The organism is Extensimonas soli (assembly GCF_029211265.1).
Classification (GTDB): Bacteria; Pseudomonadota; Gammaproteobacteria; order Burkholderiales; family Burkholderiaceae_C; genus Extensimonas; species Extensimonas soli.
Genome location: NZ_JARGEL010000003.1, coordinates 1 through 56,869 on the forward strand (window position 1 = coordinate 1; position 56,869 = coordinate 56,869).

Below are 56,869 nucleotides of genomic sequence, written 5' to 3' on the forward strand. Positions count from 1 at the left end.
CTATGTCCCCTGCTCAAAAAATCAGCAGGATATGTGGATAACGTGGCTCAGTTTTGAAACGGAATCACCTCATAGGTGGCTCAGTTTTGGATTGGAATCAACACGAAGCCTTCATTGCGAGGGATCGGGCATTCAAGCGTGGAAACAAGAGCGAAAAAGCCGCTCCTGTCTGAGCGGCGGATGCGCGCTAGTTTTAAATACCAAACTTCCGTGCGAGTTCATCTACTCTCATGAACCGGTGATCTTGACGCAAATTCGGCGCGGCCTGACCGATGGCATCAAGGCACTGGCGCAGTTCCTGTGATAGCCACGATGGCTGGTCACCCAAGATGGTGAATAACAGCCGCAGCGCGTCTTCTGGAAAACGGGTGGATAGGCCGGATTCCTGCAGCCGATGAATCACATAGTCGGGATGTTGAACCACTCGCAGCCAGTTTCCGACCGTCGCCATCGCCGACGGGAACTCACCGCCTGCCGCGACGCAAAGGCGAGCTAGCGATTCGGCATTGGTGCTCGATGCCTGGTCATTGGATTTCGGCCAGATCTTTTCCCAAAACGGCAAGACCCGGTTCTTCCAGTAATCTTCGCGCTGGTCGCCTGCGCCTTCCAGCGCGCGCACTAGGGCTTGAGCCGATTCGCGCAGACCATCGGCAGGAAGTGCGCGGATGGCAGTGGCCAGCTGCGTTATGGTGAAGGTGTCACCGGGATCGAGCGCCGCGAATGTCAGGAACGCCGCGAACTGCTCATTGTGCTTGCCCAACTGCGAATAGTGATTCACCGTATCGAGAAGGGCGGGCTTGATCGCTTCCATCAATGGGCGATAAAGCCGTGGTGACCAAAGGAAACCCTCCCATGCAGCCTGCGCTTCGGTTTCGGAACGATTCCAGTCGAGCAGTGGCAGAAGGTGTTGCTCCGACCAAGCCTTATCCACCCGGAACAACGAGAGGGCGTGGGCTGCTAGCAATACCCGACCGTGCCTGAACTTGGCGACCTGCGTGTCGCAAAGCGCTGTGAAGATGGGCTTGATGGATTTTGGTAGTCCCTGTCCGTCGTCTGGTTCTCGGCGATACCACCAATCCAGCAATGCCTGCGTCACATGGCCGACAGGGTGATTGATGGCGTGGAAGACCGGATCATCTGTGTCGCCGTCGTCATCGAAGTCCAACTGCAAGATGCGTTGGGCCAGCGTTAGGAAGTGATGCTCGTGGCTCTCGAAGGTTTTCGCCACGGCTTGCAACCACCAACCGATGCCGTAAGACAAGGCTTGCACCAAGTCATCAGGGGCGCCGATGACAACTGGGGCCATGAAGTGCCACGAGCGATCGCGCAGCTTTTCTTCCGCCCAGGCTTGCAGCGCATCGCGCCAGCGTTCGACCGGCCAATTGTTCTGCTGCGCGAGCTTGCACAAGGCGTATGCCGTTGCTTGAAACATCTCTGAGCACAGCTTGCGCCAGTCGTCCTGCTGCGAGTCTTCCAGAACGGGATGTGCCAACAGATAGTTCAGCACCCCACGCCTCGTGCGCGGAATAGGAGTGAACGGCTTCCACGGATCGCGATCGCCGACCCAACCGCCTCCCATCCAGATGGGAAATTCGTCACTCTCATCCGCTGCAAGCTGCCAGGGGTACTGCGCTGAGATGGCGTCGAGCCGCGACCGTGCTGCTTGACTGAGCGTTGCGCCTGCTTGGGCCATTTTCGCAAGCCGCAGCCATACGCCGTGATCGACGATGTTGCTCCAAGCATCGGGCTCGATATCTGTGCGGTACAGATCGCGTGGCGGCCCGGAAAGAATGGCATGCTCCAGTTCGTTCAGCATCGTTGCATCCAGTTGCGGAGCCAAAGAAACCAGCAGACGCATGGTTTCGCGCCTGGTTTCTTCCGACCAGAGCCACCGCCGCTCATCCGCCAATAGCCAGTCGAGCGCCTGTCGAAGCGGAATGACACGCTCCTGCGCGGCGGCAAACAGCGCGAGGCGTCGGAATACTGGATATGCCCCGTGCGCCCAGGTCTCGGCCACGATTCGCGCTCGTTCCGGTGACTTCATGGCGGCTGACAACCACGCATCGCGGGTCAGTTCGATTAACGCTGTCCAGTCGTGAAAGTCCTTGTTCTGTGAGTGATCTGAAATCGAAGGTTGATGGACATACGAATGATCGTTCTCGCTATCCACACCATCAAGCTCGCGCATCAAGTCGAGCGCGTCGCGCAGCAAGGCGCTGAAGTTGTCCAGCAGGTCCGGCAGTGCCGCCGTCCACTGTTCATTCTTGGGCATGTCGCGCAGGGCAGAATGAACGTGATCCGATGCCAGCACGACTTCCCATTCCACAATACCCTTGATGCGATCCTGCGCTTCGTCGTCGCCGTCCGCGCCAGACCAGCGGAACGGCTCGCGCAGTGTCAGGCAAGGCGTCAATGTCTCCCGAAGAGCCAAGCGCACGCTGGCGGTCAACCCATCGCGCTTGAATTGATCGCGCCAACGGTAGAGGCTTAGGTCACGCAGCCCGGATCTCACATGCCCGTTGAGCAGCAAGCGCCAGAGCGTTCGCATCGCGGGACGGGGAATGGCGTTGGGTGCGCTTGCTCGAATGCGATCCAGTTCTGTGGTGTTGCCATCGTTTGCGAGCTTGTCCAGTTCGTCAAGACGGCGTTCTATCAACCAAATCAATTGGTCGTGCAATTGGCCGCCGCGCTTGATCAACCAGATCAACAGTTTCGGATCGTCAAGGTGGCGGAGCAGCCAGTGAGCCAATTGGGACATCACCGCATCCCAGCGGATGTTGCGAGGCCCGGCATTGACAATCGCCATCCACGGCGCGAGCGGATAAGGCGCTGGCCTGCTGGTCAGGCTGTAGGAAAGCTTATCGTCCACGGCAGCTTGGGGCGGAACGCCGAATCGCCCCAAGTCGGCGTGACGGTACAGTTCCTGACTCAACGGCTCCAGCCAGTCCAGTGACGGCACTGGGTCGAGTTCCGCGAACCGCTTTGCAGGCAAGCCGCCCGGATCACTCAATGCCCACAACATCCGCCCGACGAAATCGTCCTGCTTCGTGCTCGCCAGCGGGCGGGCGATGGCGCATTCGACAACGATACGTTCCTTGCCGCGTACACCGTCGCGGTAGGTGTTTGCCCAAGCGCGTAGCGTCTTGTGCAGGTAGGCGTGATGCTGATGCTCGCGGTAGAGGATGGGCGTGACGTTCTTTGCCTTCCATTCGCTGGCGCGATCGACCTCCTTGCCTCTGGAATAGCTGCCGAAGGCGAACATCTCCGGCGGAGATTCCCCCAGTAAACGGTCGGCGGCCAACGCATCCATCATGTAGCGCAACACCGGATCGTTGATGCTGTACCCAACGAAGCAGACGGTGAAGTTGCGGAACAATTCGCTCACGAAACGAGCGGCCCAGCGTTCTGTCAGGTAGGCCAGCCCAAAGTCTCCGCTGGAGACCACGAGCCGATCCAGATCGCCTGCCGTTGCCGTAGCGGGCAACAGGCCGTGCAGATACACCAGGCCGTCCCATCGGGTCTTCGGCACGGGGAGCAGGGGAGCCTTGAAGTCTGGAAACGACAGCGATTTCGCTGCCCTGACTTCCTCGAACAGACGGTCGAAGTTGGTTGTGATGAGCCGTGTGCGGCCCTCGCGATTCTGCGCCAGCGTCAGTAGGGCTTCGTGTGTGGCCGTCGCGTTCGGGGCCGTGAGGTTAGGCGTCAGGATTGTCGCCAGTTCGCTGCGCACCTTTCCTCGGCCACCGACGACATCCGCTTCCAACAGGCCAATGGCGGTGTCGAACTGCCCGGCCTTGATCGCGGACTGCTGTACCAGATTTGGCGTGACCGAAAGGGCTTGATAGAGCTGGTCCACCAGACCGGAAAAGCCGGGTAGCCGCGCGGGGTAAGAAATGCCCGCGCCGCAGAAGAACACTACACGCCCGTCTTCGTGCGCCTGCAGCAGGCGTTCGGGAATGTCAGGGCCGTGGCGGACAAACTGCATTTAGTGGCATCCGGTAAAAACCCGCTCTAATGAGCTTAGTGGAGATCGCTCATCAGCGGAGTGGTGGTCGTTTTGCGCGGGGTTTAGTATCAGCATGGATCGCGCCGCTTCCTCTTGTCATCAAGGCCATAGAGCGGCATCGATCCGAGAAGCCGGCCGGGATTTTCGAGTTGTTTCTCCCGCTCTTCGACACCAATTGCGAAGGATACGTAGAACAGCGCAGAGCGCGCCATCTGCATGACTCGGATCGCTTTGGCTTCGAGTTCGTCGCTGCCAATGGCCATACCAAAGCTGCTGTTGTTCGTCCCGTTGATCATGAACGGCTTGGCCCAGCCTTCGCTTACACGCAGATAGGTGTGCTCCAGCGCATTGCGGATACTATGCAGTTCACGAGCATCGGCAGCGGTGGTCTGCTTTAGTTCGTCATCGAATAACTCCTTCGACAACCAGAACAAGCCACGCAGTGGCAGATTTTCGCGTTTCTCAAACTGTGGCAGAAGACGTGCCTTGTTTTCGACCATCCAGACATTCTTGAAACTAATTCTGTCCGGTACCTTACCTAAGAACCAGTAGCGATCAACGAGAAAGGCGACCTTGTCGAGCAGGGAATAGGCGATGCGAAAGGCCGTGCGAACCCGTTCACTGGCTAACGAATAGAGTGGATAGTCGAGCGTGTCGGTGAGTGCCACATCGCGATCGGAGAAGTGGATCTGTGTGCTGCTTATCCCCTCGAACAGCATGAAGCGCGCCGAGGCGTACTCCTGTTTCATCTGACTGAAGAAGCCAACAATTGGCGGGGGCAGATGTCCGTTGGGGCGGTCGTTCAACCCCTCGGTCAGGGGCGGCAGCATCAGATCGTCGGTGGCTGCCGCGAGATGTAGTCCAAGATCGTTCAAAGGGCACAGAAAGAGGCGATGCTCAAGGCACCAGCGACGGTAGGTACGTTCGATTTTCGATCGACCTTCATTGCCATGATGGAGGTCCTGCATCGCTCGAACCGAGTCGATATCGACGGCGCCAGCAAGTTCGGTCGCCTGCTTGGCGAAATAGGCGAGAGCGGCTTGTGGATCAACGGAGTCATGGAATGCGTCCTCGGCCATCGTCGAACGAAGACTGTCGAAGGCATGCAAAGCGAGGATCGCACGCTCGCGGTCGTCAACTATCATGCGGGCGTAGCCTGTGAGTCCATCACCACGGTTGCCCCGTGCCATAGCAAAGCCAGGAATGATCTTCAGAGCTGCGTCCCAGACGGCGATCGCATCGATCGTGCGGCCGACCGTATTGAGCAGGTTCGCATGGTTAGTGAGTATCTGGCACCGACGAATCTTGTCGAGGCTCGCAAAGCCGGCATGGCTTGAGGCACGTGACAGCGCAAGCAGTTCCGCTTGCCGCTCGGGTGCCTCCCAAGACCAGGATTGTCGGACGTTCGCTATGTGTGACAGGGCTGCCCACGCATTGGCTCGGAAATACTCGGCCAGCGCGCCATCCGAGTCGCCAAGTTTTCGCTTCAATAGTTCATCGAGCAAATAGAGTGCGCGCTTGCCACCGCGCTCGAAGGATGCGTCGAAGGCATCGTCGATCAACTTGCCGATGTGTGCGAGTGCCTCAGCATCGCTCATTTTCGTGATGCTGCGTTCGCACTGCTTGTTGAGGTATTCGAAGCCAGGATTGGTGGTCATCCTTCTTTTGATGTCCTCGGCAGGAGTCGTGGATTTCCCCGGAGATCGTCAGGGGAAGGGTGGCTGTGTTGCAGCCCTGTTCACCTTGACTTCGAGGTCGGCGCATGCTTCCAGCAACTCGTCGAACGATACGGCATTGCCTACCATCACTTCGTCCGCCAGCATGGCCGCGTAGTCCTTAGCGAGTGCTGTCCTAGCTTCGCCTTCGGGGACGATTTTCAGATGCCCCGTGGTCGCGGGCATGTAGTCGATCACCTGGCCGTCGGCGTCCTTCTCGATGAAGAAGTAGGACTTGTGGCGAGCGACGGCCGTTGCCACTGTGCGATCGGCGATGACGGTGGCGAAATGCGGGCTCCGCGCGATCGCGGCCAAGTCGTGCCAATGCCGGGCATAGCGTTCGCTGCGGATGCGGCCTTGCGCGCAGAACACGTGCGCAGCCGTGGCCTTCTCCCAAAAGGTCCGCGCGACGCTCATGACCAATGGCGAGGCGGTCGGAAACGACACGTCGGCCAGGTGCGCGGCGATGTCGCATGTCACTTGGAATACCTGATGCGGCTCGCCGGTGGCGCGCGCACCGAACTCCAGCGTGACGACAGGCGCCACGTAGCCCGTTCCTTGCGTCAGGGCAGGGTAGTGCAGGAACAGCTTGTCGTTCTCTTGCCCGCCAAGTTCGAGCCGAGCAGCCAGGCGCTCGCGCGTCAGCGCAGCTTGCAGCGCCGGCTGCACGTTCAGCGTGATCCAGTCCGGCAGCCGATGCCGCACGGCTTGAGTCCACTTGCCGGCCTGGCTTCGGCTGGCCGGCAGCTCACCGCCTTCGCCGATCAGGTCCGGGATCAGCTTGCGGATGTCGTAGGTCAGGTCGATGTCTTCGGAAAAGCGGTCGATGACCTTGTAGACCTTCGACAGCGAGGTGCCACCCTTGAAGGTCAGGTCGGCCGCGAGCGGCGCCTCGAACAGGGCGCGCAGCGTCCACACTACCCACACGTCCTTTTCGAGCAGGTGGACCGGGCGGCCAGTTTCGGCCCGCCCGTATTCCAGCGCCTCGCGTTGATCCTTCTTGCTCAGGTCGAAGAAATACTCAGCCACGCGCGGCTTCCTCGCCGATGGCTCGTGCCATCCAGCCGGGCAGCGTCGCACGCGCCGAGGCCAGCGCCTGCCATTCGGAGCGGGGAAGGGTACGGCGCAGCGACGCCAGCGACTTGCCGGCGTGCGTGGGTCCAATCCAGGCCAGTGCGCGCACGGCTGCGCCGGCCGGCCGCGTGCCCAGTGCCAGCATCCAGCGCGGTGCGTGCTTGACCAGCACTTCCGAGCGCCCGAGCTTCAGCTTCCGGGTGCGGCCGGAAGTCAGATAGACCTCGCGGATGGGCACTTGCTGCGTCAGGCCCAGGGCATTGGCCGCGCTGGCGCCGTGCGGTACGACGACTTCGCCGCTTTGTTCGGCCAGCGCCTTGACGACCTTCTCGGGCGCGGGAGCGCGCGAGCCGAATCGGCTGGAAACCGGGGCGGCATAGGCGCCACGCGCTACGCGTAGCAGCTTGCCGGTCTTGGCGAGCCGCGAGAACGCTTGATCCACCGCCGACCGGCTTCCCAGGTGCAGGAACTCCTTGGGCGACAGCACGCCTCCCTCGGGGAGGGATCGTGCTTGTTGCAGGATGGTCTCGGGCAGCGTGTTCATGGGGCACCTCTTGAACAGAGAAATGATACACTAGTTTCTGACAGCTTGGCAGCGGCAAGAAGGGGGACGGTGTTCTTCTCTGCCGCAGTGCCGGACGAGCGTCGTGGGTTGCGCCCGAGTCGTTTTGATAAGTTGTCGTTGTCGTAGTCTGGCTACGACTGGATCAACAATTCCAAGTCGCCGATGGCTTGCGCAGGGGGCGGTTGCGGGGACGAGCAAGATTCGCTGAACAGCAAAAATGGCTGTCCCACCGAACATCCAGCGTGGCTGCCGAGCATGGAGCACACCGGGTTGCACTCGACGTGAGGGGCTGAAGTGCGGTCGCCAGTTCGGTATGATTGAAGCTGATTGATGATGAGCCGATGCCGCGTAAACCCGCGCCAGCAAAAGACGTGTTTTTCTGACGGTAAAAGCGACGGTAGAGGCCCATGTCGATCAAAGCCAATCCCTTTAACCACGCGGGTTTAGGCGACCTGTTGATGATCGAGTGGGAATGATCCTCTCGCGGCCCTCTGGCGAGCGCGGTAGTCTGCACTTGCAAAAGCCCTTCCATGATCCCGCAGCAACTCTTCGACCCCGCATCGAGCACCTACACCTACGTGCTGCACGACCCGGCCACGCGCGAGGCGCTCGTCATCGATCCGGTCGATGAACAGCTCGAACGCGACCTTGGCGTGCTGCAGGCGCAGGGCCTGCGCCTGCGCTGGGTGCTCGAGACGCACGCGCACGCCGACCACGTAACGAGCGCGGCGCGCCTGGCCGAACACACGGGTGCGCGCCTGGCCGCGCCTGCGGGCTGCGGCATAGGCACGGCCGCGGTACAACTGCAGCATGGCGACACGCTGACATTTGGCACCGAGACTCTGCGCGCGCTGCACACGCCGGGGCATACGGCAGGCAGCATGTGTTACCTCTGGCGCGGCCATGTGTTCACGGGCGACACGCTGCTCATCGACGGCTGTGGCCGCACCGACTTCCAATCGGGCAGCGCCGCGGCGCTGTACCGCAGCATCTACACGCAGCTGTTCACGCTGCCGGGCGACACAATGGTCTGGCCCGGCCACGACTACCACGGCCGCAGCCACTCCACCATAGGCGCCGAAAAAGCCGGCAACGCGCGCCTTGCGGGGCGCAGCGAGGAGGAGTTCATTGCGCTCATGGCGCAACTGAAGCTGCCGCGCCCGCAGCGTATGGACACCGCCGTGCCAGCGAATCTGCACTCCGGCCTGCCCCCGCATCTGCGCCATGATGCCGACAGCGCCGATGGTTCCGCGCAGCAGGCGCCGCGCCCTGCAAGCGGCTACGCGGGCGACATCCCGCCCCAGCTGGCCTGGCAGTGGGTGCAGCAAGGCCGGGGCGTGCTCGTCGATGTGCGCAGCGACGCCGAGCGTGCCTGGGTCGGCGAAGTGCCCGGCGCCCTCGCCGTGCCCTGGAAGCAGTGGCCCGACATGCTGCCCAACCCCGACTTCGACGCGCAGCTGTGCGCCGCCGTGCCGCGGGGCATGCCGGCGCTGTTGATCTGTCGCAGCGGCGTGCGCTCCATCGCCGCCGCGCGCCGCGCCACCGAGCTGGGCCTCACGGCTTACAACGTGCTCGAAGGCTTCGAGGGCGACCTCGACACGCACGCGCAGCGCGGGCGCCTGGGCGGCTGGCGCTTCCATGGCCTGCCCTGGCGCCAGAGCTGAACACTACACTGGTGTGCTGCCGATCCATCGCGACGTTTCCGGCGCGAGCCCCGGAGCCGCGCGCACGGTGGAAAACTCCATAATCGCGACCATGACATTCCTCGCCATAGACGTCGGCAACACGCGCCTCAAGTGGGCCTTGTACGACGCACACCGCCCGGGCGCCGCGCTGCTGGCGCAGGGTACCGAGTTCCTCGAACATATCGACCGCCTGGCCGAAGGCAGCTGGGCGAATTTGCCCGCCCCCAATCGCATGCTCGGCTGCGTGGTCGCAGGCGACATCGCGCGGCGCCGCGTGGTCGAGCAGATGGAGCTGTGGGACGTGACGCCGCAGTGGGTTGTGCCCTCGGCGCAGGAAGCGGGCCTGACCAATGGCTACGACTACCCCTCGCGCCTGGGTGCAGACCGTTGGGTGGCCATGGTCGGCGCGCGCCATCATGTGCTCGCGCAGGGCGCGCCGCGTCCCATCGTGCTCGTGATGGTGGGCACGGCCGTGACCGTGGAGTGCATAGACGCCGCAGGCAACTTTCTCGGCGGCCTGATCCTGCCGGGCCACGGCATCATGCTGCGCGCGCTCGAGGCCGGCACGGCGGGCCTGCACGTGCCTACGGGCGAGGTGCGGCTCTTTCCCACGAACACGAGCGATGCGCTCACGAGCGGCGGCACTTACGCCATCGCCGGCGCGGTCGAGCGCATGTACCAGCACCTGCTGCAGCACTGCGGCGCAGAACCCGCCTGCCTCATGACCGGCGGCGCTGGCTGGAAGATGGCGCCTAGCATGACGCGCCCGTTCGAACTCATCGAGAACCTGATCTTCGACGGCTTGCTGCAGATCGCGCTGCAGCGCTTTGGCGACGCGGACTAAAGCCTCCGCTGCCTTGTGAATCACGCAGGGCGCGGCAATCCCACGCGCCGGGCGTGGCGTCACTTGCGCGTGTCTCCTTGCTCCTTGACCACCGCGTAGCGCATGAGCGTGCGCTGCCGCGCGCTCGCGTGCTCCACGATGGGGAGCGGGTAGTCGCGCCCCAGCACTATGCCTGCGGCTTGTTGGGCGCTGCGATCCATGGTCCATGGCGCGTGCAAAAAGGGCAGTGGCACGCGCGCGAGTTCGGGCACGTAGCGGCGGATGAAGTCGCCCTGGGGGTCGAACTTTTGCGACTGGCTCACGGGGTTGAAGATGCGAAAGTACGGCTGTGCGTCGCAGCCGCTCGAAGCGGCCCATTGCCAGTTGCCGTTGTTCGCGGCAAGGTCAAAGTCGTTGAGCTGCGCGGCAAAGTGGCGCTCGCCCAGGCGCCAGTCGATCCCCAGGTCTTTGCACAGGAACGAGGCCGTGAGCATGCGCAGGCGGTTGTGCATCCAGCCGCAGTGCAGCAGTTGCCGCATCGCTGCGTCAACGAGCGGGTAGCCGGTGCGCCCGGCCTGCCACGCGGCCAGGCCCTGTGGCCAGTCGTCCCATTCGATCGCGTCATATGCGGGTTTGAACGCGCGCTCGACCACGTGCGGGAAGTGGTCGAGGATCATGAAGAAAAAGTCGCGCCAGATGAGCTCGTCGAGCCAGGCGTCGGCGCGCAGGGCGAGCGCGTGGCGCACGAGTGCGCGGATCGCGATGGTGCCAAAGCGCAGATGCACCGAAAGATAGCTCACGCCGCGGCGCGCGGGGTAGTCGCGCAGGTCCGCATAGCGCTGGATGCGCCCCTGCGCGAACGCATCCCAGAGCGCGCGGGCACCGGGCATGCCGGGCGTGATGCCGAGCTCGGGCAGGTTCGTTGCTTCGAAGCCGATGTCGGCGAGCGTAGGGATGCCGGTAGACAGGCGGGGCGGTGGGCTTGCGATCGGGCCAGCGCAGGGGTGTGCGGCAAGGTCTGGCAGCTCGTCTGGCGGCGCATGCGGGGATGTGTGCTGCAGCAGGCGTTGGCGCCAGGCATTTTTGTATGGCGTGAAGACGGTGAACGGCGTGCCCGCGCGTGTGCGCACGGCGTCACCGTCGAAGACGACCTGGTCTTTGTGCAGGTGCAGCGCGATGCCCAGCGGCGCGAGCGCGTGTGCCACGGCCTGGTCGCGCGCCTTGGCGGCGGGCTCGTAGTCGCGATTCGCGTGCACGGCGCCCACGGCGAGGGCCTGGGCGAGCGCCGGAATGTGCTGCACGGCGCGGCCATGGCGCACGATCAGGGCGCCGCCGCGCGCGCGCAAGGCAGCGTCGAGCGCCTGCAGGCTGCCGTGGATGAAGTGCACCCGCCGGTCATGCCGGCTCGGCAGCGCGTCGAGTATGTCGGTGTCGAAAACGAAGGCGCAATACACCGCGCCACCCGTGCGCAGCGCGGCGCTGAGCGCGGCGTGGTCGTGGTCGCGCAGGTCGCGCCGGAACCATACGAGCGCAGGCGGCGGCGCAACCGGGGTGCGTGCGGTCATCAGTCCTCGAGCTCGGCGCGCGCCAGTTCCACGTCCAGGTGCTCGGCCGCGTCCAGCGGCGCGATGGCGGCGGCTTGCTCATACAGCCGCGTCGCCTCGTCCATTTTTTCTTCGCCTTCGAGCATGAGCAGCGCGTTCGCGTATTCGATCAGGCCGATGGTCGATTGCGGGTGCAGCGCAAGCCCTTGGCGCAGGTGCTCGAGCGCGGTTTCCTTCTTCGCGCCGAAGGTCATCTGCCCCACGAGCGGCCCGAGCTTGTCTATGACCTCGGCGTCGAAGGCGCCGAGCGCGATGTGCGCGTGCGCATGTTGCGGTGCAAGCGCCAGGGCTTTTTGCAGTGCCTCTTTGACGGCGTTGCCCAGGCCCTGCGCGACGGCTTTGGCAACGCTGATGCTTTGGCCATAGCGTGCAAGCGCATACGCGCGCCAGAACCAGGCGTTGGGGTTGTCGGGCGCGTCGGCGGCTTGCGCCTGGGCGCGTGCGGCCACCTGCAGCAGCAAGTCCTGGCGTGCCGACTCGCTGGGTTCGAGGTAGTTGGCGTAGAGCGCCGTGGCCTTGTTTGCCACCGTGAGGCCCGCGCCGCCCAGGCGCTGCCCGAGCTCGGCCGCCTCCTGGAATTGGCCGCTGTGCAGCAGCAGCCAGGCGCGCTGCAGTTTTTCGTCGTCGGGGTGCGGCTCGGCGTCGCCCGCATGCAGACGCGGCCACAGCTGCATCAGGCGCGCGGGGTCAAAGCGGTAGAGGTCACGGTAGGGGAAAGGGGTCCACTGCGCCATGATGGGTCTCCTGCTGAAAATGGGGCGTCGGGTGGCACGCCATGGGCTATTTGGCGCGCGGCGGGCCGGGGCGCGGCATAGGCCTGGGCCAGGCTGCGCAGGTGGGCGCGGGGGCGTTCTGCCAGATAAGGCGTGAGCAAGTGCAGCACCTGCTGTGCGCCGCGCAGCAAAGCGCTCTGGGCGCCTTCGGGCTCGAGCGCGTGGCGTGGGTCGCGCACATACTCGAAGCTCAGCCAGTAGCACAGCACCACGGCCATGTTGGCGGCGGTGGCTTGCAATTCTGCCGGGGCGAGCGCATGCAGCAAGGCACCGGAGTCGCCCAGATTGCCCAGCAGGGTGCGCAGTGCCGCGACTTTGCGCACCAGCAGTGGCTGAAAGTGCGTTTCCAGATGGCGGTTGCGCGACAGCAACTCGTTGAGGTCGCGGTACAAAAAACGAAACTGCCACAGTTGCTCGAACAGCGTGTGCATGAAAAACCACGCGTCCTCGACCTGGCGCACGCTGCCGCTCGCGTCCAGCAAATCAGACAGGGCCTGCGCGTGGCGGTCGAACAGCGCATTCACCAGCGCGTCCTTGCCGGCGTAGTGGTAATACAGATTGCCCGGGCTGATGTGCAGTTCGGCCGCGAGCAGCGTGGTCGAGACATGGGGTTCGCCAAAGCGATTGAACAAGTCCAGCGCGGTTTCGAGAATGCGCTGGGCGGTGCGGCGTGGCGCTTTCTTGGTCATTGTGGGCTCGCTCGATGGGGGCTTGGGGCCTTTTCTCGTTGTCTCCAGCGCTTACTCTAACCGAGCCGGACTTGTGCAATGCAGCAATGGCGGTGCTGCCTGTTCGCGCCGCATGAAACGACGGCTGCAGCCGCAGGCCCGCAGCCGTTGGTGTATCGCTCGATGCGTCAAGTTTTGGCGGCAGGCGCGGCGCTTTTGGCTGCAGCTGTGGTTTTGCGCGCGCGTGGCGTGGGCCGACCGGGCGCAGCAACCGGCGTCTGGGGCGGCGCAGCTTCGGCGGGCGTTTGATCGGCGCTGCGGCGTGCCGTGGTGGTGCGCGGCGTGGCGGCAGCGCTGCGCTGCGCCGTGGCCCGGTTCAGACTGTGCGTGAGTGCGTCCATGCGCTCCTGCAGCGCCCGCAGATCGTGGGCCGTGGGTACACCGAGTTTGCCCAGCGCCTGGGCCACGCGCTCCTCGAAAATCGATTCGAGCTTGTCGAAGGAGCCCAAGCCGTGCGAGCCCAGTTCGCTGGTCAGCGAGCTCATGCGGGTGGCAGCTTCGGTGATTTTTTCCTGTGCGGCTTTCTGCGTCTTGCGCTGAATGTCCAGGCCCTCCTTCACCAGGGCCTCGAACACCTTGCTGCCTTCTTCCTGCGCCTTGGCAAAGGCGCCCAGGCCGGCCAGCCAGATCTGCTGCGCCGAGTCCTGCACGGTGCGCGCGAGCCGGGCATCGCTTTTTGCACTTTTGTCGCCTTTTTTCACGTCGTTACCGACGCCTTGCATTTTTTTCGCCATAAATCCTCCGGGGAATTGCCAAGAGCAAGCCCTCCTGGCGCAGCGGCACGCAGTTCAACCCAGTGGGCGGCTGCATGCTCCTGAAAGTGTAATGTGCGCGTGCAGCCCCGTGTCTCGTTATGCGGTTCTGTGCCGTCTGCGCGACGCATCGGTGCGGTATGGATAATGGCCTGAGCGGTGGCGTTGGCAGCCGCTCTCTTTTGCGAGATGCTGCTGCGCCAGCGCCATTTTTCCAAGCGTGCGGCACACATCCGCCGTGCGCGCACCAACTTGCACCAACCCATGAACATCCTGCTTTTGGGCAAAAACGGCCAACTCGGCTGGGAACTGCAGCGCAGCCTGGCGCCGCTGGGCCAGGTCACCATGCTGGACCGGCACAGCCGCGACCACTGCGGCGATCTGTCGCGCCCGGCCGATCTGGCGGCCACCGTGCGCGCCCTGCGCCCGCAGGTCATCGTCAACGCCGCCGCGCACACCGCCGTCGATCGCGCCGAGAGCGAGCCCGAACTGGCGCACACCGTGAATGCCGTCGCGCCCGGCGTGCTCGCTGAAGAAGCCGCGCGCCTGGGTGCCTGGCTCGTGCACTACAGCACCGACTATGTCTTCGACGGCAGCGGCAGCCATCCCTGGCGTGAAACCGACGCTCCGGCGCCGTTGAGCGTATATGGCCGCAGCAAGTGGGAGGGCGAGCAGCGCATCGCGCAAACTGGTGCGCAGCACCTCATCGTGCGCACGAGCTGGGTGTACGGTGCGCGCGGCGGCAACTTTGCCAAGACCATGCTGCGCCTCGCGCAGGAGCGCGAGCGCCTCACTGTCATCCACGACCAGTGGGGTGCGCCCACGGGGGCCGAGCTGCTGGCCGACTGCAGCGCGCACGCCATCCGGCATCTGCTGACGCACCCCCAGGATGCCGGCCTGTACCACCTGGCCGCCGCCGGCGAGGCCACCTGGTTTTCGTATGCAAAATACGTGCTGGAGCAGGCGCAGCAAGCGCAGCCAGCTCTCGAAATAAAAGCAAAAGAACTGCTCCCCATCCCCGCGAGCGCCTACCCGTTGCCGGCGCCGCGTCCGCACAATTCGCGCCTGGACTGCGCCCGATTCCAGTCCACCTTCGGCCTGGTCTTGCCGCCGTGGCAACAGGGTGTGGCGCGCATGCTCATGGAAGTTCTGGGGTAGGGGGTCGGGCCACGGGCGCTGGTGTAGTGCCGTTTAGCGGGGTCGGCAATGCTAAAATCCGCAGGTTTTGCTGAGAGCGCCTACGCAAGTCGCGCGGCAAAATCAATCGCAAACCAGCCCCGTAAAGGTGTTGCAGCGCTGTCGATGGCCTGAAGGCCGGGCATGGCGGGCAAAGAAGGGGGCTGGATTTCAGACCCAACCTTTGGAGAATTTTCATGTCTATCACCATGCGCGAAATGCTGGAAGCTGGTGTCCACTTTGGCCACCAGACGCGCTTTTGGAACCCCAAGATGGCCCCCTTCATCTTCGGGCAGCGCAACAAGATCCACATCGTCAACCTCGAAAAAACCCTGCCGATGTTCGAGGATGCGCAAAAGTTTGCGCGCCAGCTCGCCGCCAACCGCGGCACCATTTTGATGGTGGGCACCAAGCGCCAGGCGCGCGAGCTCGTGGCTGCCGAGGCGCGGCGCGCGGGCGTGCCCTTCGTCGACCAGCGCTGGCTGGGCGGCATGCTGACCAACTTCAAGACCGTGAAGAGCTCGATCAAGCGGCTCAAGGACATGAAGGCCCAGATCGAGGCCGGGCTCGACAGCATGAGCAAGAAAGAGCAGCTCAACTTCAACCGCGAACTCGCCAAGCTCGAGCGTGACATCGGCGGCATCCAGGACATGGCAGCATTGCCCGACGCCATCTTCGTGATCGATGTGGGCTACCACAAGATTGCCGTGGCCGAAGCCAAAAAGCTCGGCATCCCGCTGATCGGCGTGGTGGACACCAACCACTCGCCCGAGGGCATCGATTACGTGATCCCCGGCAACGACGATTCGGCCAAGGCCGTGGCGCTCTACGCGCGTGGCATCGCCGACGCGATCCTCGAAGGCCGTGCGAACGCGGTGAACGAAGTGGTCAAGGCCGTTGCGGCTGAAAGCTCCGATGAATTCGTCGAAGTGGAAGAGTCTGCGGCCTGACGCAAGGCACATGCGCTGCTGCGCCAAACGAAAGGGGCTCATGGCGGGCCCCTTTTTTGAGCCCGAAATCTGATTCACCCTTATTGCTACTGACTACGGAAGGAATACAAATGGCTGCAATTACCGCAAGCATGGTGGCTGAGCTGCGCGCCAAGACCGACGCCCCCATGATGGAGTGCAAAAAAGCCCTCACCGAAGCCGACGGCGACATGGCCAAGGCCGAAGAGCTGCTGCGCGTCAAGCTCGGCACCAAGGCTGGCAAGGCGGCGTCGCGCATCACGGCCGAAGGCGTGGTCGCCACGTTTATCGAAGGCAGCATGGGCGGCATGATCGAGGTCAACAGCGAGACCGACTTCGTCAGCAAGAACGACAGCTTCATCGCCATGGCCAAGGCCGCGGCCGAACTCGTGGCCAAGCACGGCCCGACCGACGTGGCGGCGCTCGGCGCGCTGCCCTACAGCCAGGACAGCTTCGGCCCCACGCTGGAAGACGTGCGCAAGGGCCTGATCGGCAAGATCGGCGAGAACATGACCTTCCGCCGTTTCAAGGCGTTCCAAGGCAGCAACAAGCTCGCTTCCTACCTGCACGGCACGCGCATTGGCGTGGTGGTCGAGTATGAGGGTGACGAAGTCGCCGCCAAGGACGTGGCCATGCACATCGCCGCGATGAAGCCCGTGGCGCTGACCAGCGCCGAGGTGCCGGCCGAGCTGATCGAGAAAGAGCGCGCTGTGGCCGCCGGCAAGGCCGCTGAAGACGCCGCCAAGGCGCAGGCCGAGGGCAAGCCCGTGCAGTCGCCCGAGATCGTGACCAAGCGCATCGAGGGCGCGGTGCAGAAGTTCCTCAAGGAGGTGTCCTTGATGAACCAGGCTTTCGTGAAGAACGACAAGCAGACCGTGGAGCAGATGCTCAAGGAGCGCGGCACTTCGGTGAAGGCCTTCACGCTCTACGTGGTCGGCGAAGGCATAGAGAAGAAGGTGGACGACTTTGCGGCCGAAGTCGCTGCCCAGGTGGCTGCCGCCAAGGCTGCCGCCTGATTGTCCTGTCCGTCCACCAACCCCTGTCCATCTTTTTTGGAGCGTTTCATGTCCCTTGCCACACCAGCCCACAAGCGCATCCTGCTCAAGTTGTCTGGTGAGGCGCTCATGGGCGACGACGCCTTCGGCATCAACCGTGCGACCATAGGGCGCATCGTCGAAGAGATCGCCGAGGTCACGCGCCTTGGTGTCGAGGTGGCGGTGGTGATCGGCGGCGGCAATATCTTTCGTGGGGTCGCAGGCGGCTCGGCCGGCATGGACCGGGCCACGGCCGATTACATGGGCATGCTGGCCACGGTCATGAACGCCCTGGCCCTGGCCGACGCCATGGAAAAAAACGGACTGATTGCGCGCGTGATGTCCGCGATCGCCATCGAGCAGGTGGTCGAGCCCTACGTGCGCCCCAAGGCCTTGCAGTACCTCGAAGAGGGCAAGGTGGTGGTGTTCGCCGCCGGCACGGGCAACCCATTTTTCACCACCGACACCGCAGCGGCGCTGCGCGGGGCCGAGATCGGCGCCGAAGTGGTGCTCAAGGCCACCAAGGTGGACGGTGTTTATACTGCCGACCCGCAAAAAGACCCCCAGGCCCAGCGCTACACGCGCCTGAGCTTCGACGAGGCCATGGCGCGCAACCTGGGCATCATGGATGCGACGGCTTTTGCGCTGTGCCGCGACCAAAAACTCCCCGTGCGGGTGTTTTCCATCGTCAAACCTGGCGCCTTGCTGCGCGTGGTGCTCGGGGAAGACGAAGGTACGCTGGTTTACGCTTGACGGGCTGGCTGCTGGCGCGCAGGCAGGCGTGCCGCGGTCCCGAGGAGAACCCATGACGACGATTGCCGAGATCAAAAACACCGCTGCGAGCAAGATGGACCAGTCGATCGCAGCGTTCAAGAACAACCTGCAGAAAATCCGCACGGGCCGCGCGAATCCCGCGCTGCTCGATACCGTGCACGTGGAGTATTACGGCTCCATGGTGCCGCTGAGCCAGGTGGCGAACGTGGCCTTGCTCGACGCGCGCACCATCAGCGTGCAGCCCTGGGAAAAGGGCATGGGCGCGAAAATTGAAAAAGCCATTCGCGAGAGCGAGCTGGGCCTGAACCCGGCTTCCATGGGCGACTTGATTCGCGTACCCATGCCGCCCATGAGCGAGGAGCGGCGCAAGGAGATGACCAAGCTCGCGCGCCACGAGGGCGAAAACGCCAAGGTGGCCGTGCGCAACCTGCGGCGTGAGGCCAACGAGGCGCTCAAGCGCCTGGTGAAAGACAAGCTCATCTCCGAGGACGAGCAAAAGCGCGCCGAAGCCGAGGTGCAGAAGGCCACCGACAAGCACATCGCCGAGATCGATGCCCTGGTTGCGACCAAGGAGCAAGAGATCATGGCGGTGTGAGCGCCGTCGGTGAATCGATTGACCTTTCTTTCTCAGGCGAAGTTCTTGCGCGTACGGCCTTCCTCCATGTCCTATTCCCCCGTGGTGCCGCACCACATTGCCATCGTCATGGATGGCAACGGCCGTTGGGCGACGCGCCGTTTTCTGCCGCGCCTGGCCGGACACCGGCAGGGCGTCGAATCCTTGCGCCGCTGCGTGCGCGCCTGCCTCGATCGTGGCGTGCAGGTGCTCACGGTATTTGCTTTTTCGTCCGAGAACTGGAGCCGTCCCGTGGAAGAGGTCTCTGGCCTCATGGAGCTGCTCGCGTTGGCGCTCGCGCGTGAGGTGCCTTTGCTGCGCAAAGACGGGGTGCGGCTTTATTGCGTGGGCGAGCGCACCGGGCTCTCGGCGCGGGTGCGCGAAGGGCTCGCGCAGGCCGAGGCGAGCACGGCAAGTCTGACGGATCCGGCGCGGCTCGTGCTCAACGTGTGCTTCAACTACGGCGGCCGCTGGGACATTGCACAGGCGGCGGCAGCGCTCGCCGCGCGCGGTGAAGCCATCACCGAGCAAAGTCTGCCCGGCGCGCTGGCGCTGGCCCATGTGCCCGACCCTGACTTGGTGATCCGCACCGGGGGCGAGATGCGCCTGAGCAATTTTTTGCTCTGGCAGGCCGCGTATTCCGAGCTGTTTTTCAGCGACAAGCTCTGGCCCGAATTCGACGAGGCGGCGCTGGACCAGGCCATCGCCGCCTACGCCGCGCGCGAGCGCCGCTTCGGCAAGACGTCCGAGCAGGTGCGCGCGGTGGCTTCCTGAGCCAACCGGGCGAAGGCAAGGAGATTTTCATGCTGCGCCAACGCATCATCACCGCCATCGTCTTGCTGGCCATTTTGCTGCCCGCACTGTTTTATCCCACGCCGCTGCCCTTGATGTGCGTGGTGCTGGCGCTGGTGGCTGCGGGTGCCTGGGAGTGGGGGCGGCTCAACGGTCTGGGGCCGGCGGCGGCGCTGGCGTGGGGTGCGGTGTGTCTGCTGTTGTGCGCGCTCACCTGGTGGCTCGGCTGGGTGGAGCAGCCTTTGCGCGCGCTGTGGCTGCTTGCGGGGCTGGCCTGGGTGCTGGGTGGCGCCTGGCTGCTGCGCGCGGGCGTGGCAGGCTGGCCGCACATTCCGCGGGCGCTGCGGCTGCTGGGCGGCCTGCTCGCGCTGTGGCTCGCCTGGCTCGCGCTCGCGCAGGCGCGCCGCATGGGCGTCAACTTTCTGCTCTCGGTGCTGGTGCTGGTCTGGGTCGCGGACATTTTTGCGTACTTCTGCGGGCGCGCCTTTGGCCTGCGCTGGACGCACAACAAGCTCGCGCCCACCATCAGCCCCGGCAAGACCTGGGAAGGCGTGTGGGGCGGCCTCATCGGCGTGCAACTGCTCGCCTTCGGCTGGGCCGCGGCGGACGCGCACTGGCAGGTGCAGCCGCCCAGTTTTTACGGCATGGTGGCGGCGCCCGGTGGCTGGCGATGGGGGCTGTTGGCCGTGGTGGCGTTGTTTCTGGGCGCCATGAGCGTGGTCGGCGACCTCGTGGAGTCGCTCGTCAAACGCAGCGCGGGCGTCAAGGACAGCAGCGGCCTGCTGCCGGGGCACGGCGGTGTGCTCGACCGCGTCGATGCGCTGCTGCCCACGCTGCCGCTGGCGATGATGCTGGCCCGCTGGCTGCAGGGCGCGCCATGAAGCAGCGCATCGCGGTTCTGGGCTCTACGGGCTCGATAGGCACCAGCACGCTGGACGTGGTGGCGCGCCATCCCGAGCGTTTCGAGGTGTTCGCCCTCAGCGCCGCGACGCAGGTCGATCTGCTGCTGGAACAATGCGCGCGTTTTCGCCCGCGGCTGGCTGCGATGGCGAGCGCTCCGCATGCACGCTTGCTTGCCGAAAAATTAGCACAAAATAGCCTCCCAACGCAGGTACTGCAAGCGCAAGAAGCTCTTGAATTGATAGCTTCGCACGAGCAGGTGGACACCGTCATGGCGGCCATTGTGGGCGCTGCGGGCCTCGCGCCCTGCCTGGCTGCAGCACGCGCGGGCAAGCGCCTGCTGCTCGCCAACAAAGAGGCGCTGGTGGTGGGCGGCGAGGTGTTCTTGGACGCCGTGCGCGCCGGCGGGGCGACGCTGCTGCCCATAGACAGCGAGCACTCGGCGATTTTTCAGTCGCTGCCCGAAGACCCTTCGACCTGGGCGCAGCGCGTCGAAAAAATCATCCTCACTGCCTCGGGCGGGCCGTTTCGCACACGCGCGCCGGCCACGCTGCGCGACGTGACGCCCGAGCAGGCCTGTGCGCATCCCAACTGGAGCATGGGGCGCAAGATTTCGGTCGATTCGGCCACCATGATGAACAAGGCGCTCGAGGTGATCGAGGCGCGCTACCTGTTCGGCCTCGATCCCGCGCGGCTCGAGGTGGTGATCCACCCGCAAAGCATCATCCACTCGATGGTGCAGTACCGCGACACTTCGGTGGTGGCGCAGCTGGGCACGCCTGATATGCGCGTGCCCATCGCCTACGGCCTGTCGTGGCCCGAGCGCGTCGAATCGGGTGCGGCGGCGCTGGACTTTCGCACGCTCTCGGCCATGACCTTCGAGGACGTGGCTGAGCACGACCATGCGCAGCGCTTTCCGGGCCTGCGCCTGGCCTGGGAGGCGCTGGCCGCGCCGCGCGGCACCACGGCCGTGCTCAACGCCGCGAACGAGGAGGCCGTGGCGGCTTTTCTGGCGCGGCGCATCCGTTTTGACCAGATCGATGCCGTGAACCGCGCCACGCTCGAAGCCGTGGCACCCGCGCAGCCCGATTCGCTGCAAGCCCTGCTGGCGCTCGACGCGCAGGCACGCCGCGCGGCAGACCAGGCCATTGCGCATTTGAGCGCCTGATGCCACACAGAACGGTGAGAATCGCGCCATGCTGACTTTGCCTGCCTTTCTCATTGCGCTGGGCCTGCTGATTGCCGTACACGAATACGGTCATTACCGCGTGGCCGTGGCCTGCGGCGTCAAGGTGCTGCGCTTTTCCATAGGTTTTGGCAAGCCCCTGCTGCGCTGGCAGCCCAAGGGCAGCGCGACCGAGTTCGTCCTCGGGGCTTTTCCGCTCGGTGGCTACGTGCGCATGCTCGACGAGCGCGAGGCGCCGGTGCCTGCCAACGAGCGTCACCTCGCTTTCAACACCCAGCCGCTACGCGCACGCGCGGCCATCGTCGCCGCGGGGCCGCTCGCGAACCTCTTGCTCGCGGTGCTTTTGTATGCGCTGGTGCACTGGATAGGCGTGCAGGAGCCCAAGGCCACGCTGGCTAGCCCGCTGCCGGGCTCGATCGCGCAAGCGGCCGGGCTGCAGGGCGGCGAGCTGGTGCAGCGCGCAGCGCTGGGCGCTGCCGAACTCGAACCCGTGCGTTCGTTCGAAGACCTGCGCTGGATCTTGACGCAAGGGGCGCTCGAGGGCACCGTCGTGCGCCTGGAAGTCGAGCCCACGCCGGGCGCACTGCGGCGCGAAGTGCTGCTCGACCTGACGCAGTTCGACACGCGCGAGGCCGACGCGCAGATGCTGCGCAAAATCGGCATCGCAGGCCCGTGGACGCGCCCGGTGCTCGGCGAGATCATGCCCGGCAGCCCGGCGCAGCGCGCGGGCCTGCAGGAAGGAGACCTCGTGCTGCAGGTCGACGCGACCCCCGTGGTCGACGGCCTGCAACTGCGTGAACTGATACGCCAGGCCGTGCAGGACGGCAAAGCCCAGGCGCAGACCTGGCGCATAGAGCGTGCGGGCACGGCGCTGCAGCTGCGCGTGCAGCCCGAGCCCCGTCAGGAGCCCACGGGCATCGTCGGCCGCATTGGTGCTTACGTGGGCGCGGCGCCCGAATTCGTGCGCGTGCGCTACGGCCCGCTGGAGGGCCTGGGCAAGGCCTTTGCGCGCACCTGGGACATCTCGGTGCTGAGCTTGCGCATGATGGGGCGCATGCTGATCGGCGAAGCCTCGCTGAAAAACCTCAGCGGCCCCTTGACCATCGCCGATTACGCCGGCCGCTCGGCGAGCCTGGGGCTGACGCCGTACCTCGCTTTTCTGGCCGTGATCAGTGTGAGCCTGGGCGTGCTCAACCTGCTGCCCGTGCCCGTCCTCGATGGCGGACACCTGATGTATTATCTTTGGGAGGGCGTGACGGGGCGGCCAGTTCCTGATCCATGGCTCGAGCAATTGCAGCGTGGCGGCATGGCAGTGCTGCTGCTGATGATGGCAATTGCACTGTTCAACGACATTTCCCGCTTTCTTGGCTGAACCTCACCGGGTTTCGATACGGCGGCTTGCGCTTGCTTTTACATGAAAAACCACTTCCATCGCTTCGGCGTGCGTACCGCATCGGCCTTGGCCGCACTTGTTTTTGCCGCCCATACGGCCTGGGCGCTCGAACCCTTCAAGGTGCAGGACATCCGCGTAGAGGGCCTGCAACGGGTCGAGCCCGGCACGGTGTTCGCCTCACTGCCCTTTCGGGTCGGCGACGAATACAACGACGACAAAGGCGCTGCAGCCATCCGCGCCTTGTATGCCCTGGGTCTGTTCAAGGACGTGCGCCTCGAGGCCGCGGGCAATGTGCTCGTGGTCGTGGTCGAGGAGCGCCCCACGATCGCCGACGTGGATTTCGTGGGCACGCGCGAGTTCGACAAGGATGCGCTGAAGAAAAGCATGCGCGAGGTTGGCCTCGCCGAGGGGCGGCCGTTTGACAAGGCCCTTGCCGACCGCGCTGAGCAGGAACTCAAGCGCCAATACATCAACCGCAGTCTCTACGGTGCCGAGGTCGTGACCACGGTGACGCCTGTGGAGCGCAACCGCGTCAATCTGACCTTCACCGTCACTGAAGGTGAGGCTTCGCGCATCAAGGAGGTGCGCATCGTCGGCAACAAGGCGTTCAGCGAATCCACGCTCAAGGACTTGTTCGACCTCAACACGGGGGGCTGGCTCAGCTGGTACACCAAGTCCGACCGCTATTCGCGCGCCAAGTTCAACGCCGACCTCGAGTCCTTGCGCTCGTACTACCTGCAGCGCGGCTTTCTCGAATTCCGCATCGAGTCCACGCAGGTGGCGATCTCGCCCGACAAGAAGGACATCTCCATCGTCATCAATGTGCACGAAGGTGATCGTTACGTGGTGCAGGCCGTCAAGCTCGAGGGCGACTATCTGGGGCGCGAGGACGAGTTCAAGTCCCTGGTCAAAATTCGTGCGGGCGAGCCCTACAACGTCGATCAGGTGACCGCAACCACCAAGGCATTCACGGAGAACTTCGCGCGTTTCGGGTACGCCTTTGCGCGCGTGGAGGCCGTGCCCGATGTCGACCGCGACAACGGCCGCGTCACTTTGGTGCTGCGCGCCGACCCTTCGCGCCGCGCCTACGTGCGCCGCATCAACGTCACGGGCAACAACCGCACGCGCGACGAAGTCATTCGCCGCGAGTTCCGCCAGTTCGAGTCCGCGTGGTACGACGGCGACAAAATCCGCCTCTCGCGCGACCGGGTGGACCGGCTGGGCTATTTCACCGAAGTGAACGTCGAAACCGACGAAGTTCCAGGCGCGCCCGACCAGGTCGATCTGGCCGTCAATGTGACCGAAAAGCCCACGGGCTCGCTGCAGCTGGGGGCAGGATTTTCGAGTGCGGAAAAAGTCACGCTGTCGTTTGCCATCAAGCAGGAAAACGTCTTCGGTTCAGGTAATTACCTTGGTATCGAGGTCAATACCAGCAAGTACCACCGCACCTTGGTGCTCAGCACCACCGACCCTTATTTCACCCAGGATGGCGTCTCGCGCACGATAGATATGTACTATCGCTCCGACAAGCCCTATGCAAACCAGGGTGGCGATTACGAGATCGACACCACGGGCGCATCCCTGCGTTTCGGCGTGCCGTTCAGCGAAGTCGATACGGTGTATTTCGGCGGCGGGCTCGAGCAGACCAAGATCAAGTCCGGCACCAACATCCCCGCAGCGTATCTGTATTACGCGACGCGCTTTGGCTTTACCAGCACGTCCGTGCCGCTGACCATTGGCTGGTCGCGCGACAGCCGCGACAGTGCGCTCGCGCCGACGGCGGGGCGCTACCAGCGTTTCATGTCCGAGTGGTCGGTGGCGTCCGATGCGCGCTACGTCAAAGGGGACTACCAATACCAGCAATACCTGCCATTGAACAAGCGCTACACGCTCGCCTTCAATGGCGAGCTGGGCCTGGGCAAGGGCCTCAACGGCCGGCCGTTCCCGGTGTTCAAAAACTTCTATTCGGGCGGTCTGGGGTCGGTGCGCGGCTTCGAGCAGGGCACGCTCGGGCCGCGTGATGTGACCGGGGCTGTGCTCGGGGGCACCAAGAAGCTCACGCTGAATGCCGAAATGATCTCGCCATTTCCTGGCGCCGGCAACGACCGCACCTTGCGCATTTATACCTTCGTCGATGCGGGCAACGTTTATGGCGAAGGCGAAAAGTTCGAGTTCAGCCAGCTGCGCGCCTCGGTGGGCGTGGGTTTGAGCTGGATTTCCCCGCTCGGGCCCTTGCGCCTGGGCTTTGGCCAGCCGGTGCATAAATTTGCCGGCGATAGAATCCAGAAATTGCAATTCCAGATAGGTACATCGTTCTAATGAAAGTCCTCTCCTCCACCCTTTCCCGTTGTCTGGGCGCCGCTGCTTTGATGGGCGCCCTGGCCGTTGCTGCGCCGGTGCAGGCGCAGGATTTCAAGGTCGGCTTCGTCAACACCGACCGCGTGTTCCGTGAGGCCAACACCGCCAAGGCGGCGCAGGCCAAGCTCGAACAAGAGTTTTCGCGTCGCGAAAAAGAGCTGATCGACCAGGGCAACGCCTTGAAAGCTGCCTCCGAAAAATTCGAGCGCGAGGCGCCCACCATGGCCGAGAGCCAGCGCACGGCACGCCAGCGCCAGCTCGTGGACCAGGACCGCGACTTCCAGCGCAAGCGCCGCGAGTTTCAGGAAGACCTGAACGCGCGCAAGAACGAAGAGCTCGCGCAGGTGATAGACCGCGCCAACAAGGTGGTCAAGCAGGTCGCCGAAACCGAAAAATACGACCTCATCCTGCAAGAGGCCGTCTATATCAACCCCAAGTACGACATCACTGACAAGGTGATCAAGGCGCTGAATACCTCCGCGGGTAAATAAGCGCACGGGTGGCGTGTGAGTTTGCGTCTCGGGGAGATCGTGGATGCGCTCGGCGGTGTGCTGGAAGGCGGGGAGCGCGATGCGGTCATCACCGGCATTGCACCACTCGATGCCGCAGGGCCGGGTGACATCAGCTTTCTGAGCCAGCCGCGCCTGCAGCCGCAACTGGCCGCCTCGCGGGCGGCCTGCGTCATCGTGGCGCCCGCCTTGCGCATGCAGGCGCGCGCGCGCGGCGCGTGCATCGTGGCGGCCGACCCTTACGTCTACTTTGCGCGCCTCACGCAGCTCTGGCGCCAGCGCCACGATCCCGCCGTGCCCCCCGGCATTCACCCGAGCGCCGTCGTCGAAGCCTCGGCCGAGGTGCATCCCACGGCCACGGTAGGCCCCTTGTGCGTGGTCGAGCGCGGCGCGCGCATAGGTGCGCACACGGTGCTGACGTCCCGTGTCACGGTGGGCGCGCGCTGCGAGATCGGCGCGCGCTGCCTGCTGCACCCTGGCGTGGTCATTGGCGCCGACGGTTTCGGCTTTGCCCAGGAGGGCGGCGCGTGGGTCAAGATCGAGCAGCTCGGCGCGGTGCGCATCGGTGACGACGTCGAGATCGGCGCCAACACCTGCATAGACCGCGGGGCGCTGCGCGATACCGTGATCGAAGATGGCGTCAAGCTCGACAACCTGATCCAGATCGGCCACAACGTGCACATCGGCCGCCATGTCGCCATGGCGGGCTGCTCGGCCATTGCGGGCAGCGCAACCATAGGCGCGCATTGCACCATAGGCGGTGCGGCCAACGTGCTCGGGCACCTGAGCTTGGCTGAAAATGTGCACATTTCGGCCGTGAGCCTGGTCACGCACTCCCTGCGCAAGCCGGGGCAATACACTGGCATCTTCCCCATAGACGAGAATGCGCGCTGGGAAAAAAACGCCGCCGCACTCAAGCAACTTCACAAGCTGCGCGAGCGCGTCAAGGCCCTGGAGCGCGCATTGCAAGAATCCAAAGACGACCCCCGATGATGGACATTCACCAAATCCTCCAACTGCTGCCCCATCGCTATCCATTTCTGCTCGTGGATCGCGTGCTCGACATTGACCTGCAGGCCAAGACGCTGCGTGCTATCAAGAATGTGACCATCAACGAACCGTTTTTTGCCGGCCACTTCCCCAAGCGCCCGGTCATGCCCGGCGTGCTCATGCTGGAGGCCATGGCGCAGACCTGTGCATTGCTGTCGTTCGAGACCGAAGGCGTCCGCCTCGGTGACGGCCAGGTGTTCTACTTCGTGGGCATAGACGGTGCGCGCTTCAAGCGCCCCGTGGGGCCGGGCGATCAGCTGGTGCTGCACTCGGCGCTGGATCGCGCGCGCGCCGGGATGTACCGCTTTCAGTGCAAGTCCATGGTGGACGACGAGGTCGCCTGCGAGGCCACCATCATGTGCACCATCCGCAACGTCGAGTGACGCGCCGGCCGCTTTGCGCGATGACCGCCCCAGGCACGCTGATTCACCCCACTGCGCTGATCGATCCCGCCGCCGAGCTCGATACTTCGGTGCAGGTCGGGCCGTACGCCGTCATCGGCGCGCAGGTGCGCATAGGCGCGGGCACCAGCATAGGCGCGCACTGCGTGATCGAAGGGCGTACGCGCATAGGGCGCGACAACCGCATCTTCCAGTTCGCCTCGCTCGGTGCCGTGCCGCAGGATAAAAAATACGCGGGCGAGCCGACCGAGCTCGTCATCGGCGACCGCAACACCATCCGCGAGTTCTGCACTTTCAACCTCGGCACGGCGCAAGATCGCGGCGTGACCACGGTGGGTGACGACAACTGGATCATGGCCTACGTGCACATCGCGCACGACTGCGTGGTCGGCAACCAGACCATCCTCGCGAACAATGCCACGCTCGCGGGCCATGTGCATATTGGCGAGCAGGCCATCGTCGGCGGGCTCACGGGCGTGCACCAGTTCGTGCACATAGGTGCGCACGCGATGGTGGGCTTTGGCAGCCATGTCTCGCAGGACGTGCCGCCGTTCATGCTCGTCGATGGCAACCCGCTCGCGGTGCACGGCTTCAACATCGAGGGGCTGCGCCGGCGCGGGTTTTCCGCGCCGCGCCTCGCGGCCATCAAGCAGATGCACCGCCTGCTGTACCGCCAGGGGCTCACGCTCGAAGCCGCGCGCGCCGCATTCGCCGAGTTGCCCGCGCAATTCCCCGACGCGGCCGAAGACGTGGCCTGCATGCTGGCCTTCCTTGACGCCTCGCGCCGCGGCATCGTGCGCCGCGCCTGAGAGGCAGAGTCTGAGAGTCTTTCGTCCATGGCCGCCTTGCACACCCAAACACCCCCGTTCGTCGTTGCAAATGCTCGCCATAGCCCGCGCTATGGCTGCGCTTTGCACCTTGAGCGGTGGCGTTTGGATGCGCCTTTCGGCCGCGGCCGAAAAACTTTCAGCCTCTGAGTTGACGATCTTTTCATGAGGTACGCATGACCGCGCCGCGTGTGGCCATGGTGGCCGGAGAGGCTTCGGGCGATCTGCTCGCGAGCCTGCTGCTGCAGGGGCTGCAGGCGCGCTGGCCCGAGGTGGCGGCGCACGGCATAGGCGGGCCGCGCATGCGCGAGCGCGGCTTTGACGCCTGGTGGCCCAGCGACCGGCTGGCCGTGCATGGCTACAGTTTCGAGGTACTGCGCCGGCTCGCGGGCATCGTGGCCATCCGGCGCCAGTTGCGTGCGCGTCTGCTGCAGGGGCGCCCCGACATGTTCATCGGCGTCGATGCGCCCGATTTCAACCTGGGCCTGGAAGCCGACCTGCGCGCCGCAGGCATCAAGACGGTGCACTTCGTGTGCCCCTCGATCTGGGCCTGGCGGCCCGAGCGCGTGGAAAAAATCCGCCGCAGTGCCGAGCACGTGCTGTGCCTGTTTCCGTTCGAGCCCGCGCTGCTCGCGCAACATGGCATCGCTGCGACCTACGTGGGCCATCCGCTGGCGAATGTGATCCCGCGCGTGCCCGACCAGGCAGCGGCGCGCCGCGCGCTCGGCTTATCCCAGGATGCGCCCGTGCTGGCGCTGTTGCCAGGCAGCCGCAGGGCCGAGGTGCACTACCTCGCTCCAGCCTTTTTTGACGCTGCAGCGCTGATCCATCAAGCACAGTCAGCTATCAAAATGATTGTTCCGGCGCTGCCTGCATTGCGCGCGCGCATCGTGCAGCAATTGGAGGCGCGCGGCCTGGGCGCCGTGGTGCAGGTGGTCGAGGGGCGCTCGCACGAGGTGCTTGCGGCCTGCGACGTGACGCTGATCGCGAGCGGCACGGCCACGCTGGAGGCGGCGCTGTTCAAGCGCCCCATGGTGATCGCCTACCGCATGCATCCGCTGAGCTGGCGCCTCATGCGGCGCAAACAGCTGCAGCCCTGGGTGGGCCTGCCCAACATCCTGTGCCGCGACTTCGTCGTGCCCGAACTGCTGCAGGACGCCGCCACGCCGCAGGCGCTCGCCGCGGCGACGCTGCAGTGGTTCGACGCGCGCACGCAGGCGCCGGACACCATCCACGCACTCGTGCAGCGCTTCGACGCCCTGCATGAGAGCCTGCAACGCAACACCCCGCAACTCGCCGCCGATGCGATCGAAAAAATCCTTGTCCGCTGAGCAGGCCGCGCTGTTCGACCGATTGCACCTTCCGCACGGCGCGGCGCTGGTCGCGGGCGTCGATGAGGCCGGACGCGGCCCGCTCGCCGGCCCCGTGGTCGCGGCCGCAGTGATCCTCGATGAGCTGCACCCCATCGCGGGCCTGGCAGACTCCAAAAAACTCAGCCCCAAACGGCGCCTGGCACTCTACGACGAGATCCGCGCCAAGGCGCTGTGCTGCAGCATCGCCGAGGCCAGCGTCGAAGAAATCGACCGCCTCAACATCCTGCAGGCCACGCTGCTTGCCATGGCGCGCGCGGTGCAGGGCCTGCGGCTCAAACCGCGGCTCACGCTCGTCGACGGCAACCGCCTGCCCGCGTTCGACATGCCCGCGCAGGCCATCGTCGCGGGCGATGCGCTGGTGCCGGCGATCTCGGCCGCATCGATTCTGGCCAAGGTGCAGCGCGACCAGTGGTGCGCGCAGATTGACATGGACTACCCGCAATACGGCTTTGCCGCGCACAAGGGCTATGGCACCGCAGCGCACCTCGCGGCCCTGCGCGCGCATGGGCCTTGCGAGCACCACCGGCGCAGCTTTGCGCCCGTCGCGCAGCTGCTGGAGCGTGCGCCATGAGCGCGGAAAAACGGCCGCGGCCGGCGGGCGATCTGTCGGCACCCAGCGCCGAGCCAGCGGCCGCCGGCAAAGACGCCGCCATCACGCACATCCATTCGCGCGACAACGCCTTCGTGAAGGCGCTGCGCCGCCTCGCGCAGGACAACACGGCCTACCGCAGCCAGGGCCAGGTCTGGATCGAGGGCGACCACCTGTGCCGTGCGGCGCTGGCGCGCGGCTGGCAGCCCAGCGTGGCCGTGTTTGCAGAGTCTTTTTGGCCTTTGGCGCCCGATGATTGGGCGCAAGCAGCTCATAAAACAGTAGTGCTTTCGGATGCGCTTTTCGCCGCCGTGAGCATGCTCGAATCGCCTGCGCGCATGGGCTATGTGCTCGATCTTCCGCCTGCCGCGGGCTTGCAGGCCGGCGTTGCCACCGTAGTGCTCGACCGCGTGCAGGACGCGGGCAACGTGGGCTCTGTTCTGCGCAGTGCCGCGGCCTTTGGCTTTGGTCAGGTGCTTGCGCTCAAGGGCAGCGCCGCGCTGTGGTCGCCCAAGGTGCTGCGCGCCGGCATGGGCGCGCACTTTGCGCTGCGCCTGGTCGAAGGTCTGGCGCAGGACGACGTGCAGGCGCTGGCTCTGCCGCTGCTCGTCACGAGCTCGCACGCGGGCGATTTTCTGCATGAGGCCAAGCTGCCGTGGCCCTGCGCCTGGGTGCTCGGACACGAAGGGCAGGGCGTCAGCCCCGCGCTCGAAGCGCGCGCCGCGCAGCGCATCCGCATCGCCCAGCCGGGCGGGGAAGAGTCGCTCAACGTCGCTGCGGCCGCGGCGATCTGCCTGCATGCGAGTGCGGTGCAAGGGCACGCCATGCCCTTGCTGCACCGCAGCAAATAGACCTGGCCCGCCGCAGGGCGCGGATATAATGGGCGGCTTTTCTCGCATAAGCGCCGTCCCAGCATCCAAAGCTACTACTTTTTTGAGAGCAGTCACGCGCAGCCAGGCTATGCACGTCGGTGCCTTGCCTTGCCCGGCGCAGCCTGCGGGCCTGGGCGGCCGCCATTCGTTTCGGAGTCCCCAGTGCTTTCGTCTCTCAAGGCAAGCTTCCCGCCCGCCATCCTGGCGCTCGCAGACGGCACGGTCTTTACAGGTCAATCGATAGGTGCCGCGGGCACCACGGTCGGCGAGGTGGTGTTCAACACCGCCATGACCGGCTACCAGGAAATCCTCACCGACCCGAGCTACTGCCAGCAGATCGTGACGCTCACGTACCCGCACATCGGTAACTACGGCGTCAACCCCGAGGACGTCGAGGCCGACAAAGTCCACGCCGCGGGCCTGATCATCAAAGACCTGCCGCTGCTTGCGAGCAACTTCCGCTGCACGCAGACCCTCTCGGACTACCTGGTGCAGGAGCGCACCGTGGCCATTGCAGGGCTGGACACGCGCCGCCTCACGCGCCTGCTGCGCACCGGCGGCGCGCAAAACGGCGCCATCGTCGCGTTGGCGCCGGACCAGTCGGTCACGCAGGCTGCGCTCGACCAAGCCGCTGCGCAGGCCGTCGCCCTCGCGCAGGGCGCGCCGCGCATGGTCGGGCTGGATCTGGCCAAGGTGGTCAGCACCCCCGCGCCCTACGCCTGGACGCAGACCGAGTGGCAGCTCGGCACTGGTCATGGTACGCAGACCGCGCCGCGCTTTCATGTCGTGGCCTACGACTTCGGCGTAAAGAAAAACATCCTGCGCATGCTCGCCGCGCGCGGCTGCAGGCTCACCGTGGTGCCCGCGCAGACGCCTGCCGCCGAGGTGCTGGCGCTGCGCCCCGACGGCGTCTTTCTGTCCAACGGCCCCGGCGACCCCGAGCCCTGCGACTACGCCATCGCCGCCGCGCGCACGCTGATCGACGCGGGCATCCCCACCTTCGGCATTTGCCTGGGGCACCAGATCATGGCGCTGGCCAGCGGCGCCAAGACCTTCAAGATGAAGTTCGGCCACCACGGCGCCAACCACCCCGTGAAAGACCTGGACACGGGTCGCGTCTCGATCACGAGCCAAAACCACGGCTTTGCCGTCGATGAAGCCTCGCTGCCCGCGAATCTGCGCGCCACGCACCTGAGCCTGTTCGACGGCACGCTGCAAGGGCTCGCGCGCACCGACAAGCCCGCGTTCTGTTTTCAGGGCCACCCCGAGGCCTCGCCCGGCCCGCACGACATTGCCTATCTGTTCGACCGCTTCACGGCGCTGATGGAGAACCCCAAAAATGCCTAAGCGCAGCGATATCCAGACTGTCCTCATCATCGGCGCCGGCCCCATCGTCATCGGGCAGGCGTGCGAGTTCGATTACTCGGGCGTACAGGCCTGCAAGGCGCTGCGCGAAGAGGGCTACAAGGTCATCCTGATCAACAGCAACCCCGCGACGATCATGACCGACCCGGCCACGGCCGACGTCACCTACATCGAGCCCATCACCTGGCAGACGGTCGAGAAAATCATCGCCAAGGAGCGCCCGCAGCACCCCGGCGGCTTTGCCATCCTGCCCACCATGGGCGGGCAGACTGCGCTCAACTGCGCGCTCGACCTGTGGCGCAACGGCGTGCTCGCCAAGTACCAGGTGGAGCTGATCGGCGCCACGCCCGAGGCCATAGACAAGGCCGAAGACCGCCTCAAGTTCAAGGAGGCCATGACGCGCATCGGCCTGGGCTCGGCCAAGAGCGGCATTGCGCACAGCATGGCCGAGGCCTGGGAGGTGCAAAAGCACGTGGGCTTTCCGACGGTGATCCGCCCGAGCTTCACGCTCGGCGGCACGGGCGGCGGCATCGCCTACAACCCCGAGGAGTTCGAGACCATCTGCAAGCGCGGCCTCGAAGCCTCGCCCACCAGCGAGCTGCTGATCGAAGAGTCGCTCGTGGGCTGGAAAGAGTACGAGATGGAGGTGGTGCGCGACAAGGCCGACAACTGCATCATCGTGTGCTCGATCGAAAACCTCGACCCCATGGGCGTGCACACGGGCGACTCGATCACTGTCGCGCCCGCGCAGACGCTGACCGACAAGGAATACCAGATTCTGCGCGACGCGAGCCTGGCCGTGCTGCGTGAAATCGGTGTCGATACCGGCGGCTCGAACGTGCAGTTCGCCGTCAACCCCAAAGACGGGCGCATGATCGTCATCGAGATGAACCCGCGCGTGTCGCGCTCGTCGGCGCTCGCGTCCAAGGCCACGGGCTTCCCGATCGCCAAGGTCGCGGCCAAGCTCGCCGTGGGCTACACGCTCGACGAGCTGCGCAACGAGATCACCGGCGGCGCCACGCCCGCGAGCTTCGAGCCCACGATCGACTACGTGGTCACCAAGATTCCGCGCTTTGCGTTCGAAAAGTTCCCCGCCGCCGACAACCGCCTGACCACGCAGATGAAGAGCGTGGGCGAGGTCATGGCCATCGGGCGTACGTTCCAGGAGTCGTTCCAGAAGGCGCTGCGCGGGCTCGAGGTCGGCGTCGATGGCTTGAACGAAAAGACGCAGGACCGCGAAGTGCTCGAAAAAGAGCTCGGCGAGCCCGGCCCCGAGCGCATCTGGTACGTGGGCGACGCCTTTGCCGCGGGCTGGACGCTGGACGAGGTGCACCAGCTCACGAAAATCGACCCGTGGTTTCTGGTGCAAATCGAGGAGATCGTGAAGATCGAGCTCGACCTCGACCAACACACCGCCACGCACGGCGATGCCGCGCTCGAAGCGCTCTCGAAACAAGAGCTGCTGCTTCTCAAGAAAAAAGGCTTTTCCGACCGGCGTCTGGCCAAGCTGCTGAAAACCAGCGAGCAAGCCGTGCGTGCGCACCGCCGCGCGCTGGGCGTGCGTCCGGTATTCAAGCGCGTGGACACCTGCGCCGCCGAATTTGCCACCAACACCGCCTACATGTATTCGACCTACGAGGACGAATGCGAGGCCGAGCCGAGCACGCGCCAAAAAATCATGGTGCTGGGCGGCGGGCCCAACCGCATCGGCCAGGGCATAGAGTTCGACTACTGCTGCGTGCATGCGGCGCTGGCCATGCGCGAGGATGGTTACGAAACCATCATGGTCAACTGCAACCCCGAAACCGTCTCGACCGACTACGACACCAGCGACCGGCTGTATTTCGAGCCGCTCACGCTCGAGGACGTGCTCGAGATCGTCGACAAGGAAAAGCCCACCGGCGTGATCGTGCAGTACGGCGGGCAGACGCCGCTCAAACTCGCGCTCGGGCTGGAGGCCGAGGGCGTGCCCATCATAGGCACCACGCCCGACATGATCGACGCGGCCGAAGACCGCGAGCGTTTTCAGCAGCTCTTGCACACGCTGGGCCTGCGCCAGCCGCCCAACGCCACCGCGCGCACCGAGGCCGAGGCGCTCGAAAAAGCCCAGGCGCTGGGCTACCCGCTGGTGGTGCGCCCGAGCTACGTGCTGGGCGGGCGCGCAATGGAAATCGTGCACGAACAGCGCGACCTCGAGCGCTACATGCGCGAGGCCGTCAAGGTCAGCAACGACTCTCCGGTGCTGCTGGATCGCTTTCTGAGCGACGCCATCGAATGCGACGTCGATGCCGTGCGCGACGCCACGGGCCAGGTGCTGATCGGCGGCGTGATGGAGCACATCGAGCAGGCAGGAGTGCACAGCGGCGACTCGGCCTGCTCGCTGCCGCCGTACTACCTCAAGCAGGCCACCATCGACGAGCTCAAGCGCCAGACCGCGGCCATGGCCGAGGGGCTGAACGTGGTGGGGCTCATGAACGTGCAGTTCGCGATCCAGGAGGTGCCGCAGGAAGGCGGCGGCAAGCAGGACGTGATCTACGTGCTCGAAGTCAACCCGCGCGCGAGCCGCACCGTGCCCTTCGTGAGCAAGGCCACGGGCATACAGCTGGCCAAGGTGGCGGCGCGCTGCATGGCGGGGCGCCCGCTGGCCGCGCAGGGCGTGACGCGCGAAGTGGTGCCGCCATACTTCAGCGTCAAGGAGGCGGTGTTCCCCTTCGTCAAGTTCCCCGGCGTCGATACCATTCTCGGCCCCGAGATGAAATCCACCGGCGAAGTCATGGGCGTGGGCAAGACCTTTGGCGAGGCCTACATCAAGGCGCAGATGGGCGCGGGCGAGCGCCTGCCGCGCCCGCTCAAGGCCGATGGCACGCCCAGCGGCAAGGTGTTCCTCACGGTGAAGAACGCCGACAAACCCCAGGCCGTGCAGACCGCACGCGCACTGCACGCCATGGGCTTTGCGCTCGTGGCCACGCGCGGCACGGCGCAGGCCATTGCCGCTGCCGGCGTGCCTTGCGAGGTGGTCAACAAAGTCACCGAAGGCCGCCCACACGTGGTGGACATGCTCAAGAGCGGACAGATCGCGCTGGTCATCAACACCGTGGAGGAGCGCCGCAACGCCATCGCCGACAGCCGCACCATACGCACCGGCGCCCTGCAGGCGCGCGTGCCCACCATCACCACCATCGCCGGCGCCGAGGCTGCCGTCGAGGGCATGCGTTTCATGGACCGGCTGGGCGTGGTTTCGGTGCAGGAAATGCATGCGCAGCTGTTGCCGCCATCGGGGAAAACCGGGGCTTAACACCTCCGGGGCGATTCGGCATAATCGCTCCATCCACTTGCCGCCGGGGTCCGCCTCGGCGGTTTGCTTTTGCACGACACGAAAAAAGACGCAGACCACCATGGCCACCATTCCGATCACCAAGCGCGGCGCCGAAAAGCTCAAGGCCGAGCTGCACCGCCTCAAAACCAAAGACCGCCCCGACGTCATCAGCGCCATTGCCGAGGCGCGCGCGCAGGGCGACCTGAGTGAAAACGCCGAATACGACGCCGCCAAAGACCGCCAGGGCTTCATCGAAGGCCGCATCAAGGAAGTCGAAGGCAAACTCGCCGCCGCGCAAGTGATAGACCCCGCGGCGCTGGACGCGGGCGGCAAGGTAGTGTTCGGCGCCACGGTCGAGCTCGAAGACGAAGACTCTGGCGAGCAGGTGAGCTACCAGATCGTCGGCGAAGACGAGGCCGACCTGAAGCTGGGCCTGATCAACATCAGCAGCCCGATCGCACGCGCGCTGATCGGCAAGGAAGAGGGCGACACCGCCGAGGTGCAGGCGCCCGGTGGCGTGAAGCGCTACGAGATCATTGCCGTCAAATACCAGTGACGCGATGCGCGCTGAGGGGTGAGCATGGTGCGCCAGCAACCGACAGGAGCTCGATGATGAAAACACGCTTGACATTGCTGGCGGCGGCGCTGTGGTGGGGCAGCCTCACGGCGATGGGGTTCATTGCCGTGCCGCTGCTGTTTGCGCACTTGCCCACGCCCGCCATGGCCGGGAACATGGCGGCGCAGCTGTTTCATGCGCAAAGCTGGGTGTCGGTGGTGTGCGCGATGGTTCTGCTGGTTTATGCGCAAAAAGACCGCGAAGCCAAGGCAGGACAACCACAGGCAGCTATTGCATTGATAGTTGCCGGACTGCTGTGCGCGCTGTTGGGCGAATACGCCGTCGCGCCGCGCATCGTCGCGCGCGAGAACCTGCGCCTGTGGCACAGCGTGGGCAGCGCGCTGTACCTGCTGCAATGGCTGTGCGCGGCTGCCGTGCTGTGGCGCGCGGGGCGTAAACCCGAGGCGCCTTGATGGCCCGCTCTCATCGGTCACATCCAGCCACCCAGCCACCCAGCCACCCAGCGCCCAGCGCCCAGCGCCCAGCGCCCACCTGTCGCCCGCCCCGCATCTCAGTGCCGGTTGACCGAGGGCAAAACCCCTGGGCACGCCTGGTCGCACAATGGCCCGCTTGGGCCAGGCAGTGTGCCTGCGCCCTTGTTTTTGAGGAGCTCGCAACACCATGGATTCCCCCATCGTCGAAATGGACGCCACCCAGTGGCAGGGCCTGCAAGCGCGCCCCGAATGGACGGCGGCGCTGGAGGCCGGCAAGGTGCTTTTCTTCCCGCACCTGGGCTTTGCGCTCAGCCCCGAAGAAAAAGCCCTGCTGCGCGAAGACATGCTCAAACCCGGCAAGCGCAACGTCAGCCTGGATGCCGATGCTGTGCTCAACCACGCCGCGGGCAGCGCCGCCGAGCAACAGGCGCTCGCGGCGATGATAGGCCGCTTTCGCGCGCAGGCGTTGCAACTCGTCCATGACCTGCTGCCCGCCTACCGCGGCCAGCTGCGCGTGGCGCCCACGAGCTTTCGGCCCAAGCAGGTCGAAGTGCGCGCGCAGTCGGTGCGCGCCGACGACCAGCGCATGCACGTCGATGCCTTTCCGACCCGGCCTACGTATGGCGAGCGCATCCTGCGCGTGTTCACCAACGTCAACCCGCATGGTGCCCCGCGCGTATGGCGCGTGGGCGACTCGTTCGAGGCCATAGCGCGCAAATTTTTACCCCAGGCCAAACCTTATCAACTGTGGCAGGCCCGGCTGCTCAAGGCCGTGCACGCCACCAAGTCGCTGCGCAGCGAATACGACCACCTCATGCTGCAGCTGCATGACCTGATGAAGTTCGACGAGGACTACCAGAAAAACGGCACGCTGGTGACCATTCCGTTTCCGCCCGGCAGCGTGTGGGTGTGTTTCTCCGACCAGGCCACGCACGCTGTGATGAGTGGCCAGTTCATGATGGAGCAAACCCTGTACCTGCCGCCGGGCCGCGAAGCGGACCCGCAGAGCAGCCCGCTGGCCATCCTCACGCGCCTCGTGGGGCGTCCGCTCGCGGGCGTGGGGGCGGGAATGGCGAGCTAGGAAAACCGGCAACAAAAAAGCCGTCTTGCGACGGCTCTTAGGTTTTTGCTGACAGCGCACCGTTTACAAACGGCGAGCGGCGCGGGCCGCTCGGGCTGATAAAAAAGTGGGGCGCTCTGCAGGCGTTTAGGCCGACAGTGCCAGCGCCTTGACTCTGGCGGCGATGCGGCTCTTGTCGCGTGCGGCCTTGTTCTTGTGGAATATGCCTTTGTCGGCCACGGTATCGACCACCGATTGCATCTTGGCGAAGAGTTCCGTGGCTTTGGTCTTGTCGCCGGCGAGCACGGCTTTTTCGACGTTCTTCACGGCGGTGCGGTATTTGGAGCGCAGCGAGCTGTTCGCGGCGTTGAGTTTCACGTCCTGGCGGGCGCGCTTGCGGCCCGACGCGAGGCGCGGGTTCTTCTTTTTGGGCTTGGATGCCATGGATAGGGTTCCTTCGTGTCTGTGGGTGATGTCAGCAAAGCCGAACATTATAGCCTTTGGCTCTGCGCGCTGTGCTTCTTCCGTGCTTCTTTGCGCGGCTGTCGCATCAAGAATCGAACACTGCACTACCGGTGTGCACTGTGCGGTGCAGGGCTGGCTGCGCATACACTCCCGCCGGTGTCACTTTTCAAAGCCGCCTCCACCGTCTCTTTGCTGACCCTGGCCTCGCGCATCACGGGGTTGGTGCGTGATCTGCTCATGGCGTCGATGTTCGGCGCGAATGTGCTGACCGACGCCTTCAATGTGGCGTTTCGCATTCCGAATCTGTTCCGTCGCCTGTTTGCCGAAGGGGCGTTCAGCCAGGCTTTCGTGCCCGTGCTTGCGGCAGCCAAGGAGCAGCGCGGTGTCGATGCCACGCGGGTGCTGATCTCCAGCGTGGCCACGGTGCTCACCTGGGTGCTGGTGCTGACCTGCGCGCTGGGCGTGCTCGGCGCGCCCGTGCTCGTGTGGGCACTGGCCAGCGGTTTGCACGAGAGTCCTGCGGGGTTCGATGCGGCCGTGGCGATGACGCGCTGGATGTTCCCGTACATAGGCTGCATGTCGCTGGTGGCGCTGGCCTCGGGGGTGCTCAATACGTGGAAGCATTTTGCGCTGCCGGCGGCGACGCCGGTGCTGTTGAACCTTTGCATGATCGCCGCGGCCTGGCTCGGTGCGCCGCAGCTTGCGGCGCGCGGCATCGAGCCGATTTACGCCATGGCGGGCGGTGTGATGCTGGGCGGCGTGCTGCAGCTGGGCGTGCAGCTGCCCGTGCTGCTGCGCATGGGGCTGATGCCGCGCATCGGTCTGCGCTGGGCCGAAATCCGCGCGGCCTGGGCGCACCCGGGGGTGCGGCGCATCCTCAAGTTGATGGCGCCGGCCTTGCTCGGCGTCGGCGTCGCGCAGGTGTCGCTGATGATCAACACGCAGATCGCCTCGTATCTTGCGCCGGGCAGCGTCACCTGGCTGTTTTATGCCGACCGCCTGATGGAGTTCCCTACGGCGCTGCTGGGCGTGGCGCTGGGCGTGGTGCTGACGCCGCAGCTCGCGGCGGCGCGCGCGGCGGGCAATGCACAGCGCTATTCGGCCATGCTCGACTGGGGCTTGCGCCTCGTGGTGCTGCTCGCCGTGCCCTGCGCGGTGGGGCTGCTGACCTTTGCCACGCCGCTCGTGGCCACGCTGTTCCACCATGGCGCGCTGCACGACAGTGACGTGGGGCAGATTGCGCGCGCCCTGGTTGGCTACGGCGCGGGCCTGCTCGGGCTGGTGGCGATCAAGGTGCTCGCGCCCGGCTATTACGCGAGCCAGGACATCCGCACGCCGGTGCGCATTGCCGTGGTGGTGCTGGTGATCACGCAGTTGCTCAACATCGCGCTGGTGCCGCTTTTGGCGCATGCGGGGCTGGCGCTGTCGATCGGGCTGGGGGCGCTCGTGAATGCGCTGTGGCTGCTCGTGGGCTTGCTGCGGCGCGGCAGCTACCGGCCGCAGCCGGGCTGGGGGCGTTTTGCCTTGCAGGTGGTGGCGGCCAGCGCCTTGCTGGCCGTGCTGCTGGTGTGGGCGGCGCAGTATTTTCCGTGGCTCGCGCTGCGCTCTGACAGCCTGCGGCGCGCGGGCCTGCTGGCCGCGATCCTGTGTGCGGCGGCGGCGGTGTATTTCGGCACGCTGTGGGCAGCGGGGCTGCAGCTGCGGCAGATGCTGCGGCGCTGATTGGCATCTTGGTATAGATTGCGCAGGTTTGCTGCGGCGCTCCAGACCCATGTTTCTCGACTATTCCCCTCCGACCCCGCTCGATTATTTTGCGGCGCTGGTGCAAAGCGACGCCAATTTTCCATTGCTCGAGGCGGCGGCCAGCATCGCGCAGGACGAATATCCCGAGCTCGACCTGCAGCAGGTGCTCGGCGAGGTGGACCAGGTGCAGGCGCGGCTGCAGCGCCGCCTCTCGCGCAATGCCTCGGCACTGCAGCGGTTGCGCCAGTTGAACCAGTTTTTCTTTGCCGAACTGGGCTTTGGCGGCAACGCCAACAACTACTACGACCCCGAAAACAGCTTTTTGCACCACGTGCTGGCCACGCGCCGCGGCATTCCCGTGTCGCTGGCGGTGCTGTGGCTGGAGCTGGCCCAGGGCGCGGGCCTGCAGGTGCGCGGGGTGGCGTTTCCGGGGCATTTCATGGTCAAGGTGGTGCTGCCCAATGGGCAGGTGGTGATAGACCCGGTCACGGGGCAGTCGCTGGGGCGGGAGGATCTGCTCGAGCGGCTCGAGCCCTACCAGGATGAGCGCGGCCTCGTGCCGGACGAAATGCCGTTGAGCCTGTACCTGCAGGCGGCCACGCCGCGCGACATCGTGGCGCGCATGCTGCGCAACCTCAAAGAGATTTACGGCGCGCAGCACGATGCCGAGCGTTTGCTGGCCGTGCAGGACCGGCTCGTCGTGCTGCTGCCGCGGGGGTGGGAGGAGCGGCGCGACCGCGGCCTGCTTTATGCCGCACAAGGCGAGCCCGCGCGCGCCGTGGCCGACCTCGAGGCCTACCTGGCCCACGCGCAAGGCAGTGAAGATGCCGCAGAGGTGGCCGAGCGGCTGCGCGCGCTGCGGCGCATCGTGGGGCAGTGATGCTGCTGGGTTGACGCAGCTTCGTCAGTGCGCCGGCAGCGGCAGGCGCAGCACGAAGCAGGCGCCGCCGCCGGGGTTGGCCTCGCAGTGCACGCTGCCGTGGTGGCGGCGCGCGATAGAGCGCACCAGCGCCAGCCCCAGGCCCACGCCGCCCGCGCGCTCGCTCGCGCCCGGCAGGCGGTAAAAGGGCTCGAAGATGCGCTCGCGCAAGTCCTCGGGCACGCCGGGGCCGCGGTCGCTCACGCGCAACTCGGCCATGGCGCCCTGGCGCTGCATGCTCACCGTGATCTCGCCCTGGCTGTAGCGGCGCGCGTTTTCGAGCAGGTTGCGCAGCGCGCGGCGCAGCAGTTTGGCCACGCCCTCGACTTCGAGCGCCGCGGCTTCGGTGTGCAGCTCGGCACCCACACGTGCGCATTCCTCGGCGGCCAGGCCGACCAGATCGACGCGCTCGAAGGTGCCCACGTCAGCCTCGCGCGCGTCCAGGCGGCTGGCGAGCAGGATTTCATCGACGAGCTGATCGAGCTCGGCGATGTTGCGCAAAATTTCGGCGCGAAACGCAGGCGCCGGCTGCTCGCCGGCCATGAGCTCCAGCCCCATGCGGATGCGCGTGAGCGGCGAGCGCAGTTCGTGCGAGGCGTTGGCAAGCAGCGACTTGTGCGACTGCACCAGCGCCTCGATGCGCGCCGCCGCGGCGTTGAACTGGCGCGAGAGGTCGGCCACCTCGTCGCGCCCCTGCACCGGCGCGCGCGCGGCCAGATCGCCATCGCCGAAGTGCTTCATGCTGCGCTGCAGCACCTCGAGCCGCTGCAGCAGGCGCCGCAGGATGGGGAACATGCCCAGCGCCACCGCCAGCGCCACGATGCCCAGCATCCACACGAAGCCAAACGGCGGACGCAGCCAGAAGGCCGCCACGGGCGGCGCATGCCCAGGGGTGTGGTCCTGGCGCGGGGCCAGCTCCAGGCGGTAGGCGCGGCCGTCCTCGCCTTCGATGCGCAGCGCCAGCTTTTCGCCGGGCGGCGTGGGCACGCGCGTGGCCAGGCCTGCGAGCACCGCGTTGCCTTGCGCGTCGAGCAGGAGCAGCGCGCGCCCCGGCGGCTGCGCGGGCGCACCGTTTGGCTCGGCGGCGAGGCGTTCGGCCGCCAGATGCTCTGCGGCGGTGTGCCAGGCCACGCCCACGGCCAGCGTGAGCACCACCACGGCCGCGACCACCGCGAGCCACAGGCGCAGATAGAGGCGGCGTGAAAATGGGCTGGAAAACGGGCCGGAGAAAGGCATGAGTGCAATGGTCTGGGCGCTGTGGACGCTGCGGACTCAATCCTGCTGGCGCGCAAACACATAGCCCACGCCGCGCACCGTGAGGATGCGGCGCGGGTTTTTCGGGTCGGCTTCGATGGCGGCGCGGATGCGCCCCATGTGCACGTCGATCGAGCGGTCGAAGGCCTCGAGCTCGCGCCCGCGCACGGCCTCCATGATCTGGTCGCGCGTGAGCACGCGCCCGGCGCGCTCGGCCAGCGCCACGAGCAGGTCGAACTGGTACGAAGTCAGCTCGGCCGGCCTGCCGCCCACGGTGACGCTGCGCGCATCGCGGTCGATCTCGAGCGCGCCAAAGCGCAGCACCTGTGCCTGCGCTGCGGACGCGCTGCCCGGCGTGCGCCGGCGCAGCACGGCGCGGATGCGCGCGAGCAGCTCGCGCGGCTCGAAGGGCTTGGGCAGGTAATCGTCGGCGCCGATTTCGAGACCGATCACGCGGTCCATCGGGTCGCCCTTGGCCGTGAGCATGAGGATGGGCACCTGCGCCGCGGCACCGGGCAGCGCGCGGATGCGGCGGCAGACCTCGAGGCCGTCGATGTCGGGCAGCATCAGATCCAGGATCACCAGGTCAGCGTTGAAACCGGGCTCCTGCAGCTGAACCAGGCCGCTCGCGCCATCGGCGCAGTGCAGGACCTGCATGCCCGACTGGCCCAGGTATTCACCGACCATTTGCGCGAGGCGCGCGTCGTCTTCGATCATCAACAGTTGGGAGCTCATGGCATGGCAGTGTAGAGCGGTCTGCCGCGATGTTCCCACCGCCCGAGTACGCGCCTTTGAAGCGGGCGTAAAGCGTGGGTAAATGGGGTTGGGGTTTGCAGTGGCGCTGCCCAAGCCCCAAAAGCTACGGGCTCCCGGTTGCGGGAGCCCGTAGCGGTGGGCCGTAGGCCGTATAGCCTTGGCGTTGGTGCGGTTTAGTTCGCGCGCGGATAACGGCCTGGATCGAGCTCGTTGAGCTTCATGGCGCCATTGATGCCTATGGTGATGTCGCCAGTACGCTGGGCTTCGATGAGTTCGGCGCGTACCTGGGCGCGGGTCTTGCCTTGGGTGGTTTGCTGGCTCGCGTAGCGGGCCGGCTCCAGCTCGTTGAGCTTCTTGTTGCCGTCGAGCCCCGTGGCGACGTCGCCGGTGCGTTGGGCTTCGATGAGTTCGGCACGCACCTGGTCGCGCGTGGTGCTGGCTGCGGCGGGTAGTGCAGCCTGGGCATAACGCACGGGGTCGAGCTCATTGAGCTTCTTGTTGCCGTCGAGGCCCGTGGCGATGTTGCCCGTGCGCTGGGCTTCGACCAGGTCGGCGATCACCTGTTCACGCGTGAGCTGGGCGAAAGCCGAAGAGCCGGCGAGCAGGCCGGCGGCGAGCACCAGGGTGCTGAGGCGAAGTTTCTTGTTCATGGTGAAATCCTTTCAAAGCGGTTGGCTGTGATAACGCGGGTGGCGCCGGTGGGCGATGGCCCCTGCTTGCCGGCATCGGTGCATCGGCTTAGGGGTTGCGATGCATCAATGGCCTGGATATTAGGGAAAACCCTGAGCTTTCAAAACTAGACAAACGTCAATTGAGTGTTGCAAAAATTGCAATAATCTGGGCGAAGTTGAGCATTTGTTCAAAAAATGGACAGACTTTCATCGATGCAGGTGTTCCAGCGCGTGGCCGACGAGGGCAGCTTTGCCGCGGCGGCGCGGGCGCTCGACATGTCGCCGGCAGCGGTGACGCGCGCCGTAGCCGAGCTCGAGCAGCATCTGGGCGCGCGGCTGTTGCAGCGCACCACGCGCAAGCTCTCGCTCACCGACGCGGGCGAGGCGTATTTGCGGCGCGTGCGCAGCATCCTGCAGGAGATCGACGACACCGAGGCGGCCGTGAGTGCGAGCGCGCAGTCCCTGCAAGGCACGGTGCGGGTGCAGGCGACGCCCCTGCTGGCCTCGTACTTTCTGGCCGTGCACATCGCACAATGGCACCAGCAGTACCCCAAGGTGGCGCTGGAGATCGTCGTCGAGCCGTTCCCGCACCTGCACGTGGAAGAGTACGACGTGACCTTCATGACCGTCGAGGAGGGCTTCGACGCGAACGTGGTCGCGCGGCCGCTCGCGGCGACCGAGTTCATCGTCTGCGCCGCACCCGCGTACCTGGCGCGCGCGGGCACGCCGCAGCAGCCGCCAGACCTCGCGCGGTACGACTACCTCAAATTCCTGCGCCAGCAGGGCGGTGGCACGAGCCGGCGCTACCTGCCGCTGCGCCGCGCCGACGGCACGGGCGAGCCCGTGCACGTCGAGATGCCCGTGCTGCTGCAATCGGTGAGTTTCGAGGCGCTGTACCGTGCGGCGCTGCACGGCGCGGGCGTGGCGGTGCTCTCACACCTGCTCGTCGCGCCCGACCTGCAAAGCGGCGCGCTCGTGCGCCTGCTGCCCGAGTGGATCTTCGGCCGCTCGACCATTTACGCCGCCGTGCCCACGCGCAAGCTCATGCCGGCGCGCGTGCGGGCGTTCCTGGACTTCATGAGCAACTTTCTACCTGGGCGCATCGCCTGAACGCGGCCCTATGCCGTGGTCTTTGCTGCGGGTTAGTTCTGGCGCGGATAACGGCCGGGATCGAGCTCGCGCATCGTCTTGTTGCCATCAAGACCCGTGGGGATGTCGCCCGTGCGCTGGGCTTCGATAAGTTCAGCGCGAACTTGCGCGCGTGTCTTGCCTTGCGCGGCCTGCTGGCTTGCGTAGCGGGGCGGCACCAGTTCATTGAGCTTCTTGTTGCCATCGATGCCCGTGGCGATGTTGCCCGTGCGCTGGGCTTGGATCAGGTCGGCGATCACCTGTTCGCGGGTGAGCTGGGCGAAGGCTGAAGAGCCGACGAGCAGACCGGCTGCGAGCACCAGGGTGCTGGTGCGAAGTTTCTTGTTCATGGTGGAATCCTTTCAAAAGCGGCTGGCGGCCATAACGCCGGTGGGCGATGGCCCTTGCTTGCCGGCATCGGGGCATCGACTGAGGGATGGCGATACCTCGATGGTTCGAATACTAGGGAAAACCCTAGGCCTGAAAAACCAGACGGACGTCAATTCAATATTTCATTTTTTGAAACAATTAATCTGTATTCGAACATTTGTTCATAAAATAGATGTGTTTCAGCCGATGCAGGGGGCTCTAGTTCTAAGGCGTCGCTGGCTGCGACAATCGCGCCATGAGCACGACTTACCGCATCGCCCCCTCCATCCTCTCTGCCGACTTCGCCCGTCTGGGCGAGGAATTGCGCCAGGTCATCGCCGCCGGCGCGGACTGGATCCACTTCGACGTGATGGACAACCATTACGTGCCCAACCTCACCTTCGGCCCCATGGTCTGCCAGGCGCTCAAGCCGCACGCGCGCACCGCGGCGGGCGTGCCCGTGCCGGTGGACGTGCACCTGATGATCGAGCCCGTCGATGCGCTGGCCGCGGCCTTTGCCGAGGCCGGCGCCGACTATGTCAGCTTCCACCCCGACGCCTCGCGCCACGTGCACCGCAGCATCCAGGCGATCCGCGCGCGCGGCGTCAAGCCCGGGCTGGTGTTCAACCCCGCCACGCCGCTCGACGTGCTCGACTGGGTGATCGAAGACATAGACCTGATCCTCATCATGAGCGTGAACCCGGGCTTTGGCGGGCAGAGCTTCATCGATTCGGCGCTGCGCAAGATCGAGGACGCGCGCCGGCGCATAGACGCCTGCGGCAAGGACATTCGCCTCGAAGTGGATGGCGGCATCAAGGCCGACAACATCCGCCGCGTGGCCGACGCGGGCGCGGACACCTTCGTCGCGGGCAGCGCCATCTTCGGCCAGCCCGACTACCGCGCCGTGATCGAGGCCATGCGCGCGCAGCTCGCACAAACGCCGTCTGCTGCCAACTCCGCCACCCCACGCGCCGCATGATCGCGATCCCGCTCGAGCGCGCCGCCTGGGACGCGGCCATCATCGACCTCGACGGCACGCTCGTCGATACGCTGGGCGACTTCAGCGTCGCGCTCGACCGCATGCTGCACGACCTGGGCCTGCCGCCCATCGCGCCCGCCTTCGTCGCGACCATGATAGGCAAAGGCTCCGAACACCTGCTGCGTTCAGTACTGAAACACGTGCTGACGCAGACAGGAAAAGCGCAAGCAGCTCCTGAAATCGATGCAACCGTGGAGGCGCTGTACGTGCGCGCCTGGCCCAGCTACCAGCGCCACTACGCGGCCATCAACGGCCAGCACGCGCAGCTCTACCCTGGCGCGCTGCAAGGCGTGCAGGCGCTGCACGCCGCGGGCCTGCGCCTGGCGTGCCTGACGAACAAGCCGCTGGCCTTTGCACGCGCGCTGCTCGCGGCCAAAGGGCTGGCGCCGTACTTTGCGCAGGTGTTCGGCGGCGACAGCTTTGCCGCCAAAAAGCCCGACCCGCTGCCGCTGCGCAAAACCTGCGAAGCGCTGGGCAGCGCGCCCGCGCGCACGCTCGTGGTGGGCGACTCGAGCAACGACGCCCAGGCCGCGCGCGCCGCGGGCTGCCCCGTGGTGCTCGTGACCTACGGCTACAACCATGGCCAGCCCGCGCGCAGCGTGCCGGCCGACGGCTACATCGATGCGCTCGCCGAGCTGCTGCCGCAGCCCACGCCGACACCCGCCATGCCCGGTGCGCCCGGTGCGCCCGGTGCGCCCGGTGCGCCCGCGTCGTTGCCCGGTGCCGCAGTGCCGCAACCGTAACCCCAGCCCGCCACCTACGCCACCCACGCCCCCGCGCCCATGACCCCCGCAGACTTCATCGCCAAATGGGGCCCCGACGGCCCGGCTTACGCGCTCAACGAAGAGCAGGGCGCGCAAAGCTACTTTCTCGACCTGTGCGAGCTGCTCGGCGTGCCCAAGCCTGGCAGCGGCGACGTGGCCGACGAATACCTGTTCGAGCGCAGTTCGCGCGTGCTCGGCGAGGCGCGCGGCTATGCCGACGTGTTTTACCGCGACCACTTCGCGTGGGAAAACAAAGCCCCCGGCAAAAACCTCGACGCCGCGCTGCGCCAGCTGCAGCAATACAGCCTGGCGCTGGCCAACCCGCCGCTGCTCGTGGTGTGCGACCGGCTCACCATCCGCATCCACACCCAGTTCAACGGCCACCCGAGCCAGACGCACACCGTGCGTCTCGACCAGCTCGACCAGCCCGCGGCGCGCGAGCTGCTGCGCCGCCTGTGGACGGCACCCGAGAGCTTTCGCCCGCAGCTCACCAACCGCGCCATCACCGAAGCCGCCGCCCAGAGCTTTGCCACCCTGGCCGAGCAACTGCGCCGGCGCGGCCACCACCCCGACGCCGTGGCGCACTTCCTCACGCAGTGCCTGTTCTGCTTCTTTGCCGAAGACGTGGGCCTGCTGCCGGGGCGCATGTTCGAGCGCCTCGTGGGCAACCGCCACCTCAACAGCGACCGGCTCACCCAGGGCCTGCAGCAGCTCTTTGCCATCATGCGTGACGGCGGTCTCTACGGCCCCGACGACCTGCCCTGGTTCAACGGCGGGCTGTTTGCGCGCATCGAAGTGCCGCGGCTCGAAGTGCCCGACGTGACCGAACTGCGCAAGGCCGCCGCGCTCAACTGGAGCGCCATCGACGTCTCCATCTTCGGCACCCTGTTCGAGCGCGGGCTCGACCCCGCCAAACGCAGCCAGCTCGGTGCGCACTACACCGACCCGGCCACCATCGCGCGCATCATCGACCCCGTCATCACCCGCCCGTTGCTACAGCAGTGGGAGCATTTCACGCAGGAATTGAAAGGGCTCACGGCCAAAATCAAGAAGCATGGCGACGCCGCCTACCAAAAGGCGCACGCGCGCTTCGTAGCGTGGCTGCAGACGCTGGCCGGCTTTCGCATCCTCGACCCGGCCTGCGGCAGCGGCAACTTTCTGTTCCTCGGGCTCAAGGCGCTCAAGGACGTAGAGCTGTATTGCGTCACGCAGGCGGCCAACCTGGGCCTCGCGCGCGAGCAAGACCTGGTCACCGGCCCGCACAACGTGCTGGGCATAGAGCTCAACGAATACGCCGCCGAACTCGCGCGCGTGAGCATCTGGATCGGCGAAATCCAGTGGCGCATCGCGCACGGCTACACCCCGCGCACCAACCCCGTGCTCGAGCCGCTCGAGCAGATCGAATGCCGCGACGCGCTGCTCGCGTGGGTGGGTGGCGCGCAAGGCGCAGAGGAAGGGCAAGGGCCGCCCCGGCCCGTCGAAGCCGCCTGGCCCAAGGCCGATGTGGTGGTGGGGAATCCGCCGTTTTTGGGTGGCAGCAAAAAGCGCCGGGAACTGGGGGCGGAATACTTCGATGCGCTGAATGCCGTCCATGCGAATCGCGTGCCTGGCGCCGCAGACCTCGTGTGCTACTGGTTCGACAAGGCGCGCGCCGCCATCGCCAGCGGGCAGTTGCAACGCGCCGGACTGGTGGCGACCAACTCCATCCGTGGCGGAAAAAACCGCGCCGTGCTCGATGCCATCGTGCGCGACAGCCGCATCTATGACGCCTGGGCCGACGAACCCTGGGTGAACGAGGGCGCCGCCGTGCGCGTCTCCATCGTGTGCTTTGGCGCATCGGAGCAGGCCGCGCGGCTCGACGGGCAGGAGGTGCTTGGCATCCATGCCGACTTGACGCGCAGCCGCACCGACGGCACCGGCGTGGACCTCACCACGGTCAAACCGTTGGCCGAAGCGGGCGCGACGTGCTTCATGGGCGCATCGAAAAAAGCGCCTTTCGACATCGATGGCGCGCTGGCACGCCAATGGTTGCGTCTGCCCAACCCCAACGGCCGCTCGAACGCCGAAGTCTTGCGGCCGTTGTGCAACGGCATCGACATCACGCGCCGCTGGGGCGACCGCTGGATCGTGGACTTCGGCACCGAAATGACGCTGGCGGATGCGGCACTTTTCGAGGCGCCGTTTGCGTATGTCGAGCAGGTTGTCAAACCAATTGCCGTTAAAAATCGGGACAAACAAGTGGCGCGTCATTGGTGGCGCCATGCCCGCCCTCGTGTCGAGATGCGTGCCGCCTTGGCGCCGCTGCCGCGCTACATCGTCACCGCGGCAGTGGCCAAGCACCGCAGCTTCATCTGGATGCACCACGCCGTGCTGGCAGACCAAGCCACGCTGGCCATCGCCCGCGCCGACGACACCACCTTCGGCATCCTGCACAGCCGCTTCCACGAACTCTGGTCCTTGCGCACGGGCACTTGGCTGGGCGTGGGCAACGACCCGCGCTACACACCCACCACCTGCTTCGAAACCTTCCCCTTCCCCGCCGGACTCACCCCCGCCGACACCGCGCACCAGCGCACCGAGGCCGTGGAAGGCGGCGCGCTGATTCCCGCGGGGCTCGCGGAGGCGGGCACGGCCATTGCCGACGATTCTGAGCCAAATAAGCCCCAAGCCAAGGCGCAGCAAGCACAAGCAGCTACTAAAACAATATCGCTGCGCGCCGCCGCCACGGCCATCGCGCAGGCCGCGCAGCGGCTCGACACGCTGCGCCAGGCCTGGCTGAACCCGCCCGAATGGACGCAGCGCGTGCCCGAGGTCGTGCCGCTGGGCATGGAGCAGTCGCCTTACCCCGAGCGCATCGTGCCGCGCCCCGGTTTTGAAAAAGACTTGCAGCAGCGCACGCTCACCAAGCTCTACAACCAGCGCCCGGCCTGGCTCGCGCAGGCGCACGCCGAGCTCGACGCCGCCGTCGCCGCCGCCTACGGCTGGACCGACTACGCGCCCGACTGGAGCGACGAGGACATCCTGCGCCGCCTGCTGGCGCTGAACCGAGTGGCCAGTGAGGAGCCCGGCTTGAAGGGCAGCACGGCTGAGCGGTAGACCGCAAAGCGTGGTGCGCTGCCACGCGCGGGGCCTTCGGGCGGCACGGTGGGCAAGGCCGGGCAACCCCGGCTGCTTTGCGGCGCGGGTTCAAATCGGAATCGAACCCGCGTCCGTCCCGCTCCGGCCAAAAGCACGCCTATTGACGCCCTTGACGCCCTTGATGCCCATTCCGGTTGGCGAATGGCACACTCTATCGCCGCACGAAATGCGGCAAATAATTTGTTCCTGCGGAGAAAGCGCCCAATAATCTCCGCATGAAAAGCGGCGATTACAGATACATCTGGCAGGCCAGCGACTGGCCGAACTGGCGCTTCGACCTGGCGGCGCTCGCTGCTCCCATGGCCGAGGTCAGTCGCGCCCAAGGCGTGCTGCTTGGCCGTCTGGCCGACGTCGGCATGGCGCTGCGCGATCAGGCCAGCCTGGCCGCGCTCACCGAGGACGTGGTCAAGACCAGCGAGATCGAGGGCGAGCAGCTCAACGTCGAATCGGTGCGTTCGAGCATCGCGCGCCGGTTGGGCGTGGACATCGGCGCCCTAGGAGCCTGTCGGACTTTGGGCGTCGATAGCGAGAATGCGCCCCGGCGAGACCAGTTTTTGCCGGATTCGCAGCCCCATAGTGGTGCTATGGGGCAAGAAGACGGTAAAAAATGGGCCGCTGCGGCGCATTCGCAGCCGACGATTCCAAAGTCCGACGGGCTCCTAGTGTAGTGTTCGACGCTATCTGCGACATAAAACCGCGTCTTTTCGGCCTGGGCCGCGTTGCAAATCCTCGCGATACCACCCGGTATCGCTGCGGTTTGCGCCTTGCCCAGACCAAAAATCCATCGGTTTTATTTGTCGCATCAAGCATCAAACACTACACTAGCCCCGGTCGATCGCCACGTCGAAGGCGTGGTCGAGATGGTGCTCGATGCCACGGCCAACTGTGAGGCTCCGGTGACGCGAGAGCGCTTGTTTGGCTGGCATGCCGCGCTGTTTCCTACGGGTTACTCGGGCCTCTCCAAGATCAAAGTTGCTGGCTGGCGAGACGATGCCAGTGGCCCGATGCAGGTGGTGTCCGGTGCCATCGGCCGCCAGCGCGTGCACTTCGAGGCGCCGCCTGCGCAGCGGCTGGAGGCTGAAACCAGCCGCTTCCTGGACTGGCTCCACAGCACATCACGCGAACCGCCGCTGCTCAAGGCTGGCCTTGGTCACCTGTGGTTCGTCACCTTGCACCCGTTCGACGACGGCAACGGGCGTATCGCTCGGGCCATCGGCGACTTGCTGCTGGCGCGCGCCGACGGTAGCCCGCAACGCTTCTACAGCTTGTCGGCGCAAATCCAGCGCGAACGCAAGGCCTACTACGACATCCTGGAGCGGACCCAGAAGCGGTCGATGGACGTCACCGAGTGGCTCGCCTGGTTTTTCGACACGCTCCATCGCGCCGTCGATCAGGCGCAGCACACGCTCGATGCCGTACTGGCCAAGGCACGTTTCTGGCAGCATTGGGCGGCCACCCCCTTGAACGAGCGTCAGGTGAAGCTGCTCAACCGGTTGCTCGACGGGTTCGAAGGCAAGCTCACCAGCAGCAAGTGGGGATCCATAGCCAAGTGCTCGCCGGACACGGCACTGCGCGACATCAACGATCTGCTGGCGCGCGGCGTGCTGCGAAAATCGAATGCGGGCGGGCGCAGTACCAGCTACGAGTTGAACCCAGATTGTCCATGAGGCGGTGCTGCGCACCTACGCGGGCGCTGGCGGACGTCTGCCGGTCATTTTGGCCGCGGCTTCGGCGTCCATGGCACCGGCCATGGACTTCTCACCCGCGACCAAACTGCCTCGCCAGCCGCCTCGCCATCNACCAAACTGCCACGCCAGCCGCCTCGCCATCGTCCCGCGTCCTAATGAACAATCTGGGTTGAATGGTGATGTCGGCTGGGCGGGGTGCCGGAACAGGCGGGTAGACAATCTATGCCACTTGGTGGCACAATAAAGCCGATGACGCAGGTATTCAAAACTCGCCATTTCCAGCGATGGATGCGCAAGACGGAGCTCACCGATGCCGTCCTGTGCAAGGCCGTTCAGGAGATGGCGGCCGGCCTGATCGACGCTGACCTCGGCGGCAGCGTGGTGAAGAAACGCGTCGGGTTGGCGGGGCGCGGCAAGCGTGGCGGCGTGCGTACGCTGGTCGCCACCAACAAGGGCAACCGTTGGTTCTTCGTGTTCGGCTTCGAGAAGAGCGAACGGGCGAACGTCAGCGACGAGGAACTTGAAGGCTTGCAGATCCTCGCCGCCGACCTGCTGGCTCGAACAGGCCCGCAACTGGATGAAGCCGTTGCCGACGGCGCTTTGCAGGAGATTTGCCAATGACCACCAAGACCAAGAGCCGCATCCTCGAGGCTGTTCACGAATCGGCCAGCGATCTGCATCGCCTGGGGTTCATCGACAAGCGCAAGATGCAGAAATACGACGCGCTGTGCCTGGAGCCGGTGCAGGACTACGACGCCGAAAAGGTCAAGGCGCTGCGCGAGCGATTGCACCTGAGTCAGGCCGTGCTGGCCAGCGTGCTGAACACCAGCACGTCCACTGTCCGTAAGTGGGAGGTGGGCGACAAGCGCCCCAGCGGGCCGTCGCAGAAGCTGCTGGACATCCTCGAGCGCAAGGGTCTGGAAGCGGTTCTTTGATCCGCCCATTGCCGCTTACGCCCGCTGCATTGCTATTCAAGCGACGGAGACGGAATTGAACCGGCGTCCGTCCACCACCATACACAAGGGCTCGGATAGTCTCCGGGCCCTTTTTCTTGCCTGAAATCCCCGCGCCACGCGGGGGGCCGGCCGATGAGCTTGCGGATGCCATCCTGCCGCTCGGCTGTTGACGCCGACCGAAAACTGAGCCATTTTTGAACGTGATGCCGACGCAAAATTCAGTCAGGTGTTTTACCTGCCCTGCTGTTTTTTCAGCAAGGGAATGAAGAGGGTGATCACCATGGACATGATTGGCAAGATCCGACGGATGCGCGGCCGGGACAAGACGACGAAGCGGGAAATTGCGAGGGCGACGGGACTATCGCGTAACACGGTGGCCAAGTGGCTGAACGCGGCGCAGCCTGTGGAGCGCAAGTACCGTCGGGAGGTGGTCAAGGCGAGCAAGCTGTTGGGGCACGAGGGCGAGCTGATCCGGGCCTTGCAGGCCGATGCCAAGCGGCCCAAGAAGGAGCGGCGCACGGCCAAGTCCTTGTTTGCGCAGATCAAGGCGGCGGGCTATGAGGGCGGCTAGTGTAGTGTTTGATGCTTGATGCGACAAATAAAACCGATGGATTTTTGGTCTGGGCAAGGCGCAAACCGCAGCGATACCGGGTGGTATCGCGAGGATTTGCAACGCGGCCCGGGCCGAAAAGACGCGGTTTTATGTCGCAGATAGCGTCGAACACTACACTAGCCAAGTGCTCGCCGGACACTGCACTGCGCGACATCAACGATCTGCTGGCGCGCGGCGTGCTGCGGAAATCGAATGCGGGCGGGCGCAGCACCAGCTACGAGTTGAACCCAGATTGTCCATGAGGCGGTGCTGCGCACCTACGCGGGCGCTGGCGGACGTCTGCCGGTCATTTTGGCCGCGGCTTCGGCGTCCATGGCACCGGCCATGGACTTCTCACCCGCGACCAAACTGCCTCGCCAGCCGCCTCGCCATCATCCTGCGTCCTAATGAACAATCTGGGTTGAACCCAGATTGTCCATGAGGCGGTGCTGCGCACCTACGCGGGCGCTGGCGGACGTCTGCCGGTCATTTTGGCCGCGGCTTCGGCGTCCATGGCACCGGCCATGGACTTCTCACCCGCGACCAAACTGCCTCGCCAGCCGCCTCGCCATCATCCCGCGTCCTAATGAACAATCTGGGTTGAACGAGCCGCCGGCAGTGTGCGTGCTGCTCGGAATGACTTGGCCCACCGGCCGAACAGCGCCTTCATGAACTCCTGCCAACTCGTCCGGAAAGAAATCAAGAGGGACGTAGCCCAGCCCAACCAACAACCGCTCGCCGCCCGCAGGTGCATCAGCGAGGCCACCGCTGGAACGCGGGCGCACCGAGGCCGTGGAAGGCGGCGCGCTGATTCCCGCGGGGCTCGCGGATGCGGTCTTGATCGCGGCGCAAGATTTTGAGGAAAATAGCTCTCAAGCCAAGGTGCAGCAAGCGCAAGTAGCTCCTAAAAGCATATCTTTGCGCGCTGCCGCCTACGCCTGGGCCGACTACGCGCCCGAGCGCAGCGCGCACGCTCAAGCCGCCGCAATGCGTACATCGGCCCACACGAGGCGCACGCACAGGCCGCCTTGCGGCGGGGTCGTGATCTCCAGGCGTGCGCCCAGCAGCTCGGCGTAGCGCGTGACGATGGCCAGGCCCAGGCCCGCGCCTTGCCCCAGGCTCTGCCCTACGTCGCCTTGCACCCAGCGCTGGCGCAGCCGGTCGCGCAGCGCGGGCGAGATGCCGGGGCCGTTGTCGCTGACCGCAAGCACCACTTCGCCGCCCGTGTGCTCGAGCGCCACGGTGATCTGCGCCGCGACGCCGCTGTGCGCTGGGCGGCCGTGGCGCAAGGCGTTGTCGATGAGGTTGTGCAGCACGCCTTCGAGCAGCACGGGCTGGGCCTGCAGCGTCACCGCCTGTTCGAGGCCGCGCGCGCCCAGATCGACCTGTGCGGCGTCGGCGCGCTGCAAAAAGCGCAGCACCACGGCATGCACGAGCTCGTCGAGGCGCACGGGCTGGGCGGGCAGCACGTAGCCGGCCTCGTCGGCCAGCGCAAGCGCCAGCAATTGCTCGATCAGGTGGCTCGCGCGCTCTTCGCTGTGCAAAATGGCATGCAACTGAGCTTGCCACACGGCGGGCTCGTCGTGCTGCAGCGCGTAGCTTGCGAGCGCCCGGATGCCTGCGAGCGGCGTGCGCAGCTCGTGTGCGACATTGCCGGCGAATTCGCGTTGCGCGCGCACGCTGTCGGCCACGCGCGCGAGCAGGCCGTTCACCGCGGCGCCGAGGTTCCAGAGGTCGCGCGTCGAGGGCCGTACCTGCAGCGGGGCGAGGTCGCGCGCGGCGCGCTGCGCCAGCGCTTGCTGTAGTGCGACGAGCGGCTGCAGGTCGCGCTGGATGGCGCGCCGCAGCCACCAGCTCAGCGCGAGCAAGAGCACGATCTGCGGCGCTATCGAATACCCCAGCACGCTGCGCAGCAGCGCCGCGCGGCTGTGCACGGTCTGCGCCATGACCACGTCGAAAGACGGCGGCCCGCTGGCGTGCAAGCGCACCGCGCGCAGCGCATGCCCTTGGTAAGACACGTCGGAAAACCGGTATTCCTCCCCGGCTTGCGGCGCTGGCACGGGCAGATTGGCGTTGCCTGCGAGCATCGTGCCGTCGGGGCGCAGCACCGCGAAATACACCGTCTCGACCTGGTCGAACAGCACCGCCTGGACTTCGCGCGAAGTCAGTGCGAATTCGAGCCGGCCATTGGCTGCGTGCACGTTCGCGGCGGCGGCGTAGGCGTCGTCCAGGATGGAACGGTCGAAGGCGCGCTGCACAAAGCCATTGGCCACAAGCACCGAGATGGCCGTGCCCACGAGCCAGGTCAGCGCGAGCGGCGCGAGCACGTGGCGCAGCAGCCGCGTGCGCAGCGAGGGCAGAGGCGTGTGTGCCGTCAGAAGGCCTGCCGTCGGTGCGGTTTCTGGCTGCGCACCCATGGGCGCTTGCTGTGGCATGGGTGTGGCGCGCGCTGTGGGGGTGTCTGGGGGCATGTTCCCTGCGGAAATGGACGCTTACTGCGCTTCGAGCATGTAGCCGAGGCCGCGCAGCGTGCGTATGCCTGCGCCGCTGTCCGCGAGCTTTTTGCGCAGGCGCGAGATGAACGCCTCGAGCGCGTTGTCGCCCAGCAGCTCGTCGAAGTCCGAGAGCTTTTCGGCGAGCTGGCGTTTGCTGACCACACGCCCCGGCGGCGTCATGAGCTCCCACAGCACTTCGAATTCGCGCGCCGGCAGCTCCAGCGGCTGCCCTTGCGCGGTGAAGCGGCGTGCGCGCCGGTCGAGCGCGAGCGCGCCAACGCATACGTGGTCGTCGGCACCTTGGGCGCGTCGCGCCAGGGCGCGCAGGCGCGCTTCGACCTCGGCGAGGTCGAACGGCTTGCCCAGGTAGTCGTCGGCGCCCGCGTCCAGGCCGGCGATGCGTTCTTCGGTGCGGTCACGCGCCGTGAGCACCAGCACCGGCGTGCGGTCGCCCCGCGCACGCGCGGCGCGCAGCGCCGTGAGGCCGCTGCCTGGCGCACTGCTTTGTGCGCTGCCAGGGGTGTTGTCGAGCGGCAGATTCAGGTCGAGCAGCACGGCATCGAAGCTCTGCACGCGCCAAAAATGCTGCGCCTCGGCCACGCTGCGCGCCAGATCGACGCGGTGCCCGGCTTCGGTGAGGCTGCGCAGCATGACGTCGTGCAGCACGGCGTCGTCTTCTACGAGCAGGATTCGCATGGGGCGTAGAGGGTCGGGGGAAGGTCAGGTCGCGGTCAGGTCGCACGCGCGATAAACGCGGCATGAGCATACGACAGTCCCTCGTTCTTCGCCGCTGCGGTGTGGTTTGGGCGCTCGTGGCGCTTGCATGGGCGGGTGCGGCGCCCGCGCAAGAGCGCGCCGCGCCTGCGATGCCGGCGCCCGCAATGCCTGCGCCTGCGCTGGCCGAGCCGGCAGCCATGGCGCAAGCCGCCGGCGCGCGGGCCCTGACCTTGGCGCAGGTGCTTGCAGCAGCGCGCGACAGCAGCGCCGTGCTGCAGGCGCGTGCAGCGTTGTCGGCAGCGCAGGCCGACATCAAGAGTGCCGACCATGCGCCTTTGCCCGTGTTCACCGGCAAGTCTTCGTCCATGGATTTGCAGCACGGGCTGGGTGGCGGCAGTTTGCTCGGGCAAAAGCGCATCGACAAGTCGCTGGAGCTCGACTGGACTTGGGAGCGCGGCAACAAACGCGCGCTGCGCACCGAGGCCGCGCAGCGCAGCGCAGACGCCGCGCAGTCGGACGTGCACGAGGTGCAAACGCAGCAGCTGCAGGCTGCGCTCGGCGCGTACTTCGAGTTGCTGGCGGCGCAGGAGCGCCTGCGCGAAACGCAGGCCATAGAGCACAGCGCACAGGAGCTCGCACGCCTGGCCGAGCGCCGGCTGCAGGCGGGCGACCTTGCGGCGCAAGACGTGCAGCGCACGCGCATCGAGGCCGAGCGCGCGCACACCGACACGCAGGCCGCCACGCTCGCGCACGAGCAGGCGGCCGTGGCCCTGGTGCAGATCATTGGCCGCAACGCGGGCCTGGGCGCGGGTGCGGCGCTCAGCGCTTCGGCGAGCGACTGGCC

At 65.7% G+C, this 56,869-nt stretch carries 49 protein-coding genes and 4 pseudogenes (1 of these 53 cut by a window edge); 38 read left to right on the plus strand and 15 right to left on the minus strand.

What is annotated here, in order from left to right; all coding sequences use genetic code 11:
* Positions 1–193: 193 nt before the first annotated feature.
* The 4 genes from dsr1 to PYV55_RS00030 form a co-directional block, all read right to left on the minus strand.
* On the minus strand, positions 194–3,985 hold the full coding sequence (gene dsr1, locus PYV55_RS00015) for an anti-phage defense-associated sirtuin Dsr1 (RefSeq protein ID WP_275848071.1): 3,792 nt from the start codon (positions 3,983–3,985) through the stop codon (positions 194–196).
* An 89-nt stretch (positions 3,986–4,074) separates the two neighbouring features.
* Positions 4,075–5,664 carry an LA2681 family HEPN domain-containing protein gene (locus PYV55_RS00020; protein WP_275848073.1) on the minus strand — a complete coding sequence of 530 codons (1,590 nt, stop codon included), beginning with the start codon at positions 5,662–5,664 and terminating at the stop codon, positions 4,075–4,077.
* Between the two features lie 48 nt (positions 5,665–5,712).
* A complete protein-coding gene (locus PYV55_RS00025; RefSeq protein WP_275848075.1) occupies positions 5,713–6,750 on the minus strand; it encodes a nucleotidyl transferase AbiEii/AbiGii toxin family protein in 1,038 nt (345 codons plus the stop codon).
* Complete coding sequence (locus tag PYV55_RS00030; protein ID WP_275848077.1) at positions 6,743–7,339, minus strand: DUF6088 family protein; 597 nt, start codon at positions 7,337–7,339, stop codon at positions 6,743–6,745. The genes PYV55_RS00025 and PYV55_RS00030 overlap by 8 nt, the downstream gene beginning before the upstream one ends.
* A gap of 551 nt (positions 7,340–7,890) precedes the next feature.
* Between PYV55_RS00030 and PYV55_RS00035 the strand changes: the two are divergent.
* The 3 genes and pseudogenes from PYV55_RS00035 to PYV55_RS00045 all read left to right on the plus strand — a co-directional run.
* Positions 7,891–8,568, plus strand: a pseudogene (locus PYV55_RS00035) (MBL fold metallo-hydrolase); the annotation flags it as partial.
* Positions 8,569–8,577: 9 nt separating this feature from the next.
* On the plus strand, positions 8,578–9,024 hold the full coding sequence (locus tag PYV55_RS00040) for a rhodanese-like domain-containing protein (protein ID WP_275848187.1): 447 nt from the start codon (positions 8,578–8,580) through the stop codon (positions 9,022–9,024).
* 91 nt (positions 9,025–9,115) lie between these two features.
* Positions 9,116–9,889 (plus strand): type III pantothenate kinase, encoded by a 774-nt coding sequence (locus PYV55_RS00045; RefSeq protein WP_275848079.1) that lies wholly within the window; start codon positions 9,116–9,118, stop codon positions 9,887–9,889.
* Between the two features lie 59 nt (positions 9,890–9,948).
* Here PYV55_RS00045 and PYV55_RS00050 read toward each other — a convergent pair whose 3' ends face one another.
* The 4 genes from PYV55_RS00050 to PYV55_RS00065 all read right to left on the minus strand — a co-directional run bounded on the left by PYV55_RS00050 (position 9,949) and on the right by PYV55_RS00065 (position 13,695).
* Positions 9,949–11,433: a cryptochrome/photolyase family protein gene (locus tag PYV55_RS00050; protein WP_275848080.1), complete on the minus strand. Its 1,485-nt coding sequence runs from the start codon at positions 11,431–11,433 to the stop codon at positions 9,949–9,951.
* Positions 11,433–12,206, minus strand: coding sequence for a tetratricopeptide repeat protein (locus PYV55_RS00055; RefSeq protein WP_275848082.1), 774 nt, complete (start codon positions 12,204–12,206; stop codon positions 11,433–11,435). The genes PYV55_RS00050 and PYV55_RS00055 overlap by 1 nt, the downstream gene beginning before the upstream one ends.
* Positions 12,146–12,934, minus strand: a complete 789-nt coding sequence (locus PYV55_RS00060; RefSeq protein ID WP_407066742.1) for a TetR/AcrR family transcriptional regulator — start codon at positions 12,932–12,934, stop codon at positions 12,146–12,148. Before PYV55_RS00060 ends, PYV55_RS00055 begins: the two co-directional genes overlap by 61 nt.
* Positions 12,935–13,101: 167 nt before the next feature.
* Entirely contained in the window at positions 13,102–13,695 is a 594-nt protein-coding gene (locus tag PYV55_RS00065; RefSeq protein ID WP_345803578.1) for a phasin family protein, read from the minus strand.
* A gap of 294 nt (positions 13,696–13,989) precedes the next feature.
* On the opposite strand from PYV55_RS00065, the gene rfbD reads away from it, so the two are divergent.
* From rfbD to PYV55_RS00175, 22 genes are all read left to right on the plus strand, one after another.
* Complete coding sequence (rfbD, locus tag PYV55_RS00070) at positions 13,990–14,883, plus strand: dTDP-4-dehydrorhamnose reductase (RefSeq protein WP_275848086.1); 894 nt, start codon at positions 13,990–13,992, stop codon at positions 14,881–14,883.
* Positions 14,884–15,098: 215 nt separating this feature from the next.
* Positions 15,099–15,851, plus strand: a complete 753-nt coding sequence (gene rpsB, locus PYV55_RS00075; RefSeq protein ID WP_275848088.1) for a 30S ribosomal protein S2 — start codon at positions 15,099–15,101, stop codon at positions 15,849–15,851.
* A gap of 110 nt (positions 15,852–15,961) precedes the next feature.
* Complete coding sequence (gene tsf / locus PYV55_RS00080) at positions 15,962–16,885, plus strand: translation elongation factor Ts (protein WP_275848090.1); 924 nt, start codon at positions 15,962–15,964, stop codon at positions 16,883–16,885.
* A gap of 48 nt (positions 16,886–16,933) precedes the next feature.
* On the plus strand, positions 16,934–17,656 hold the full coding sequence (gene pyrH, locus PYV55_RS00085; protein ID WP_275848092.1) for a UMP kinase: 723 nt from the start codon (positions 16,934–16,936) through the stop codon (positions 17,654–17,656).
* Between the two features lie 52 nt (positions 17,657–17,708).
* Positions 17,709–18,272, plus strand: coding sequence for a ribosome recycling factor (frr, locus tag PYV55_RS00090; protein WP_275848094.1), 564 nt, complete (start codon positions 17,709–17,711; stop codon positions 18,270–18,272).
* A gap of 66 nt (positions 18,273–18,338) precedes the next feature.
* Entirely contained in the window at positions 18,339–19,064 is a 726-nt protein-coding gene (uppS, locus tag PYV55_RS00095) for a polyprenyl diphosphate synthase (RefSeq protein WP_275848096.1), read from the plus strand.
* A gap of 29 nt (positions 19,065–19,093) precedes the next feature.
* Positions 19,094–19,963, plus strand: a complete 870-nt coding sequence (locus PYV55_RS00100; protein ID WP_275848098.1) for a phosphatidate cytidylyltransferase — start codon at positions 19,094–19,096, stop codon at positions 19,961–19,963.
* Complete coding sequence (gene ispC, locus PYV55_RS00105) at positions 19,960–21,150, plus strand: 1-deoxy-D-xylulose-5-phosphate reductoisomerase (protein ID WP_275848100.1); 1,191 nt, start codon at positions 19,960–19,962, stop codon at positions 21,148–21,150. The genes PYV55_RS00100 and ispC overlap by 4 nt, the downstream gene beginning before the upstream one ends.
* Positions 21,151–21,178: 28 nt before the next feature.
* Positions 21,179–22,540 carry an RIP metalloprotease RseP gene (rseP, locus tag PYV55_RS00110; RefSeq protein WP_275848102.1) on the plus strand — a complete coding sequence of 454 codons (1,362 nt, stop codon included), beginning with the start codon at positions 21,179–21,181 and terminating at the stop codon, positions 22,538–22,540.
* Between the two features lie 42 nt (positions 22,541–22,582).
* Entirely contained in the window at positions 22,583–24,880 is a 2,298-nt protein-coding gene (bamA, locus tag PYV55_RS00115) for an outer membrane protein assembly factor BamA (protein ID WP_275848104.1), read from the plus strand.
* On the plus strand, positions 24,880–25,410 hold the full coding sequence (locus PYV55_RS00120; RefSeq protein ID WP_275848106.1) for an OmpH/Skp family outer membrane protein: 531 nt from the start codon (positions 24,880–24,882) through the stop codon (positions 25,408–25,410). The genes bamA and PYV55_RS00120 overlap by 1 nt, the downstream gene beginning before the upstream one ends.
* Positions 25,411–25,425: 15 nt before the next feature.
* A complete protein-coding gene (lpxD, locus tag PYV55_RS00125; RefSeq protein WP_275848108.1) occupies positions 25,426–26,421 on the plus strand; it encodes a UDP-3-O-(3-hydroxymyristoyl)glucosamine N-acyltransferase in 996 nt (331 codons plus the stop codon).
* The gene (gene fabZ, locus PYV55_RS00130; protein ID WP_275848111.1) at positions 26,418–26,861 is read left to right on the plus strand and encodes a 3-hydroxyacyl-ACP dehydratase FabZ; all 444 of its coding nucleotides are present in this window, start codon (positions 26,418–26,420) and stop codon (positions 26,859–26,861) included. Before lpxD ends, fabZ begins: the two co-directional genes overlap by 4 nt.
* 20 nt (positions 26,862–26,881) lie before the next feature.
* A complete protein-coding gene (gene lpxA, locus PYV55_RS00135) occupies positions 26,882–27,688 on the plus strand; it encodes an acyl-ACP--UDP-N-acetylglucosamine O-acyltransferase (RefSeq protein ID WP_275848113.1) in 807 nt (268 codons plus the stop codon).
* Positions 27,689–27,882: 194 nt separating this feature from the next.
* A complete protein-coding gene (lpxB, locus tag PYV55_RS00140; RefSeq protein ID WP_275848115.1) occupies positions 27,883–29,037 on the plus strand; it encodes a lipid-A-disaccharide synthase in 1,155 nt (384 codons plus the stop codon).
* Positions 29,009–29,650 carry a ribonuclease HII gene (gene rnhB / locus PYV55_RS00145; protein ID WP_275848117.1) on the plus strand — a complete coding sequence of 214 codons (642 nt, stop codon included), beginning with the start codon at positions 29,009–29,011 and terminating at the stop codon, positions 29,648–29,650. Before lpxB ends, rnhB begins: the two co-directional genes overlap by 29 nt.
* Positions 29,647–30,519, plus strand: coding sequence for a TrmH family RNA methyltransferase (locus PYV55_RS00150; RefSeq protein ID WP_275848119.1), 873 nt, complete (start codon positions 29,647–29,649; stop codon positions 30,517–30,519). The genes rnhB and PYV55_RS00150 overlap by 4 nt, the downstream gene beginning before the upstream one ends.
* 183 nt (positions 30,520–30,702) lie before the next feature.
* A complete protein-coding gene (carA, locus tag PYV55_RS00155) occupies positions 30,703–31,887 on the plus strand; it encodes a glutamine-hydrolyzing carbamoyl-phosphate synthase small subunit (protein WP_275848121.1) in 1,185 nt (394 codons plus the stop codon).
* Entirely contained in the window at positions 31,880–35,200 is a 3,321-nt protein-coding gene (gene carB / locus PYV55_RS00160; protein ID WP_275848123.1) for a carbamoyl-phosphate synthase large subunit, read from the plus strand. Before carA ends, carB begins: the two co-directional genes overlap by 8 nt.
* A 100-nt stretch (positions 35,201–35,300) precedes the next feature.
* Positions 35,301–35,777, plus strand: a complete 477-nt coding sequence (gene greA, locus PYV55_RS00165; RefSeq protein ID WP_275848125.1) for a transcription elongation factor GreA — start codon at positions 35,301–35,303, stop codon at positions 35,775–35,777.
* Positions 35,778–35,833: 56 nt separating this feature from the next.
* Positions 35,834–36,250: a DUF4149 domain-containing protein gene (locus PYV55_RS00170; RefSeq protein WP_275848127.1), complete on the plus strand. Its 417-nt coding sequence runs from the start codon at positions 35,834–35,836 to the stop codon at positions 36,248–36,250.
* Between the two features lie 208 nt (positions 36,251–36,458).
* Positions 36,459–37,352, plus strand: coding sequence for a Kdo hydroxylase KdoO (locus PYV55_RS00175; protein WP_275848129.1), 894 nt, complete (start codon positions 36,459–36,461; stop codon positions 37,350–37,352).
* A gap of 126 nt (positions 37,353–37,478) precedes the next feature.
* Here the strand turns inward: PYV55_RS00175 and rpsT are convergent, their stop codons facing one another.
* Complete coding sequence (gene rpsT, locus PYV55_RS00180) at positions 37,479–37,775, minus strand: 30S ribosomal protein S20 (RefSeq protein ID WP_275848131.1); 297 nt, start codon at positions 37,773–37,775, stop codon at positions 37,479–37,481.
* A gap of 177 nt (positions 37,776–37,952) precedes the next feature.
* Here rpsT and murJ point away from each other — a divergent pair, with 177 nt between their 5' ends.
* Complete coding sequence (gene murJ, locus PYV55_RS00185) at positions 37,953–39,518, plus strand: murein biosynthesis integral membrane protein MurJ (RefSeq protein WP_275848133.1); 1,566 nt, start codon at positions 37,953–37,955, stop codon at positions 39,516–39,518.
* Positions 39,519–39,567: 49 nt separating this feature from the next.
* Positions 39,568–40,419 carry a SirB1 family protein gene (locus PYV55_RS00190; RefSeq protein ID WP_275848135.1) on the plus strand — a complete coding sequence of 284 codons (852 nt, stop codon included), beginning with the start codon at positions 39,568–39,570 and terminating at the stop codon, positions 40,417–40,419.
* Positions 40,420–40,443: 24 nt separating this feature from the next.
* Here PYV55_RS00190 and PYV55_RS00195 read toward each other — a convergent pair whose 3' ends face one another.
* The 3 genes from PYV55_RS00195 to PYV55_RS00205 form a co-directional block, all read right to left on the minus strand.
* The gene (locus PYV55_RS00195) at positions 40,444–41,694 is read right to left on the minus strand and encodes a HAMP domain-containing sensor histidine kinase (RefSeq protein WP_275848137.1); all 1,251 of its coding nucleotides are present in this window, start codon (positions 41,692–41,694) and stop codon (positions 40,444–40,446) included.
* A gap of 36 nt (positions 41,695–41,730) precedes the next feature.
* Positions 41,731–42,447, minus strand: a complete 717-nt coding sequence (locus tag PYV55_RS00200) for a response regulator (protein ID WP_275848139.1) — start codon at positions 42,445–42,447, stop codon at positions 41,731–41,733.
* A 194-nt stretch (positions 42,448–42,641) separates the two neighbouring features.
* Positions 42,642–43,118 (minus strand): DUF4148 domain-containing protein, encoded by a 477-nt coding sequence (locus tag PYV55_RS00205; protein ID WP_275848141.1) that lies wholly within the window; start codon positions 43,116–43,118, stop codon positions 42,642–42,644.
* Between the two features lie 216 nt (positions 43,119–43,334).
* On the opposite strand from PYV55_RS00205, the gene PYV55_RS00210 reads away from it, so the two are divergent.
* The gene (locus PYV55_RS00210) at positions 43,335–44,249 is read left to right on the plus strand and encodes a LysR family transcriptional regulator (RefSeq protein WP_275848143.1); all 915 of its coding nucleotides are present in this window, start codon (positions 43,335–43,337) and stop codon (positions 44,247–44,249) included.
* A 32-nt stretch (positions 44,250–44,281) separates the two neighbouring features.
* Here PYV55_RS00210 and PYV55_RS00215 read toward each other — a convergent pair whose 3' ends face one another.
* A complete protein-coding gene (locus PYV55_RS00215) occupies positions 44,282–44,617 on the minus strand; it encodes a DUF4148 domain-containing protein (protein ID WP_275848145.1) in 336 nt (111 codons plus the stop codon).
* Between the two features lie 275 nt (positions 44,618–44,892).
* On the opposite strand from PYV55_RS00215, the gene rpe reads away from it, so the two are divergent.
* From rpe to PYV55_RS00260, 9 genes and pseudogenes are all read left to right on the plus strand, one after another.
* Positions 44,893–45,615 carry a ribulose-phosphate 3-epimerase gene (rpe, locus tag PYV55_RS00220; RefSeq protein WP_275848147.1) on the plus strand — a complete coding sequence of 241 codons (723 nt, stop codon included), beginning with the start codon at positions 44,893–44,895 and terminating at the stop codon, positions 45,613–45,615.
* Entirely contained in the window at positions 45,612–46,418 is an 807-nt protein-coding gene (gene gph, locus PYV55_RS00225; protein ID WP_275848149.1) for a phosphoglycolate phosphatase, read from the plus strand. The genes rpe and gph overlap by 4 nt, the downstream gene beginning before the upstream one ends.
* A 39-nt stretch (positions 46,419–46,457) precedes the next feature.
* Complete coding sequence (locus PYV55_RS00230) at positions 46,458–49,535, plus strand: class I SAM-dependent DNA methyltransferase (RefSeq protein ID WP_275848151.1); 3,078 nt, start codon at positions 46,458–46,460, stop codon at positions 49,533–49,535.
* A 257-nt stretch (positions 49,536–49,792) separates the two neighbouring features.
* Entirely contained in the window at positions 49,793–50,245 is a 453-nt protein-coding gene (locus PYV55_RS16300; protein WP_407066743.1) for a DUF4172 domain-containing protein, read from the plus strand.
* Positions 50,246–50,398: 153 nt separating this feature from the next.
* Positions 50,399–51,244: pseudogene (locus tag PYV55_RS00240) on the plus strand (Fic family protein); the annotation flags it as partial.
* Between the two features lie 270 nt (positions 51,245–51,514).
* Positions 51,515–51,886 carry a type II toxin-antitoxin system RelE/ParE family toxin gene (locus PYV55_RS00245; RefSeq protein WP_275848153.1) on the plus strand — a complete coding sequence of 124 codons (372 nt, stop codon included), beginning with the start codon at positions 51,515–51,517 and terminating at the stop codon, positions 51,884–51,886.
* On the plus strand, positions 51,883–52,200 hold the full coding sequence (locus PYV55_RS00250; RefSeq protein WP_054257791.1) for a helix-turn-helix domain-containing protein: 318 nt from the start codon (positions 51,883–51,885) through the stop codon (positions 52,198–52,200). Before PYV55_RS00245 ends, PYV55_RS00250 begins: the two co-directional genes overlap by 4 nt.
* A 301-nt stretch (positions 52,201–52,501) precedes the next feature.
* A pseudogene (locus PYV55_RS00255) lies at positions 52,502–52,789 on the plus strand (IS21 family transposase); the annotation flags it as partial.
* A 161-nt stretch (positions 52,790–52,950) separates the two neighbouring features.
* Positions 52,951–53,076: pseudogene (locus PYV55_RS00260) on the plus strand (DUF4172 domain-containing protein); the annotation flags it as partial.
* A 711-nt stretch (positions 53,077–53,787) separates the two neighbouring features.
* On the opposite strand, the gene PYV55_RS00265 reads toward PYV55_RS00260, so the two are convergent.
* Together PYV55_RS00265 and PYV55_RS00270 are read right to left on the minus strand one after the other, a co-directional pair.
* The gene (locus PYV55_RS00265; protein WP_275848189.1) at positions 53,788–55,230 is read right to left on the minus strand and encodes a sensor histidine kinase; all 1,443 of its coding nucleotides are present in this window, start codon (positions 55,228–55,230) and stop codon (positions 53,788–53,790) included.
* 75 nt (positions 55,231–55,305) lie between these two features.
* Positions 55,306–56,004 (minus strand): response regulator transcription factor, encoded by a 699-nt coding sequence (locus PYV55_RS00270; RefSeq protein WP_275848156.1) that lies wholly within the window; start codon positions 56,002–56,004, stop codon positions 55,306–55,308.
* A 62-nt stretch (positions 56,005–56,066) separates the two neighbouring features.
* On the opposite strand from PYV55_RS00270, the gene PYV55_RS00275 reads away from it, so the two are divergent.
* A protein-coding gene (locus PYV55_RS00275) for a TolC family protein (RefSeq protein WP_275848158.1) crosses the window boundary here: on the plus strand, positions 56,067–56,869 show its 5' portion. 607 nt of this gene lie beyond the right edge of the window; only the first 803 of its 1,410 coding nucleotides appear in the window; it begins with the start codon at positions 56,067–56,069; its stop codon lies beyond the right edge, outside the window.

Excerpts from the sequence above, each read along its gene's own strand:
- dsr1 (WP_275848071.1), bottom strand. The coding sequence starts at position 3,985 with ATGCAGTTTGTCCGCCACGGCCCTGACATTCCCGAACGCCTGCTGCAG.
- PYV55_RS00020 (WP_275848073.1), bottom strand. The coding sequence starts at position 5,664 with ATGACCACCAATCCTGGCTTCGAATACCTCAACAAGCAGTGCGAACGC.
- PYV55_RS00030 (WP_275848077.1), bottom strand. The coding sequence starts at position 7,339 with ATGAACACGCTGCCCGAGACCATCCTGCAACAAGCACGATCCCTCCCC.
- PYV55_RS00045 (WP_275848079.1), top strand. The coding sequence starts at position 9,116 with ATGACATTCCTCGCCATAGACGTCGGCAACACGCGCCTCAAGTGGGCC.
- PYV55_RS00050 (WP_275848080.1), bottom strand. The coding sequence starts at position 11,433 with ATGACCGCACGCACCCCGGTTGCGCCGCCGCCTGCGCTCGTATGGTTC.
- PYV55_RS00055 (WP_275848082.1), bottom strand. The coding sequence starts at position 12,206 with ATGGCGCAGTGGACCCCTTTCCCCTACCGTGACCTCTACCGCTTTGAC.
- PYV55_RS00060 (WP_407066742.1), bottom strand. The coding sequence starts at position 12,934 with ATGACCAAGAAAGCGCCACGCCGCACCGCCCAGCGCATTCTCGAAACC.
- PYV55_RS00065 (WP_345803578.1), bottom strand. The coding sequence starts at position 13,695 with ATGCAAGGCGTCGGTAACGACGTGAAAAAAGGCGACAAAAGTGCAAAA.
- rfbD (WP_275848086.1), top strand. The coding sequence starts at position 13,990 with ATGAACATCCTGCTTTTGGGCAAAAACGGCCAACTCGGCTGGGAACTG.
- rpsB (WP_275848088.1), top strand. The coding sequence starts at position 15,099 with ATGTCTATCACCATGCGCGAAATGCTGGAAGCTGGTGTCCACTTTGGC.
- tsf (WP_275848090.1), top strand. The coding sequence starts at position 15,962 with ATGGCTGCAATTACCGCAAGCATGGTGGCTGAGCTGCGCGCCAAGACC.
- pyrH (WP_275848092.1), top strand. The coding sequence starts at position 16,934 with ATGTCCCTTGCCACACCAGCCCACAAGCGCATCCTGCTCAAGTTGTCT.
- frr (WP_275848094.1), top strand. The coding sequence starts at position 17,709 with ATGACGACGATTGCCGAGATCAAAAACACCGCTGCGAGCAAGATGGAC.
- uppS (WP_275848096.1), top strand. The coding sequence starts at position 18,339 with ATGTCCTATTCCCCCGTGGTGCCGCACCACATTGCCATCGTCATGGAT.
- PYV55_RS00100 (WP_275848098.1), top strand. The coding sequence starts at position 19,094 with ATGCTGCGCCAACGCATCATCACCGCCATCGTCTTGCTGGCCATTTTG.
- ispC (WP_275848100.1), top strand. The coding sequence starts at position 19,960 with ATGAAGCAGCGCATCGCGGTTCTGGGCTCTACGGGCTCGATAGGCACC.
- rseP (WP_275848102.1), top strand. The coding sequence starts at position 21,179 with ATGCTGACTTTGCCTGCCTTTCTCATTGCGCTGGGCCTGCTGATTGCC.
- bamA (WP_275848104.1), top strand. The coding sequence starts at position 22,583 with ATGAAAAACCACTTCCATCGCTTCGGCGTGCGTACCGCATCGGCCTTG.
- PYV55_RS00120 (WP_275848106.1), top strand. The coding sequence starts at position 24,880 with ATGAAAGTCCTCTCCTCCACCCTTTCCCGTTGTCTGGGCGCCGCTGCT.
- fabZ (WP_275848111.1), top strand. The coding sequence starts at position 26,418 with ATGATGGACATTCACCAAATCCTCCAACTGCTGCCCCATCGCTATCCA.
- lpxA (WP_275848113.1), top strand. The coding sequence starts at position 26,882 with ATGACCGCCCCAGGCACGCTGATTCACCCCACTGCGCTGATCGATCCC.
- lpxB (WP_275848115.1), top strand. The coding sequence starts at position 27,883 with ATGACCGCGCCGCGTGTGGCCATGGTGGCCGGAGAGGCTTCGGGCGAT.
- rnhB (WP_275848117.1), top strand. The coding sequence starts at position 29,009 with ATGCGATCGAAAAAATCCTTGTCCGCTGAGCAGGCCGCGCTGTTCGAC.
- PYV55_RS00150 (WP_275848119.1), top strand. The coding sequence starts at position 29,647 with ATGAGCGCGGAAAAACGGCCGCGGCCGGCGGGCGATCTGTCGGCACCC.
- carB (WP_275848123.1), top strand. The coding sequence starts at position 31,880 with ATGCCTAAGCGCAGCGATATCCAGACTGTCCTCATCATCGGCGCCGGC.
- greA (WP_275848125.1), top strand. The coding sequence starts at position 35,301 with ATGGCCACCATTCCGATCACCAAGCGCGGCGCCGAAAAGCTCAAGGCC.
- PYV55_RS00170 (WP_275848127.1), top strand. The coding sequence starts at position 35,834 with ATGAAAACACGCTTGACATTGCTGGCGGCGGCGCTGTGGTGGGGCAGC.
- PYV55_RS00175 (WP_275848129.1), top strand. The coding sequence starts at position 36,459 with ATGGATTCCCCCATCGTCGAAATGGACGCCACCCAGTGGCAGGGCCTG.
- rpsT (WP_275848131.1), bottom strand. The coding sequence starts at position 37,775 with ATGGCATCCAAGCCCAAAAAGAAGAACCCGCGCCTCGCGTCGGGCCGC.
- PYV55_RS00190 (WP_275848135.1), top strand. The coding sequence starts at position 39,568 with ATGTTTCTCGACTATTCCCCTCCGACCCCGCTCGATTATTTTGCGGCG.
- PYV55_RS00195 (WP_275848137.1), bottom strand. The coding sequence starts at position 41,694 with ATGCCTTTCTCCGGCCCGTTTTCCAGCCCATTTTCACGCCGCCTCTAT.
- PYV55_RS00200 (WP_275848139.1), bottom strand. The coding sequence starts at position 42,447 with ATGAGCTCCCAACTGTTGATGATCGAAGACGACGCGCGCCTCGCGCAA.
- PYV55_RS00205 (WP_275848141.1), bottom strand. The coding sequence starts at position 43,118 with ATGAACAAGAAACTTCGCCTCAGCACCCTGGTGCTCGCCGCCGGCCTG.
- PYV55_RS00210 (WP_275848143.1), top strand. The coding sequence starts at position 43,335 with ATGGACAGACTTTCATCGATGCAGGTGTTCCAGCGCGTGGCCGACGAG.
- PYV55_RS00215 (WP_275848145.1), bottom strand. The coding sequence starts at position 44,617 with ATGAACAAGAAACTTCGCACCAGCACCCTGGTGCTCGCAGCCGGTCTG.
- rpe (WP_275848147.1), top strand. The coding sequence starts at position 44,893 with ATGAGCACGACTTACCGCATCGCCCCCTCCATCCTCTCTGCCGACTTC.
- gph (WP_275848149.1), top strand. The coding sequence starts at position 45,612 with ATGATCGCGATCCCGCTCGAGCGCGCCGCCTGGGACGCGGCCATCATC.
- PYV55_RS00230 (WP_275848151.1), top strand. The coding sequence starts at position 46,458 with ATGACCCCCGCAGACTTCATCGCCAAATGGGGCCCCGACGGCCCGGCT.
- PYV55_RS16300 (WP_407066743.1), top strand. The coding sequence starts at position 49,793 with ATGAAAAGCGGCGATTACAGATACATCTGGCAGGCCAGCGACTGGCCG.
- PYV55_RS00245 (WP_275848153.1), top strand. The coding sequence starts at position 51,515 with ATGACGCAGGTATTCAAAACTCGCCATTTCCAGCGATGGATGCGCAAG.
- PYV55_RS00250 (WP_054257791.1), top strand. The coding sequence starts at position 51,883 with ATGACCACCAAGACCAAGAGCCGCATCCTCGAGGCTGTTCACGAATCG.
- PYV55_RS00265 (WP_275848189.1), bottom strand. The coding sequence starts at position 55,230 with ATGGGTGCGCAGCCAGAAACCGCACCGACGGCAGGCCTTCTGACGGCA.
- PYV55_RS00270 (WP_275848156.1), bottom strand. The coding sequence starts at position 56,004 with ATGCGAATCCTGCTCGTAGAAGACGACGCCGTGCTGCACGACGTCATG.